Annotated in this window: 43 protein-coding genes and 3 pseudogenes; 30 read left to right on the plus strand and 16 right to left on the minus strand. The window is 40.4% G+C overall.

The window, feature by feature from the left end; all coding sequences use genetic code 11:
* From secA to mutT, 3 genes and pseudogenes are all read left to right on the plus strand, one after another.
* Positions 1-1,382, plus strand: a pseudogene (secA, locus tag PE36_RS09125) (preprotein translocase subunit SecA); the annotation flags it as partial.
* Between the two features lie 92 nt (positions 1,383-1,474).
* Positions 1,475-1,561: pseudogene (locus PE36_RS24990) on the plus strand (SEC-C metal-binding domain-containing protein); the annotation flags it as partial.
* A gap of 128 nt (positions 1,562-1,689) precedes the next feature.
* A complete protein-coding gene (gene mutT, locus PE36_RS09130) occupies positions 1,690-2,082 on the plus strand; it encodes an 8-oxo-dGTP diphosphatase MutT (RefSeq protein ID WP_006031718.1) in 393 nt (130 codons plus the stop codon).
* A gap of 280 nt (positions 2,083-2,362) precedes the next feature.
* Here the strand turns inward: mutT and yacG are convergent, their stop codons facing one another.
* The 8 genes from yacG to PE36_RS09170 all read right to left on the minus strand — a co-directional run bounded on the left by yacG (position 2,363) and on the right by PE36_RS09170 (position 9,520).
* Positions 2,363-2,554: a DNA gyrase inhibitor YacG gene (yacG, locus tag PE36_RS09135; protein WP_232286559.1), complete on the minus strand. Its 192-nt coding sequence runs from the start codon at positions 2,552-2,554 to the stop codon at positions 2,363-2,365.
* 28 nt (positions 2,555-2,582) lie between these two features.
* Positions 2,583-3,188 (minus strand): dephospho-CoA kinase, encoded by a 606-nt coding sequence (gene coaE, locus PE36_RS09140; protein ID WP_006031720.1) that lies wholly within the window; start codon positions 3,186-3,188, stop codon positions 2,583-2,585.
* 30 nt (positions 3,189-3,218) lie between these two features.
* Positions 3,219-4,118: an A24 family peptidase gene (locus PE36_RS09145; protein WP_006031721.1), complete on the minus strand. Its 900-nt coding sequence runs from the start codon at positions 4,116-4,118 to the stop codon at positions 3,219-3,221.
* A gap of 168 nt (positions 4,119-4,286) precedes the next feature.
* Positions 4,287-5,540 carry a type II secretion system F family protein gene (locus PE36_RS09150; RefSeq protein ID WP_006031722.1) on the minus strand — a complete coding sequence of 418 codons (1,254 nt, stop codon included), beginning with the start codon at positions 5,538-5,540 and terminating at the stop codon, positions 4,287-4,289.
* Between the two features lie 72 nt (positions 5,541-5,612).
* Positions 5,613-7,316: a type IV-A pilus assembly ATPase PilB gene (gene pilB / locus PE36_RS09155; protein ID WP_006031723.1), complete on the minus strand. Its 1,704-nt coding sequence runs from the start codon at positions 7,314-7,316 to the stop codon at positions 5,613-5,615.
* A gap of 7 nt (positions 7,317-7,323) precedes the next feature.
* Positions 7,324-7,755: a prepilin-type N-terminal cleavage/methylation domain-containing protein gene (locus PE36_RS24895; protein WP_006031724.1), complete on the minus strand. Its 432-nt coding sequence runs from the start codon at positions 7,753-7,755 to the stop codon at positions 7,324-7,326.
* Positions 7,756-8,146: 391 nt separating this feature from the next.
* Positions 8,147-8,989 (minus strand): carboxylating nicotinate-nucleotide diphosphorylase, encoded by an 843-nt coding sequence (nadC, locus tag PE36_RS09165; protein ID WP_006031725.1) that lies wholly within the window; start codon positions 8,987-8,989, stop codon positions 8,147-8,149.
* A gap of 24 nt (positions 8,990-9,013) precedes the next feature.
* Positions 9,014-9,520 (minus strand): TIGR02281 family clan AA aspartic protease, encoded by a 507-nt coding sequence (locus PE36_RS09170; RefSeq protein ID WP_006031726.1) that lies wholly within the window; start codon positions 9,518-9,520, stop codon positions 9,014-9,016.
* Between the two features lie 212 nt (positions 9,521-9,732).
* On the opposite strand from PE36_RS09170, the gene ampD reads away from it, so the two are divergent.
* From ampD to PE36_RS09210, 8 genes are all read left to right on the plus strand, one after another.
* Positions 9,733-10,305: a 1,6-anhydro-N-acetylmuramyl-L-alanine amidase AmpD gene (ampD, locus tag PE36_RS09175; protein ID WP_006031727.1), complete on the plus strand. Its 573-nt coding sequence runs from the start codon at positions 9,733-9,735 to the stop codon at positions 10,303-10,305.
* A gap of 1 nt (position 10,306) precedes the next feature.
* Positions 10,307-11,155, plus strand: coding sequence for a regulatory signaling modulator protein AmpE (gene ampE, locus PE36_RS09180; protein WP_006031728.1), 849 nt, complete (start codon positions 10,307-10,309; stop codon positions 11,153-11,155).
* A gap of 609 nt (positions 11,156-11,764) precedes the next feature.
* Positions 11,765-12,526, plus strand: coding sequence for a pyruvate dehydrogenase complex transcriptional repressor PdhR (gene pdhR, locus PE36_RS09185; RefSeq protein WP_043994394.1), 762 nt, complete (start codon positions 11,765-11,767; stop codon positions 12,524-12,526).
* A gap of 85 nt (positions 12,527-12,611) precedes the next feature.
* Entirely contained in the window at positions 12,612-15,269 is a 2,658-nt protein-coding gene (gene aceE / locus PE36_RS09190) for a pyruvate dehydrogenase (acetyl-transferring), homodimeric type (protein WP_006031730.1), read from the plus strand.
* Positions 15,270-15,279: 10 nt separating this feature from the next.
* Positions 15,280-16,893, plus strand: a complete 1,614-nt coding sequence (aceF, locus tag PE36_RS09195; protein WP_006031731.1) for a pyruvate dehydrogenase complex dihydrolipoyllysine-residue acetyltransferase — start codon at positions 15,280-15,282, stop codon at positions 16,891-16,893.
* A 244-nt stretch (positions 16,894-17,137) separates the two neighbouring features.
* The gene (lpdA, locus tag PE36_RS09200) at positions 17,138-18,571 is read left to right on the plus strand and encodes a dihydrolipoyl dehydrogenase (RefSeq protein WP_006031732.1); all 1,434 of its coding nucleotides are present in this window, start codon (positions 17,138-17,140) and stop codon (positions 18,569-18,571) included.
* 216 nt (positions 18,572-18,787) lie between these two features.
* Entirely contained in the window at positions 18,788-21,094 is a 2,307-nt protein-coding gene (locus tag PE36_RS09205) for a patatin-like phospholipase family protein (protein WP_006031733.1), read from the plus strand.
* Between the two features lie 334 nt (positions 21,095-21,428).
* Positions 21,429-22,823 carry an undecaprenyl-phosphate glucose phosphotransferase gene (locus tag PE36_RS09210; protein ID WP_006031734.1) on the plus strand — a complete coding sequence of 465 codons (1,395 nt, stop codon included), beginning with the start codon at positions 21,429-21,431 and terminating at the stop codon, positions 22,821-22,823.
* On the opposite strand, the gene PE36_RS09215 is transcribed toward PE36_RS09210, so the two are convergent.
* The 4 genes from PE36_RS09215 to PE36_RS09230 all read right to left on the minus strand — a co-directional run bounded on the left by PE36_RS09215 (position 22,792) and on the right by PE36_RS09230 (position 28,195).
* Entirely contained in the window at positions 22,792-24,096 is a 1,305-nt protein-coding gene (locus PE36_RS09215; protein ID WP_006031735.1) for an O-antigen ligase, read from the minus strand. The genes PE36_RS09210 and PE36_RS09215 overlap by 32 nt on opposite strands.
* Before the next feature lie 74 nt (positions 24,097-24,170).
* Positions 24,171-25,217 carry a hypothetical protein gene (locus tag PE36_RS23735; protein WP_006031736.1) on the minus strand — a complete coding sequence of 349 codons (1,047 nt, stop codon included), beginning with the start codon at positions 25,215-25,217 and terminating at the stop codon, positions 24,171-24,173.
* 231 nt (positions 25,218-25,448) lie between these two features.
* Positions 25,449-27,464, minus strand: coding sequence for an EAL domain-containing protein (locus PE36_RS09225; protein ID WP_006031737.1), 2,016 nt, complete (start codon positions 27,462-27,464; stop codon positions 25,449-25,451).
* Between the two features lie 74 nt (positions 27,465-27,538).
* The gene (locus PE36_RS09230) at positions 27,539-28,195 is read right to left on the minus strand and encodes a transglutaminase-like cysteine peptidase (RefSeq protein ID WP_006031738.1); all 657 of its coding nucleotides are present in this window, start codon (positions 28,193-28,195) and stop codon (positions 27,539-27,541) included.
* A 508-nt stretch (positions 28,196-28,703) separates the two neighbouring features.
* Here PE36_RS09230 and galU point away from each other — a divergent pair.
* The 8 genes from galU (at position 28,704) to PE36_RS09270 (ending at position 37,552) form a co-directional block, all read left to right on the plus strand.
* Positions 28,704-29,570, plus strand: a complete 867-nt coding sequence (gene galU / locus PE36_RS09235) for a UTP--glucose-1-phosphate uridylyltransferase GalU (protein ID WP_006031739.1) — start codon at positions 28,704-28,706, stop codon at positions 29,568-29,570.
* A 90-nt stretch (positions 29,571-29,660) separates the two neighbouring features.
* The gene (locus PE36_RS09240; RefSeq protein WP_006031740.1) at positions 29,661-30,827 is read left to right on the plus strand and encodes a nucleotide sugar dehydrogenase; all 1,167 of its coding nucleotides are present in this window, start codon (positions 29,661-29,663) and stop codon (positions 30,825-30,827) included.
* Complete coding sequence (locus tag PE36_RS09245) at positions 30,828-31,529, plus strand: WecB/TagA/CpsF family glycosyltransferase (RefSeq protein ID WP_006031741.1); 702 nt, start codon at positions 30,828-30,830, stop codon at positions 31,527-31,529.
* 19 nt (positions 31,530-31,548) lie between these two features.
* A complete protein-coding gene (locus tag PE36_RS09250; RefSeq protein WP_006031742.1) occupies positions 31,549-32,736 on the plus strand; it encodes a hypothetical protein in 1,188 nt (395 codons plus the stop codon).
* Entirely contained in the window at positions 32,726-34,060 is a 1,335-nt protein-coding gene (locus tag PE36_RS09255; protein WP_006031743.1) for a lipopolysaccharide biosynthesis protein, read from the plus strand. The genes PE36_RS09250 and PE36_RS09255 overlap by 11 nt, the downstream gene beginning before the upstream one ends.
* A 19-nt stretch (positions 34,061-34,079) precedes the next feature.
* Positions 34,080-35,165 (plus strand): polysaccharide pyruvyl transferase family protein, encoded by a 1,086-nt coding sequence (locus PE36_RS09260; RefSeq protein WP_006031744.1) that lies wholly within the window; start codon positions 34,080-34,082, stop codon positions 35,163-35,165.
* Positions 35,166-35,175: 10 nt separating this feature from the next.
* Positions 35,176-36,012 (plus strand): glycosyltransferase family A protein, encoded by an 837-nt coding sequence (locus tag PE36_RS09265; RefSeq protein ID WP_006031745.1) that lies wholly within the window; start codon positions 35,176-35,178, stop codon positions 36,010-36,012.
* Between the two features lie 505 nt (positions 36,013-36,517).
* Positions 36,518-37,552, plus strand: a complete 1,035-nt coding sequence (locus PE36_RS09270; protein ID WP_006031746.1) for an acyltransferase family protein — start codon at positions 36,518-36,520, stop codon at positions 37,550-37,552.
* A gap of 115 nt (positions 37,553-37,667) precedes the next feature.
* Here the strand turns inward: PE36_RS09270 and PE36_RS24995 are convergent, their stop codons facing one another.
* Positions 37,668-37,889, minus strand: coding sequence for a transposase (locus PE36_RS24995; protein WP_083797996.1), 222 nt, complete (start codon positions 37,887-37,889; stop codon positions 37,668-37,670).
* A 427-nt stretch (positions 37,890-38,316) separates the two neighbouring features.
* Here PE36_RS24995 and PE36_RS09275 point away from each other — a divergent pair, with 427 nt between their 5' ends.
* The 7 genes from PE36_RS09275 to PE36_RS09305 all read left to right on the plus strand — a co-directional run bounded on the left by PE36_RS09275 (position 38,317) and on the right by PE36_RS09305 (position 47,499).
* Positions 38,317-39,540, plus strand: coding sequence for an outer membrane beta-barrel protein (locus PE36_RS09275; protein ID WP_006031747.1), 1,224 nt, complete (start codon positions 38,317-38,319; stop codon positions 39,538-39,540).
* Positions 39,541-39,691: 151 nt separating this feature from the next.
* A complete protein-coding gene (locus PE36_RS09280; RefSeq protein ID WP_006031748.1) occupies positions 39,692-40,213 on the plus strand; it encodes a polysaccharide biosynthesis/export family protein in 522 nt (173 codons plus the stop codon).
* Complete coding sequence (locus PE36_RS09285) at positions 40,213-42,495, plus strand: polysaccharide biosynthesis tyrosine autokinase (RefSeq protein ID WP_006031749.1); 2,283 nt, start codon at positions 40,213-40,215, stop codon at positions 42,493-42,495. Before PE36_RS09280 ends, PE36_RS09285 begins: the two co-directional genes overlap by 1 nt.
* A gap of 131 nt (positions 42,496-42,626) precedes the next feature.
* Positions 42,627-43,283 (plus strand): VpsP family polysaccharide biosynthesis protein, encoded by a 657-nt coding sequence (locus PE36_RS09290; protein WP_157517772.1) that lies wholly within the window; start codon positions 42,627-42,629, stop codon positions 43,281-43,283.
* Between the two features lie 316 nt (positions 43,284-43,599).
* Positions 43,600-46,179, plus strand: coding sequence for a bifunctional aconitate hydratase 2/2-methylisocitrate dehydratase (gene acnB, locus PE36_RS09295; RefSeq protein WP_006031751.1), 2,580 nt, complete (start codon positions 43,600-43,602; stop codon positions 46,177-46,179).
* A gap of 161 nt (positions 46,180-46,340) precedes the next feature.
* Entirely contained in the window at positions 46,341-47,015 is a 675-nt protein-coding gene (locus PE36_RS09300) for a metallophosphoesterase (RefSeq protein ID WP_006031752.1), read from the plus strand.
* A gap of 112 nt (positions 47,016-47,127) precedes the next feature.
* A complete protein-coding gene (locus PE36_RS09305) occupies positions 47,128-47,499 on the plus strand; it encodes a YacL family protein (RefSeq protein WP_083797998.1) in 372 nt (123 codons plus the stop codon).
* A gap of 6 nt (positions 47,500-47,505) precedes the next feature.
* Here PE36_RS09305 and PE36_RS09310 read toward each other — a convergent pair whose 3' ends face one another.
* Positions 47,506-48,123, minus strand: coding sequence for a trimeric intracellular cation channel family protein (locus PE36_RS09310; protein WP_006031754.1), 618 nt, complete (start codon positions 48,121-48,123; stop codon positions 47,506-47,508).
* Between the two features lie 491 nt (positions 48,124-48,614).
* Here PE36_RS09310 and metA point away from each other — a divergent pair.
* A pseudogene (gene metA / locus PE36_RS09315) lies at positions 48,615-49,524 on the plus strand (homoserine O-succinyltransferase).
* A 77-nt stretch (positions 49,525-49,601) separates the two neighbouring features.
* A complete protein-coding gene (gene metH / locus PE36_RS09320) occupies positions 49,602-53,321 on the plus strand; it encodes a methionine synthase (protein ID WP_006031757.1) in 3,720 nt (1,239 codons plus the stop codon).
* A 173-nt stretch (positions 53,322-53,494) separates the two neighbouring features.
* Here the strand turns inward: metH and PE36_RS09325 are convergent, their stop codons facing one another.
* Complete coding sequence (locus tag PE36_RS09325; protein WP_006031758.1) at positions 53,495-54,403, minus strand: DMT family transporter; 909 nt, start codon at positions 54,401-54,403, stop codon at positions 53,495-53,497.
* Positions 54,404-54,570: 167 nt separating this feature from the next.
* On the opposite strand from PE36_RS09325, the gene PE36_RS09330 reads away from it, so the two are divergent.
* On the plus strand, positions 54,571-55,488 hold the full coding sequence (locus PE36_RS09330; protein WP_006031760.1) for a helix-turn-helix domain-containing protein: 918 nt from the start codon (positions 54,571-54,573) through the stop codon (positions 55,486-55,488).
* 38 nt (positions 55,489-55,526) lie between these two features.
* Here the strand turns inward: PE36_RS09330 and rsmD are convergent, their stop codons facing one another.
* A complete protein-coding gene (gene rsmD, locus PE36_RS09335; RefSeq protein WP_006031761.1) occupies positions 55,527-56,144 on the minus strand; it encodes a 16S rRNA (guanine(966)-N(2))-methyltransferase RsmD in 618 nt (205 codons plus the stop codon).
* 101 nt (positions 56,145-56,245) lie between these two features.
* On the opposite strand from rsmD, the gene ftsY reads away from it, so the two are divergent.
* Positions 56,246-57,601, plus strand: coding sequence for a signal recognition particle-docking protein FtsY (gene ftsY / locus PE36_RS09340; RefSeq protein ID WP_006031762.1), 1,356 nt, complete (start codon positions 56,246-56,248; stop codon positions 57,599-57,601).
* Positions 57,602-57,671 lie beyond the last annotated feature (70 nt).

Genomic DNA, 57,671 nt, shown 5'->3' on the forward strand with positions numbered 1-57,671 from the left:
AAAACTGTCAGGTATGACTGGTACAGCAGATACTGAAGCCTTCGAATTCCAATCTATCTATAGCCTCGAAACAGTGGTAGTGCCAACCAATAAACCAATGACGCGTAAAGATTTTGGTGATCTGGTTTATCTGACTGCTGCGGAGAAGCATGTTGCGATCATTGAAGATATCAAAGATTGTGTAGCAAGAAAGCAGCCAGTGCTAGTGGGTACAGTATCAATTGAGAGCTCTGAACTACTTTCTAATTTACTGAAAAAAGACAAGATCAAACATAACGTATTGAACGCCAAGTTCCACGAACGTGAAGCTGAAATTGTTGCCGATGCGGGCCGTTCTGGTGCGGTTACGATTGCGACCAACATGGCCGGTCGTGGTACCGATATTGTGTTAGGTGGTAACTGGCAGACTGAAATTGATAATCTGAAGAATCCAACTGAAGCGCAAATCGCACACATTAAAACGGAATGGCAAGGTCGTCATGATACAGTATTGACTGCGGGCGGTTTACACATTATTGGTACCGAGCGTCACGAGTCTCGTCGTATTGACAACCAATTACGTGGTCGTTCTGGTCGTCAAGGTGATGCAGGTTCAACGCGTTTCTATCTCTCTATGACCGATCCGCTCATGCGTATTTTCACCTCAGACCGTATCACGGGCATGATGAAGAAACTGGGCATGGAAGAAGGCGAAGCGATTGAGCATAAGTGGGTAACGCGCGCGATCGAAAACGCACAACGTAAAGTTGAAGGGCGTAACTTTGATATTCGTAAATCGTTACTTGAATTTGATGACGTAGCCAATGACCAACGTAAAGTGGTTTATGAGCAACGTAACGAGCTAATGGAAGCGGAAGACATCAGCGAAACCATGGTTGCGATCCGTGAAGACGTGATCAATGCGGTAATGGATGCTTACATTCCACCACAATCATTGCATGAAATGTGGGATATCTCAGGTCTAGAACAGCGTTTACGTGCTGATTTCATGCTGGAATTACCTATTCAGCAGTGGCTCGATGACGATACTAAGTTATACGAAGAAAAGATCCGTGAACGTATCATGACAGCGGCTAATGAAGCTTACACAGCAAAAGAAGATGCTGTGGGTGCACAAGTTATCCGTCAGTTTGAAAAAGCAGTGATGTTACAAACACTTGATGGTTTATGGAAAGAGCATTTAGCGGCAATGGACCATTTACGTCAAGGTATTCATTTACGTGGTTATGCCCAGAAAAACCCGAAACAAGAATACAAGCGTGAGTCGTTTGAACTGTTTACTGAAATGTTAGAAAACTTGAAATCAGATGTGGTTGGTGTGGTTTCTAAAGTGCAAGTGCAAGCGCCGGAAGACGTAGACGCAGTGGAAGCACACCGTCGCCGTGGCGAGTCATTACCACAGAATATGAATCACGCAACAGCTGAAAACCAGCTAGCAGATAAATCGGCAACGGCTGAAGCAGAAACATTTGTACGTCAAGGTCATAAAGTAGGTCGTAATGATCCTTGCCCTTGTGGTTCCGGTGCTAAGTTTAAACAGTGTCACGGAAAATTGAAGTAATAACGAACGATGGCTATTAACTATAGCCACTAGTCGTTATTAATTAAAATAGAAAGCGCTAAAACAGCAATGTTTTAGCGCTTTTTGTTAATTAAATTTAATATAACTATCCAATAAGAGAACTCATAATGAAAGTCGTTCATGTCGCTGCCGGTATTATCGTTCGTGATCAGCAAGTCTTTATCAGTAAACGTAGCTCAGCGCAGCACCAAGGTGATAAATGGGAATTTCCAGGTGGTAAGGTTGAGTCTGGTGAATCTGTGCTTGAGGCGTTAACCAGAGAGCTGAAAGAAGAAGTTAACCTTGATGTGATCAATGCGCAGGCATTTCATCAGTTAGAATTTGATTATGGCGATAAAATCGTGCAATTAGATTTCTATCTTGTCGATAAGTTTGAGGGTGTCGGCAGGGGACTTGAAGGGCAACAAACGGCTTGGGTAAATATAAGTGAGTTAGCGGATTACAATTTCCCTGCAGCAAATCAAATTATTGTCGAGATGTTAATGGCTCAGTTTTCCTGAGCCATACATACCCAATCTACTTCAAAATGCACAATCAGCAAACCGAAAGGAGAGGATATTCAAGGCATGAAGTCGGGGATTTAGTTATTCTAAATCAAGACTTCATAACGCCGAAGATTCATTCTTTCGGCTTGCCCTACGGGAGGCGAGCAGGAATAACAGCACAGCGTTGCAATATTTAAAAATGGAATAACCATTATTGACATATTGCGCCTTGTTCTGATATCCCTGCTCGACTCTGATATAGCATCTTGAAGTAACTTGGGTATATCATCATGACTTAATCGAACTCGTAACCTTTAGGCTGTAATTCTTGTGGTGATACTTCTTCACCTGGGATGGCGCGTTCACCACTTGCCCATTCGCCAAGATCAATCAGTTTGCAGCGTTCACAACAAAACGGGCGGAATTCGCTAGTGGCAACCCATTCAACAGGCTTTTGACAGGTTGGGCAATTTACTTGCATGATTATTTCCTAAATAAACTGTACTTGAAAGTGGCTAGTCTGCCATGGCTATTGTCGCTAATTCAAGAAATTTCTGATGTAAAATCGTGGTGTCATGGATAAGTTGTTGGCGATCGTCATTCACGATGACTGAGTCTGCAGCTGCAAGGCGTTGTTCACGCGTTGCTTGTGATTGTAATATCGCCTCGACTTGTTCTACAGAGACGTTATCGCGGGCGATAGTCCGTGTTATCTGTACTTGTTCTTCGACATCAACAACCAGTACATGATCGCATAGCGTGGTGAGCTTGTTCTCAACTAACAATGGCACCACTAACAAGGTATAAGGAGAATTACTGGCGGCTAATTGGGCTAATAATTCAGCACGTATCATCGGGTGTAATAAATTATTTAACCACTGTTTATTAACATCATTTGAAAATATTTTTTCACGTAATAACGCGCGATTTAAGCTGCCGTCATCTTGCAATATCTGTTCACCAAAATGCGCGCTTATCTGTTTTAATCCATCACTGTCTATTGCCACCACTTCTCTGGCGACAATATCAGCATCGACTAAATTAATACCTTGAGCTGCAATAAGATCGGCGACCGTGGTTTTACCTGATGCGATCCCACCTGTTAATCCAACAACATACATAGCGCTTACCTTAACAAGTTAAATAGAGTGTTAATAAACAAAATTAACTAAATAAAAATCAACTAATTGGTCGCCCCAGATAAGGTATAACCAACCCGCAATTGCCAGGTAAGGACCAAATGGAATAGGGTTGCCTTTAGCATGTTTTTTTAATGCTATTTGGGTAATACCAATAATTGCGCCTGCAAAAGAAGATAACAGTACAATGGCTAAAATTGATTGCCAGCCGAACCAAGCACCAAACGCAGCTAATAGTTTGAAATCCCCATAACCCATGCCTTCTTTGCCGGTGAGTAATTTGAAACCCCAATACACAGACCACAGTGATAAGTAACCAACGATAGCGCCGATGATGGCATCGGATGGTGTTACCCAAGCATAATTAACGTTAAGAAATAGACCTAACCACAATAATGGTAGCGTCATTTGATCGGGTAATAACATTTTATCAATGTCGATAAAGGTCAGTGCGACTAAGGTCCAGGTTAAGATCAATGCTCCGGCTAATTGAATGCCGTAGGGTATATACATGGCGACCACGAGCGATAATAACCCGGTTAATAGCTCAATACTTGGATAACGTGCTGAAATCGGATTGGCACAATTACTACATTTACCTCTTAATACTAGCCAGCTGATCACGGGGATATTTTCTAATGCCGTAATTTGATGATCACACTTAGGGCAAGCAGAGCGGGGTAACAACAAGTTAAATTTAGTTGTTTCAGATCCAGATGCAGATTTTGGTACTGTGGTTTTGCATTCATCACTGAAATAAACCGTGCACTCTTGTTTCCACTCGCGCTCCATCATGATGGGTAAGCGGTATATCACCACATTTAAGAAACTACCCACTAACAGACCGAGAAGGGCAACGGATAACCATAATAGCCAAGGGGTGAGTTGAAAAAGAAGCGCTAAGTCTTGCATGAAAATTACCTGTACGAATCAAATTGATATACCCAAGTTACTGATTGTGTATCTTGAAGTAGCTTGAGTATGGATAAATGTTAACTGAAATAAGATGATAGCAAACCCACTACTGAAAAGCTGTTAAAGCTTACCTAATCGCTTTTTAATTACATTTAGCCGCCCTAATTACATGATGCTACCCATTTTAAAGATAGGTAAATACATCGCAATCACCAGACCGCCAATGATGACGCCCAGTACCACCATGATCATCGGTTCGATTAAACTGGTTAAGCCATCGACGGCATCATCAACTTGTTGCTCATAAATATGTGCGACTTTGGCTAACATGTCATCGAGTGACCCTGACTCTTCACCGATCATCACCATTTGCGTCACCATGTCAGGGAATAAATTGGTTGAGCGCATGGCTATGTGCATTGGTAATCCGGCGATTACTTCATTACGCATTTCCATTACCGCATGTTTATAAACAATATTGCCCGATGCGCCTGCCGCAGAGGTTAGCGAGTCTACCAATGGAATACCGGCTGCAAATGTGGTTGATAGGGTTCTGGCGAAACGTGCTAACGCGCCTTTATGCATAATGGGTCCAATTGCAGGGATCTTGAGGATAGTGCGTTCGGTGATATGTTTGACTTTAATTGAACGTTTATTCGCTTTAAGGTAAATAATAGGTATCCCAAATAATACCCCGATCACCAAATACCAGAATTGACTGACGAAGTCAGAAATCGACAGCACAAACAAGGTGAAAGGCGGTAGCTCTGCGCCAAAACCAGCGAAGATGTCTTTGAACTGAGGGATCACATACAACAATAAAATAAGCGTCACCACAACTGCTACCGCGACCACCATAATCGGGTAGAACATGGCTTTTTTAATCTTCGATTTGAGTGCTTCGGCTTTTTCTTTATAGGTGGCGATACGATCGTAAATAGTGTCCAATGAACCAGATTGTTCACCTGCGCTGATCAAATCACAATACAAATCATCGAAATAAATGGGATGTTTGCGCAAGGTATCAGAAAGAGATGTACCGGTAGAAACTTCTGCTGCCACCTCGCCGATTAACGAGCGCATGGCGGGGTTGTCATTACTGCGGGCTATAATTTCTAAACTTTGCACTAACGGCACACCGGCATTCAGCATGGTGGAAATCTGTCGTGAAATGAGGGCTATGTCCATCGCTTTAATTTTCTTGCTACCGACAGAAAATAAACCCGTTGATTTACGCTTGGCTTTTAAAACATTGATACCCTGACGGCGAAGTTCAACCTTTAGGTTACTGATGCTTTCTGCTTGCATTTCACCACTGACTTTTTTACCTTTACGATTAACGCCTTGCCAGTGATACGGATAGCGCTTTTTTACTGCCGATGGTTTGCGATTATTGGTTGTTTTGGTTACTGCGACCATGATGCTATCCTTAGCGAATGGTGGACGATAAGATCCTTGTTAAACAGAGGGCTGCTTAGTGATTATTGCGTATTAATGACTGGTGATACGTTCGACTTCAAGCAAACTAGTGACGCCGTCGATGACTTTTCGTAATGCGGATTGTCGTAAGGTATCCATACCTTCCTGCTGAGCTTGATCGTGGAGTTCCATTGAGTTGCTGCCGGTTAAGATCATCCGTGCGATCGTATCAGACATAGGCATGACTTCGTAGATCCCCACACGGCCTTTATAACCCTTGGTGCACTGATTACAACCGACGGCTTTAAATGGTGTGATCCCTTGGTTAATTTGGTCTTGGGCAAAACCAAGTTTGGCTAATTCAGTTACCGGAATATCTTCCGGTTGTTTACATTCACTACAAAGCCGACGACCAAGGCGCTGGGCTATGATCAAGCTGACAGATGAACCAATATTATAAGCCGGCACTCCCATATTTGATAAACGGGTCAGGGTTTCTGCTGCGGAGTTGGTATGCAATGTCGATAATACTAAGTGACCGGTTTGCGCGGCTTTGATGGCAATCTCTGCCGTTTCTATATCGCGGATCTCACCGACCATCACCACATCTGGATCTTGACGTAAGAACGAACGTAATGCTACGGGAAAAGTAAGTCCTGCTTTGAGGTTGATCTGCACCTGATTAATGCCGCTGAGATTGATCTCGATAGGATCCTCGGCTGTGGAGATGTTACGTTCAACCGTATTAAGAATATTTAATCCGCTGTACAAAGACACTGTTTTACCACTACCGGTTGGTCCGGTAACTAGGATCATGCCTTGCGGCTTGGTTAGTGCTTTAAGATAGATCGCTTTTTGTTTTTTGTCATAACCGAGTTTATCAATATTGAGACTGGCTTGGTTGGAATCTAAGATCCGCATCACCACTTTTTCACCCCACATGGTGGGTAAGGTACTGACACGTAGATCAATGGATTTGTTTTTCGATAATTTTAATTTGATCCTGCCATCTTGTGGCACTCTGCGCTCGGCAATATCTAATTTGGCCATGACTTTCAAACGAGCAGAAAAGCGCATGGCTAAGTTAACCGGTGGCGATACCATTTCATGTAAGATACCGTCAATACGAAAGCGCACTCGATATTTAAACTCATAGGGTTCGAAATGAATATCAGAGGCGCCTTTTTTGATCGCATCGAGTAGAATTTTATTAACGAATTTAACGATTGGCGCGTCATCAGCGCTATCTTTACTTTCTTGCTCTAAACGTGACTCGCTATTATCCACTTCCAAGTCACCGATATCGGCATCGTTAAGATCGCCAAGCGCATCAATATCACTTTCGAGTACAGTTTCTAAGGCTTTTTGTAATTGCAGTTCATCAACTAATAGTACTTCGGTATGTAGACTGAAACTAAACGCAAACTCTTCTAATGCGGTGACATTAGTGGGGTCTGACATCGCTAGATACAAGGTTTGCCCCTGTACGTAAATAGGCAGTGCATGGTGTTTTTCGATGAGCTTTTCATTGAGCAGATTATCGGGAATTTCTTCGAGCTTGAAGGTATCTAAGTCAAGCAGTGGCACGCCGTATTCACGCTCTAATAATTGCGCCAATACTTGACTGTCTATGATGTTATTGTCGACGAGGTAGGTCGTGAAGGCTTTACCTTCCTGTTTGGCGCTTTGCAGAAATTGTTGAATTTCTTCTGTCGCGAGATATGAATGTGCGACCAGGCTGTGAGCCAGGCCGCTAGCGCTATGCTTGTGTGGCATTAAATAATTAACATAATGCAGCAGCTACACATGTTGAGGTAGTCTCATCTAACGCCCAAGTAACGATACCATTATTATTTGTTCCTACCATAACGTGAGTAACACCATTGAAGGCATCATCGGTAGTAAGTGTTGTGATTGTTACTGTATTATCAGCATTAACACCAGCTGCTGTCACTGATGTTATTACATCGGTATTGAATGCGCCAGATACGATTGCAGCGACTTGACCTGCACAAACTTCAGGAGTTCGATTAGTTGTTTGGAAACATTTATTAACTTGTTCTGTTGGTAAGGCTGCTGTGTTAGTTACTTCGACAAACCTAGCTTGAGCCATATAAGCTTGATAAGATGGTACACCAATACCAGCTAAGATAGCGATAATTGCAATTACGATCATCAATTCAATTAACGTAAAACCTTGTTGTTGTTTCTTCATTTTTTATATCCTTATAAAATTAGCGAATAGTCCTTTAGTCATCAAATGGTATGAGATATCCGATGAGTTAATTTATTTAAACCCTGATTTAACATTTTGTATACATTTATTTAACGATCTAGATCAAGTTATAAGACAATACGTCGAAATAACCCGTTGATTTGTTGATATATAATTATCTTGTACTAAGGGGCTTGGAGTCGGAATCAAGTAATTTAAACGCTATTTATAGATGAATAACTAAAATGAGGGTTATTATGCAGTGGTTAATTTTATTCTACGTTACTGTACTAGAAAATAAAAAAAGCACTACCCAATGGGATAGTGCTTAGAGGCTTAATTGGAACTTTGTTATTAATTCTATTATTTAGTGGTGATGACTTAATAACGACTATTTAATAAAACGCATCGACAGGTCTGTTGCTTGCACATGCTTGGTTAATGCGCCAACTGAGATAAAATCAACACCGGTTGCGGCAAAGCTAGCTAGCGTTGCAATGGTGACATTACCTGAAACTTCTAATTTAGCTTTACCTTGGTTTAGTTCAACCGCCGCTCGCATCATGGGAATATCAAAGTTATCTAACATCACGATATCGGCGCCTGCATCTAATGCTTGTTGCAGCTCTGCCAGACTTTCTGTTTCAACTTCAACCGGTTTGCCTGGTTGTAGTTCTTTTGCCTTGGCTATGGCGTTTTCAATGCCACCACACGCCATGATGTGGTTTTCTTTGATCAGGTAAGCATCAAATAAACCGATACGGTGGTTTTTACCGCCACCACAAGTGACTGCGTATTTCTGTGCGAAACGTAAACCTGGAATTGTTTTACGGGTATCGAGTAACTGACATTCGGTACCTGCCAGTTGGTCTACATATTCTTTGGTTAATGTGGCAACGCCTGATAAGGTTTGCACAAAGTTTAACGCATTACGCTCACCCGTTAATAATGTACGGGCAGGACCTTCTAGCGTAAATAGCGTTTGGTCTGCGGCAACCAGATCACCGTCCGCCACTAACCAAGTAACTGTTACCGTATCACCAAGCTGGTGGAATACTTCATCAACCCAGGCTTTACCACAAAATACCGCTTGTTCACGACTGATCACTTTGGCTTTAGCTTGTGTCTCTGCTGCGATTAAGTTTGCAGTGATATCACCGTCAGCCACACTTAGACCACCAAGGTCTTCTGCTAATGCAGTGCTTACTGCGCGGCGTATTTCTTGTTGTAACATAATAATTCCTAGGTCGATTAAAAACTAATACTCACTTAAGGTGAGGGTTTTGCCTTGCTGGACTAATTTAACTTGTTTCAATGCATTCATACCAAGCAGAATAGTATCACCTTGCATGTAGGGATTGATATTTGCACTGAGGTCGTAGAACGTCAGTTCACCCACCGATAAGCTATCGAGACGTGTTGAAAAGACTTCAATCACGCCATTGGCGGTATTCACAGATTGGCTGTAACCGGCTCTGAGCCCGATTTGTTCGGCGACCGTTGCCGGTATCGACACCTGTGTTGCGCCTGTATCGAGTAAAAATTTTACCTGATAACCGTTTATATAACCATTAGTAACATAGTGTCCGACGCGATTTTGTTGCAAAATGACAACGGCATTGCCATTTTGTCGATAACTTTCAGGCCGGGTATTCGGGTTTTCTTGCTTGGCTAAATAATCATTAAAGAATAAGGTCATGACAATTAACCCACTGATCCAGGCAATGTAAGTCATGGCTTTGGCGATTTTTTGATTTCCATCCATTGTCTTTCTCCATACTATTCCAGCCAATCTCTGATATAGCATCTTGAATTAGCTTGGGGATAAAGCAGGTTAATTTATTGGCTTCGCATTTTACTGACTCAGCATTGTATTTTACAGACGTAACTATGTTATTGCTAACGATATCATTGTAAAGTGAAGCAATGGTGAGTGGTAGTCTTGCATAGCATCAAACTCGATTATAGTCAGAAGGTATGAATACCGTGGTAAATAGACAATCAAGGTCAGATTTATTGGCAAATGCACAGTTTTTGGCATCGCCACATTATGATGATCGTCCGACGGACGCTGATATTGATTTATTAGTGATCCATTGTATCAGTTTACCACCAGAGCAATATGGCGCTGACTATGTCGAAGATTTTTTTATGGGTAAACTCGATTGCAGTCTGCACCCTTATTTTCAGCAGCTCACCTCGGTGCGGGTATCTGCACATATATACATTAAACGTGACGGTCAATTGATCCAGTTTGTGCCGTTAGATAAACGCGCCTGGCATGCTGGACTGTCTGAGTTCGCTGGTCAATCCCGTTGTAATGACTTTTCGATTGGGATCGAACTGGAAGGGGATGTTAATCATGCTTATACATCAGCGCAGTATCAATGCTTAGCGACTGTCACTGCGGACATCCAGCAACGTTACCCTTTAATTACCCAAGCTCGTATTACCGGTCACAGTGATATAGCCCCTGTTCGCAAAGATGATCCTGGCCCCTATTTCGACTGGACACATTATTTTGCATGTTTAGATTTGAAGGACAATTAATATGGCATTAATCTCTTTGCTGCTGGCATTACTCATTGAACGTGTGGTGCATTTGAGCGCTAAACTTCAGCTCGATAACGTATTGCAGCGTTATCTTTTTCCGTTATTACCCTCCTTTATCAATGGTGGCTTATTTGGCACGCTGGTGATTATCGCGTTACCAGCAATGCTGATGTACAGTTTGCTCGATGCATTAACCGGCCTTTATTATGGCATTTTTACGCTAGTCACTTGGCTGTTATTGTTATTGATGAGTTTTGGTGGTAGTGATTATCGTCGTGATTATCGTCAATACCTCAAAGCATTAAGTCGTAATGATTTAGAAGCCAAAGGCATGTATGCCAACTGTTTGGATGTCAACAGTGAACGTTTCTGCTCTACATTACTTACTACCGCGGTAGCACAGCAACTGGTCTGGATTAATTATCGTTTTTATTTTGCGGTGATCTTCTATTTTGTGGTTGCTGGGCCGATTGGTTTAACCATGTACGTGGTGGCGCGTAGTTACCATAAATATGTTATTCAGCATCATAGCAAACAATTAAACCGCAGTGGCATTCATCGGGTTATGCGTATTGTTGATTGGTTACCGGCGCGATTAACTATGTTCGGTTTCGCGCTGGTGGCGGAAGAGCAGGCGGCGTTACCACAGAGTTTACGTAGCTGGCGCGATCTATCAACACCTGAATTTGATTTATTAGGCAAGGTGGTATATCTCGCCAGTAAAGCCAACGTTGAAACCGATAAATGTTATGACTACACCTGTTATTTGGTGCAACTGGCCAAGCGTAATATAATCTTCTTTGTGACCGTCATTGCTCTGCTTACCATTAACGGTACTATTATTTAGTCAGCATTTAGTCTGCAATGTCGTTAACAGTGTAGTTAATGATTATTTTACCAAGTGGATTAACGAGTCTTAGATTTGCCGGGCTCGTTAATCACCTCGGTTCCAGCGATTTCCTTCTTTCCTTCCTTACATTCAAATTATGCCTTGTGCTGAAATTCCAGCTAGTCTCTGATGTAGCATCTTGACATAACTGGGGTATATATTTAGTGGTCAGACTGTTTACCAAGCAGGTTCTATGGCGGTTAACGCTTGTTATTTAATTATTTTTCATTTTACCTTTAGGCTTCTACGGTGCTGCTCATTTGTGTTTAAGCCATCATATTAAGTGGTAAGACCAATGCATCAAAGTTATCACTTTGGAGGTAGTTTGTTGCTGGTTTATTTTAACGTATCAGTCATTTAAACTGGATGAAATAGTAAACACCCCATTTCCATGCTTAGTTTGTCGGCTTTTTCAGACTGATTTATACTGACTATTTTGATATAGACGCTATAAATACGAACAAAAATGTCTATTTTTAATGACAATCGAGCGTGGTTTTGGTAAATTGTTATGACTTAATATTAAATTGGTCTGACCAATTTACCACTGGTCATTTTGAGGTTCACATGGTCTATCGAAAAATTCAGCAGCCGAAGTTGTCCGATGCGATTGCAGAGCAACTGGAGCAAATGATTTTGGAAGGTAGCTTAGAGTCCGGCCAGCGCTTACCTTCAGAGCGTGATTTAGCCCTGCAGTTTGAGGTTTCTCGCCCGACTGTACGCGATGCAATCTTACGGTTGGAAAGCAAAGGTTTATTGGAACGTCGTCAAGGACGTGGTACCTGGGTGAAGAAGGTCATGGACCAAACGCTGATGGAACCATTATTTCAACTATTGACGACACACCCAGAAGCGCAATTAGATTTATTAGAGTTTCGTCATGCGTTGGAAGGTATTTCAGCGTATTACGCGGCGTTACGTGGAACTGAAACCGACTTTCAGCAATTACGCGTTGCGCTCGATGCCATTAGTGCATCGGAATTAGCACATGATCCGCTGCTACAAGCACAAGCTGTGAGTGCGTTTAATATTGCGGTCACCGCAGCCTCACACAATATTGTGTTGCTACATCTTCTACGTGGGTTGAACCCATTGTTAGAAGATAACATTTGCCAAAATTTTAGGTTGTTGGAAAAGCGTCAAGGTGTGGTTGAACAAATTAGCCAACATCGCGGTGATATGCTCACTGCAATTCTTAACCGACAGCCAGAAACAGCCAGAGAAGCATGTCATGCCCATCTGGCTTATATCGAGCAAGCATTGCTGGATATTGGGCGTGAAGATAGCCGCATTAATCGTGCGTCACGCCGTATACAACAGGCTAAATAGTGTTACTAATGAATATTTTTAAACATTCCTATGGTTAAGAATATTTCTTTAATATTGTAGAGATCTAATTAGTAAGGAATCTCATATGTCCGACATCTTAAAGCATGATGTAGACCCAATCGAAACTACCGAATGGCTAGAATCAATCGAATCAGTAATTCGTGAAGAAGGTCTTGAACGTGCGCAGTATCTATTAGAAAAAGTAATTGCAAAAGCACATCAAGACGGCGTTAAACTAGGCAAAGGCGGCATCACTACGGATTATATTAATACTATCCGTACTGAAGACCAACCTGCATACCCAGGTGACGAGAAACTAGAACGTCGTATTCGTTCGATTATCCGCTGGAATGCTTTAATGATCGTACTACGTGCATCAAAGAAAGACTTAGAGTTAGGTGGCCACATGGCTTCTTTCCAGTCTTCTGCTGCACTTTACGATGTATGTTTCAACCACTTCTTCCGTGCACCAACGGAAAAAGACGGTGGCGATTTAGTTTATTACCAAGGTCATATTTCTCCTGGTATTTACGCGCGTTCATTTGTTGAAGGTCGTTTAACTGAAGATCAACTAAACAACTTCCGTCAAGAAGTTGATGGTAAAGGTATCCCGTCATACCCACATCCTAAGTTGATGCCTGAATACTGGCAGTTCCCTACAGTATCTATGGGTCTTGGTCCATTCTCTGCTATCTATCAAGCGCGTTTCTTGAAATACCTAGCTGGTCGTGGTCTAAAACAAACTGAAGATCAAACTGTATACGCTTTCCTAGGTGATGGCGAGATGGATGAGCCTGAATCACGTGGCGCATTATCATTCGCTGCTCGTGAAGGTTTAGACAACTTAGTATTTGTTGTTAACTGTAACTTACAACGTCTAGATGGCCCAGTAATGGGTAACGGTAAGATCATTCAAGAACTAGAAAGCCTATTTAAAGGTGCTGGTTGGAATGTACTTAAAGTTATCTGGGGCGAAGAGTGGGATGAACTTCTTGCTAAAGACACGTCAGGTAAACTGCTACAGTTAATGAATGAAACTGTGGATGGTGATTACCAAACGTTGAAAGCTAAAGGCGGCGCTTATGTACGTGAGCACTTCTTTGGTCGTTACCCTGAAACTGCTGAATTAGTTAAAGATATGACTGATGAGCAAATTTGGGAACTGAAACGTGGTGGTCATTCTACCAGTAAACTATACGCTGCTTATGCAAAAGCAAAAGCAACAGTAGGTCTACCAACTGTGATCCTAGCTAAGACTGTAAAAGGTTATGGCATGGGTGAAGCGGCTGAAGGTAAAAACATCGCGCATGGCGTGAAGAAAATGAAATCGGATACGCTTAAGCAATTCCGTGATCGTTTCGATGTACCTGTTTCTGATGAAGACCTACTATCATTACCGTACGTTACGCTTGAAGAAGGTTCGCCTGAACACGAGTACTTACATGCACGTCGTAAAGAATTAAACGGTTACTTACCACAACGTCAACCTGAATTTACGGGCAAATTAGACATCCCGACTGTTGCAGATTTTGGCGTGTTACTTGGTGAGCAAAAACGTGAAATTTCGACAACGATGGCTTATGTTCGTGCCCTAAATGTGCTGCTTAAGCATAAAGGTATTGGCAAAAACATCGTACCAATTATCGCCGATGAAGCGCGTACATTTGGTATGGAAGGTCTATTCCGTCAGGTTGGTATTTACAACCCTAAAGGTCAAGCATACACACCTCAAGACCGCGAAATCGTTTCTTACTATAAAGAAACGACCAATGGTCAAGTACTGCAAGAAGGTATTAATGAGCTAGGTGCTATGTCTTCTTGGGTTGCAGCGGCTACATCATACAGTACCAATGACGTACCTATGATCCCACTGTACATCTACTATTCAATGTTTGGTTTCCAACGTATTGGCGACACTGCATGGATGGCTGGCGATCAAATGGCACGTGGCTTCCTATTAGGTGCTACAGCCGGTCGTACAACGCTAAACGGTGAAGGTCTACAACACGAAGATGGTCACAGTTTAGTACAAGCAGGTCTAATTCCTAACTGTGTGTCTTACGACCCAACTTTCGCTTATGAAGTTGCTGTGGTATTACAAGACGGTTTACGTCGTATGTATGGCGAACAAGAGAACGTTTTCTACTACATCACCTTGATGAATGAAAACTATGCTCACCATGCAATGCCTGAAGGTGCTGAAGCTGGCATCCGTAAAGGTATGTATAAGTTAGAAACTTATACTGGCGACAAAGCAAAAGTACAATTATTAAGTTCAGGTACTATCATGATGCAAGTTCGCGAAGCGGCTCGTATCCTAAGTGAAGACTATGGTATCGGTTCTGACGTATTCTCGGTAACTTCATTCAATGAAATTACACGTGATGGTCAAGACGTTGAACGTTACAACATGCTACACCCTGAAGCAGAGCAAAAAGTAGCGTACATCACTACACTAATGAGTGATGCGCCTGCGATTGCCGCGACAGATTATATCAAAAACTATGCAGAACAAGTGCGTGCATACGTACCGACTTCATACAAAGTACTTGGTACTGACGGTTTTGGTCGTTCAGACAGCCGTGCAAACTTACGTCGTCATTTCGAAGTTAACGCGCAATACGTAGTTGTTGCTGCATTATCTGAATTAGTGAAGAAAGGCGATCTAGAAAATCAAGTTGTTGTTGATGCAATTGCAAAATATAACATCGACGCTGACAAAATAAACCCTCTATACGCATAAGGTATAAAAAATGAGTATTGAAATTTTCGTTCCAGACATTGGTGATGATGAAGTAGAAGTAACTGAGATCTCCGTTCAAATCGGCGATACCGTTGCAGAAGAAGATACTTTGCTTGCTGTTGAGGGTGACAAAGCGTCTATGGAAGTTCCTGCACCACAAGCGGGTGTAGTACAAGAAATCCGTGTAAATATTGGTGACACTGTTAAAACTGGTTCATTAATCTTTATCTTTGCTGATGCAGCAAGCGCAGCAGCTCCTGTAGCTCCTGTTGTAGCTGACGCAACTGCTGTTGCAGTTGAAGCGGCTCCTGCTGCTCCAGCGGCAGTACAAGTATTAGAAGTTAACATTCCAGACATCGGCGACGATGAAGTGGAAGTAACTGAGATTTCAGTTAAAGTTGGCGATACTGTTGCTGAAGAAGATACATTAATGGCTGTTGAAGGCGATAAAGCTTCAATGGAAGTACCTGCACCGTTTGCTGGTGTAGTGAAAGAAATTAAAGTAAATATTGGTGACAAGGTTAAGACTGGTTCTTTCATCATGACCTTTGAAGTTGCTGGCGCGGCACCTGCTGTTGCTCCTGTAGCTGAAGCGGCTGCTCCGGCACCTGCTGCACCTGTTGTAGCTAACGCAGAAGCACCGAAAGCTGCTCCAGCTCCAGCTGCAAAAGCACCTGAAGTTACTGGTTTCGTTGAAAACGACGCTTACCACCATGCTTCACCAGTAGTTCGTCGTCTAGCACGCGAATTCGGTGTTAACTTAGATAAAGTTGGCAAAACGGGTCGTAAAGGTCGCATTGCAAAAGAAGACGTACAAACTTACGTTAAAAATGCAGTTAAACGTTTAGAATCTGGCGCTACTGGCGGCAACGGTTCTGGTATGGACGTACTAGCATGGCCGAAAGTTGATTTCGCTAAATTTGGTGAAATCGAAGTAATTAAGATGACTCGTATCCAGAAGATCTCTGGTCCGAACCTGCACCGTAACTGGGTTAAAATCCCTCATGTTACTCAGTTCGACGAAGCAGACATCACTGAACTAGAAGCGTTCCGTAAAGTTGAGAACAACAAACTTGTTAAGCAAGATAAAGGCTTCAAGATCTCTCCACTTATCTTCATCGTTAAAGCTGTAGCTAAAGCGTTAGCTGATTATCCGAAGTTCAATACTTCAATCGGCGAAGATGGCGCAACTATCATTCAGAAGAAATACATCAACGTTGGTGTTGCTGTTGATACGCCAAACGGTCTAGTTGTTCCGGTTATCCGTAACGTTGACCAGAAAGGTATCTACGAGCTTAGCCAAGATCTTGCTGTGATCTCTAAGAAAGCACGTGCTGGTAAACTGACTTCTTCTGATATGCAAGGCGGTTGTTTCACAATTTCTAGCCTTGGCGGTATCGGTGGTACTCAATTTACACCTATCGTTAATGCACCTGAAGTTGCAATTTTAGGCGTATCACGCTCTGAAATTAAACCTAAGTGGGATGGCAAAGAATTTGCTCCTCGTCTTATGTTACCACTGGCACTTTCATATGATCACCGTGTGATCGATGGTGCTGACGGTGCTCGTTTTGTTACAGCATTAAACGGATATCTTTCAGATCTTCGTAAACTAGTACTGTAATTTTAATTAACTAATCGTTAATTTTAATCGAGTAATAGTTTTAGTATTTAATTAAAGAGAAGTTTAAGTCCTTAATAAGAAGAGTTATCGCATTTTTGCAATGTTTTAACTCTTTTTGCTTCTCATTTATTTAACATATATGTAAAATTATCTGGAATTGAACATCATTACTCAGAAGCTTTAAATTGTGCCTTTGAGTGAGGTAATCCGCCATTCCAGATAATTAAATGACAACGAGGTCATAATGAGTAATGAAGTTAAAGCTCAGGTAGTAGTACTAGGTGCTGGTCCTGCAGGTTATTCTGCTGCATTCCGTGCGGCAGATCTAGGTTTAGAAACTGTAATCATCGAACGTTACAACACCCTAGGTGGTGTTTGTCTTAACGTTGGTTGTATCCCTTCAAAAGCGTTACTACACGTAGCTAAAGTAATTGAAGAAGCTAAATCATTAGCTGAGCACGGTATCGTGTTCGGCGAACCAAAAACTGACATCACTAAAATCCGTTCATGGAAAGAAAAAGTTGTTGGTCAATTAACTGGTGGTCTTGGCGGTATGGCTAAGCTACGTAAAGTTAAAGTGGTTGAAGGTTTAGCACAATTTACCGGCGCTAACACTATCGAAGCAACAGACCGTGACGGTAACGTTACAACTGTGACCTTTGATAATGCAATCATTGCAGCGGGTTCACGCCCAGTTAAACTGCCATTCATCCCGCATGAAGATCCACGCGTTTGGGATTCAACTGATGCACTAGCACTGAAAGAAGTTCCTGGTAAATTGCTTGTTCTTGGTGGTGGTATTATTGGTCTAGAAATGGGTACTGTGTACTCTGCACTAGGTTCTGATATTGACGTTGTTGAGTTTGCAGATCAATTAGTACCTGCAGCTGATAAAGACATCGTTAAAGTTTACGCTAAAGCAGTTAAAAACAAATTTAACGTAATGCTAAGCACAAAAGTAACTGCTGTTGACGCTAAAGAAGACGGCCTATATGTTACGTTTGAAGGCAAAAAAGCACCTGCTGAACCAGTACGTTATGATGCTGTTCTTGTTGCTGTTGGTCGTGTACCAAACGGTCTTGGCTTAAATGCTGAGAAAGCAGGTATTACTGTAACTGAACGTGGTTTCATCGAAACTGATAAGACCATGAGCACAAACGTGCCACACATCTATGCAATCGGCGATATCGTTGGTCAACCTATGTTGGCGCATAAAGGTGTGCATGAAGGTCACGTTGCTGCAGAAAACATTGCTGGCAAGAAACACTTCTTCGATCCTAAAGTTATTCCTTCAATTGCTTACACTGAGCCAGAAATGGCGTGGGCTGGTCTAACTGAAAAAGAAGCGAAAGAGCAAGGCGTAAACTACGAAGCTGCTGTATTCCCTTGGGCTGCATCAGGTCGTGCGATCGCTTCTGACGCATCTAACGGTATGACTAAGTTATTATTCAACAAAGACACTAACCGTATTATCGGTGGTGCTATGGTTGGTACTAACGCGGGTGAATTACTAGGTGAAGTTTGTCTAGCAATTGAAATGGGTTGTGATGCAGAAGATATCGCATTAACAATTCATGCGCACCCAACGTTACACGAATCAGTTGGTATGGCTGCAGAAATTTATGAAGGTACTATTACTGACCTTCCTAATGCTAAAGCGATGAAGAAGAAAAAATAATTTAACGCGTTAATCGTTAACTTTTTATTGTAATAGCAGAAAGCGACCTGAGGGTCGCTTTTTTTATGCCTGTTATTATACCAATCACAATAAATAGCGGCTCACTTATTTAATGCAATTGGTATTAGGCATTTTAAAACAGGTGCTGCTAATATAGTTATAACGTGTTGTTCCCATTGGATGGGATGGATTAATTTTTAGGGTTTTCGTTAAGCTATGTTACAGATTAAACGGATTTTTGGTGCTTCATTCAAAATAGCCAATGGGTTATTACTCGCCTTCATCAGCCTGCATTTACATACTGCTATTGCTGTAGAGTTAACGTCAGATAATGACAATCATAATGAACCGCAACGACCTAAAATTGGTCTTGCGTTAAGTGGTGGTGGGGCCAAGGGTGCGGCGCATTTAGGTGTCATCAAATATTTAGAAAAACATAATATTCCGGTAGATTACGTATCCGGCACCAGCATGGGCTCATTTATCGGTGGCATGTATGCCATGGGGCGTTCGTCTGCCGAGATTGAAATCATCTTAGCCGAGTATGATTGGAGCCAAGGTTACAATGATGATGTGCCACGTGAGTCACTTTCAGTCAGAGAGAAGCAACGCCAGGATTCATTTCAAATTCAAACCAATATTGGTTTTGACGGCACCAGTGTGGAATATCCATCTGGTTTTGTTCAAGGTCAGGGCATGGCTAAGTTATTACGACTCTCAACCAATAGCTTGCCCTACGTTAGCCACTTTGACTTGTTACCGATCCCTTATCGTGCCATTGCCACTAATGTAGAAACTATGCGTGAAGTGGTATTAGACCATGGTGATCTATCCAAAGTCATGCAGGCTAGTATGTCGATTCCCGGCGCGTTAACCCCGGTTATTATTGATGGTCAGCATCTTGTTGATGGCGGCATGGTGAATAACTTACCTATTGGCATATTGCAGGAGATGGGGGCGGATATCATTATTGCGGTTGATATTGGCTCTCAGCTTTATCGCCAAGAGGAGATCACCAGTGCATTTTTAATTTTTGATCAACTCTCGAGTTCCATGACACGCACCAGTGCCAATCAACAAATCGCAAAACTCACTGAGCAAGATATTTTACTGAGTCCAGAGATCGACGGTATTGGCACTGCAGATTTTGAATTAATGCTGGATGCTGTCGACCGAGGTGAAAAAGCCGCTGGTTATGCCAGCGCTAAACTCACCGTATTGTCACTATCAGACGCTGACTATGCGATATATCTACAACAAAAACAACGTAAAAAGCAGCAGCTAGCGCAAATAGACATCATCGAAATTCATAACATTAATATTAATACCGATACCCGTCTAAGCCCGAGAGTGATCGAAAATAAGCTAAGTTTAAAACGCGGCGATAAGATCACCGTCGCTGAGTTAGAGCAGCAAGTTGATGCGCTTTATGCGTTAAATCTATTTCAAAAAGTCGATTACAGTATCACTGAAAAAAATGGTGTGCATGACTTGCATATTAATGTGGTTGAAAAAAGCTGGGGTCCTGGTTATGTCGATTTTAAATTTAACATTCAAGAGTCAACCACCAGTGATGACCGCCAACAAATAGGCTTGCAATACATACTGACTGATTTAAATCGACTGGGCGCGGAATGGCGTACCGAGTTTGTGTATGGCTCAGATTCAAACATTAGTACCGAATTTTACTCACCGATTGATTATAACCAATACTTTTTCTTTAAAGCTGGTGTACGTTTAGAAGACTATGAAAGTAAATTATATGTAAGTTCCGTTAATGATCCGGCACTAGAGCCGCTTGGTTCGGTATTTGAATATTTCCCGGTTAAAACCGAGCAAGTTGGTGTTTATGCGGAGCTAGGCGTTATCCCATTTTCTTGGGCGCAGATTGCGATAGGCAGTTATTATCAAGCGGGCAGCGCTGAAATTATTGGTGCGAATATTAACAGTGATTTTGATAGTATGGGTTGGTATGTACAAATGCGTTTAGATTCATTCGATAACATCTCTTTTCCAACAAAAGGGTTTAAGCTTGATTCTGATGTTTACATTGATACCGGCGATTATTTAAATAGTAACGAAAATAATGTATTTTTTAGTTTGGATTGGCGTAATGCAGTGTCTTTCAATCGCTCGACCGTTGAGTTTAAAGCATCGATGGCGAGTTATGATGGTCCGCCTATTTCCCCAACCTTTCAAGTCGGGCTCGGTGGTTTCCAAAATCTATCGGGCTATGGTATTAACGAGATCACCGGTAATTATAAAGGTCTGGTGGCATTAATCTATCGTCATCGCTTATTGGATAATAATCTTGGCGCATTTTCATTCCCGCTGTATGTGGGCGCGTCAATTGAACAGGGTAATGTGTGGAATAATAAAGATGACGTCAGCTTTGCTTCAACCATTTCTGCCGGTAGCGTATTTATTGCCTTAGATACCGGTATCGGTCCGGTGATGTTGTCTTACGGTTATGCCGAAGGTGGCCATGCTTCGGGTTATCTGTTTATTGGTAACAACTTTTAATTACTCACTCGTGTGACTTTCAATATGACGCCATACTTTGCTCGTTATTTGTAACGGGAAAAGTATGGCGTTATATATGCAGCATCATGATTTACATTAGACATCGCGTTATTTTTCCTTTTATATGCTTTCAGCGTTAACCTTCAATTAAGACCTAAATACCTAAGTAATAACTTTGCGTAACATTAACCCGTCGACGCAGCACGTTATTTGGATGTTATTATTCAATATTGAAGTATGAATCTGCATTTAATGCATTGATAGCACTGGTTTTTTGTATAGTACTAACACAAGTAGGAACCTGGTTTCAATAATTTAATACGGACATTAAATAATGAAAGCATCGAGAACATTTAAAATTAGTAGTAATACATATTCTTTTTTATATCGCTTATTAGATATAGCTACCATCGTGGGATCATTTTGGTTGGCACTGGCTATTTATGGCATCACGTCACATGATAATTATCTTATCGCGATGTTAATTACCTTGGTTGTGTATTTATATACGGCTGAGTTCTTTGAAATTTATAGAACCTGGCGGGTAAATCAATTTCAACAAATGGTATTAACATCATGGGCCGCGCTTATTGTCGCTTTTCTTTCTTTAATTCTGTCATTATTTTTAGTTAAGCAAACCAGTGATTTTTCGAGAGTTACTATCGCCATTTGGTTTGCTCAGGTATTTGTACTGATGTTTTCGTGGCGTTACCTTAATCATAAATTGAAAGTAACACGTCGTAAATTAGGTTTTAATTTACAAAAGATGGCTATTATCGGCGCAACAGAACGCGGCGAGAAACTCTTTAATGAAGTCGCTAAGCACAATGAACTCGGCTATGATTTTGTTGGTTTTTATGATGATCGTGATGAATCGAGAACGTATAATAATTTAACTATTATGGGTGATATTGACCAAGCGGTTGATGAAGCCCGTGATGGTAAGGTCGACGTACTCTTTATCGCGTTACCGAGTATTGCAGAGCAGCGACTATTAGATATTATATCAAAATTGGGTGATACCACCGTGGATGTTCATATTGTACCTGATCTGGTGATGTCTGGTTTAATGCATGCTCGTATTGATCATATCGGCCATGTCGATACGCTTAGTGTGTTTGAATCACCCTATTTGGGCGCAAAGAATTGGATCAAGCGCTTGGAAGATATCATTGTTAGTCTACTGATCATATTGTTGATCGCACCTATTCTACTCGCCATTGCCGTAGGCATTAAGCTCACCTCAAAAGGTCCGGTATTATTCAAACAACGTCGTTATGGCTTACGTGGCGAAGAAATTCTGGTATGGAAGTTCCGTTCTATGACGGTAATGGAAGATAGTGACAAAGTGATACAAGCAACAAAAAATGATGTGCGGATCACCCCCTTCGGTGGATTCTTACGCCGAACTTCTTTAGATGAACTGCCGCAATTTTTTAATGTATTGGCTGGGGATATGTCTGTCGTTGGTCCTAGGCCTCATGCTGTTGCCCATAATGAAGAATACCGAGGGCAGGTGCAATATTATATGTTGCGTCATCAGGTAAAACCTGGGATCACCGGATGGGCACAAATAAGTGGTTGGCGTGGAGAAACCGATACCTTAGAGAAAATGGAAAAACGTATTGAGTTTGATTTACAATATATCCGTCACTGGACTGTATTTTTCGATATTAAAATTATCTTCTTAACCATATTTAAAGGTTTTGTGAATAAGAACGCGTATTAAGCCTGCCCACAACCAAACTCAATGATAAAATACTCACAAACATCACCGCAATAGCCGGTGATTGCAACGAAAAATCAACCGTTGAATGTAACAGCATATGTAATATCGCAATACAGGACCCAAACGCAATACCTTGAAATAAAGGGGTTCGCCTTGTTTTCATGGTGCGTACTGATAGTAATAAGCAGTACAGCATCATACCACCTAACATCAGCGTTATCGGTAAGCCTAACTCTACTGCGAACTGAATATAATCATTGTGTGCATGATCGTAAAAGCCCGAATACACCTCTGGATGATAACGCGGAAAGCTTGAATAGAAACTACCACCACCGCTGCCAAATATTGGCTGGTCTTGGATCATAGGCAATGCATCTCGTACGACTTCATCGCGCGTTTCGGATGCTAGCGATGTTTCCACTAAACGTTGTTTTATTTTTTCAACGCCAAAAATAGAGCCAATTAAAATTAAATCTAACACAAAGAAGCTAATGATTAATAGCTTGAGGTTTTTCGGCGGATTGTTATAGATAAACAATGCAAGCAAGCTCACCGCGGCTAACGCCATAAAGAATGCTGAGTTGCCCATCCGTGAACGCGTTAAAATTAAACCGATAAACATAATGATCAAGCCCAAGCGGATCACCATCTTAGCGCTTAATAATATGTTGGCTAAGGCTCTAATTCTATCTCGCAGGCGAGAGCGGTTATGATCGTAGGATAATTGGCTGATCAAAATACCAATGCCAATTGATAACGTTAGCGCTAAATAGTTGGCCAGTTGGTTTTGATATACAAACGTACCATTCGCTCTATTACCATAAGGAATACCAAATACCGGACTGGGGCTGCCCACACTCAAGTTTAACCAGCTAGCGTAAATACCTTGATATACACCGGCTAAGAACAAGGCTAATGCAAATTGGTAGACTGTTTTTTTGTCGGTCACATAACAGCAAATTAACCACGCGAGTAACGTTAAGGCTAAGGTCTTTAATAACATCAACTGTGTCGCGGTTGGGTCTAAAGACAGTCCGGCTAAGACTTGTAATAGCAACCATACACAAGTCACAGTTAGAGGGATTAATACCGGCAGCGAATAGCGAGGCGGAAGGAGCGGTTTATCGCGTTTTACTACCGTCATTAGATGAAAAATAAAAATAGCAAAAATCCAAAATTCGATACTTGAACTTGCCCAAATACGATTCGCGCCTAGCGGGATCGGCGCATAAAAAATGACAGCGCAAATGTTATAAAAAATAAAATTTTGCAAGATATAGCACCTAATAAAAAAAAGACCCTAAAAGGGCCTTTGAAAATACGTATTTTTTTCATCAATTACGATGTTTAAACGTTCTTCGAGATACCACCATTGCCACCATTACCTGGATTATTTGGTGTTTTACGTGGTGAGACGCCAGCAGCAATCGCTGCCGCTACGTCGGCGGCTCTCGCGGCTGCTACTTCCGAAACTGTTAATCCAACCGCAGATTCAGGACCTGCTGCTGTGGCTTCTGATACTAACGTCGCATCGATACCCTGGGCGACGGCTAATGCAACAACCGTATCTGAGTCAACGCCAGCCTCAACCATCGCTGCCGCAACTGATTGAACTAAAAGTGGATCGTCACCGCTGCTTGCAAGTATATTGGATAATAGTATTTCCATTTCTTCGACACTGCTCATCAATGCAAATGCTTGTGCAATAATTTCTTGGGCATTAGCTGGATCATTAGCAATGGCTTGAATAATTAACTCAGCTGGTGATAATTCAGCAGTCACACTGTCAACTTCAGTCGGTAAACTGGCTAATGTGATGGTGTTTTCTGTATTTGATAATGCGGGCAAATTTTCTTGCACCATTGATTCTGCTTGTGCAAGTTCGTTGCTAATAACAGGGGCGGTATTGTCTTTAGTAAGTGGCTCAGCTTGTGTGAGTTCGTTGCTAAGAACAGGGTCGGTATTGTCTTTAGCAATTGGCTCTGCTTGTGCGATTTCGTTGCTAATAACAGGGTCGGTATTGTCTTTAGCAATTGGCTCAACTTGTGCGAGTTCGTTGCTAATAACAGGGTTGGTATTGTCTTTAGCAATTGGTTCTGCTTGTGCGAGTTCGTTGCTAATAACAGGGTTGGTATTGTCTTTAGAAATTGGTTCTGCTTGTGCGAGTTCGTTGCTAATAACAGGGTTGGTATTGTCTTTAGCAATTGGTTCTGCTTGTGCGAGTTCGTTGCTAATAACAGGGTTGGTATTGTCTTTAGCAATTGGTTCTGCTTGTGCGAGTTCGGTGCTAGTCACTGCGTCCGTATTTTCTGTCGTTGCAACGTCTGCCGCTGTCGCGAGTATAGGGGCACTCAATGATGTAAGAAGTAAACTAGCTAAAGTTAGTTTTTTCATTAAATAAATTCCTTATCTATAGATATAGTTAACAGGTAAGTATTTAACAACTGCCTACGTACCTAATCAGTAATATGCTACCATGAAAATCATTGGTTTTTAAAGCTGTTTAGCTTAGTGGTTTATAGTTAAGTCATTGAATATTAATAATATACCGACACTTATATCATCTTGGTTGTTAATCGCTACATTAGCCGGATAAACCGATATACATGGTTGTCATTAACGAAATTATGGTTGCATCGACTCTTCAATGGTTGCGTAAGTCATTGCATGGCTGGATTTAGCTAATTCGAATTGCTTATGAATGTAGATACCTTGGGCGGCATCGCAATTTAGTTCTTTAATTAGGTTAAAAATACTTTCGCTTTCAATATGTGCAGCTAACACTTTAATACCGACACTGTGAGCAATTTGAGTAATAGCCTGAATAAAAGCGTTGTTCTCTGGTTCTACATCAAGGTGGCGAATATAAGAGCCATCAATTTTTAAGTATTGAATATTTAGCCCTTTTAAATATTTGAATGAGGTAAAGCTAGAACCGAAATGATCAATGCAGACTTTAATGCCGAGTGAGTTAACAACGGTAATGAAAGCGCTACTTGATTCGATAGACGACAGTACGGCATCTTCATTCACTTCAAAGACTAAGTGAGGTAATTTCTCGCGATTTATCGCATAGAAATTGGTTAACCAATGCCTAAACGCTAAGCAGTGCAGGGACTGATTGGTTAAGTTAATACCTATTACATCAAAACGGTCATTAAGGTTAAGCTGCGCTAATTTTAGTAACACAATTTTGTCTAACGCTTCAGATTTATTTAAACGTTCTGCCATCGCAAATAACTGGCTGTTAGGTAGATGTATTTTTTCAAATAAGAATTGGCTAAATATCTCATGGTATAAGGGGGTATTAGCATCACACATTACCGTTGGTTGGCACACCAATTCAACCTCATTATTGGCCACTAAGGTGTCGATGATATGGCTCCATTGTTGAAAACCAAAATCTGGTGAGTTTGTCCCGTCAGTATAAATAATACCTTGTTTATTGGACGATAATTCTTGTGTATGCAAGGTATCAAGCTTGGCTAACAAGTTTGATACCTTTTCGGTTTGAGTAAATGATGTCGCAATCACATTTGCAAAGCCGTCGCTGTATGCTAACGAATTTAACATAACGAACTGTGTATTGAGTTGATGGCATATATCAATACTGCCCACATCACTACTCTTAATCGTAAACAGCAAGCTACCCCCGTGTGAACGAAATAACTGAGTGATCATTATGGACTTAAATATGGCTTGAATGACGGCCACCGCGCGTTTTATATAGTCGTCACCAGCATGATAACCAGATTGAGCATTAATGGTATTCAATGAGGGCAACAATACCATGCCGATAATATATTGTTCATCATGGCTCATGGTGTGCTGTAAATGACTAAAGTGTTTGTCGAATGCTTTTCGATTCCCTAACTCAGTGAGTGGATCGATATAAATTTGACGACGGAGTGTTTCTGCATGTTGATTTAGCTCATCAAAATTAGCTTGGATATTAGTCACCATGTTATTCATGGCGGTAGTAACAGAGCTGATTTCACGTGTAAAAGCAGTATTATTAATCAGTGGGAATTGTTTTTGACATACTAAATTGGCTTGCTGCTCTAACTTGGCTAATGGGGCTAGTACAGCTCTAATAATATAATGGGCAAGTAATAATGATATAAATGAAATGATCAATGATAAGAAAAAATGATCACGAGTTTGCTGCCATAGATTTGCATAGGATACGCCGGTATTCGCTTGCACGCTTAACTTTGCCACGATATCCCAACCGTCATTAATTTCAGAGAATACAATAGGGGCAGCTAAGGTATTGGTATTCATAAAGTGGCTGGGCACCCCTTCAACATAATCATCATTGTAAGCAGAAAATATGACGCTATCGGCTAAGTCAGTCAAAATGATCGATTGGTAATAACCGGAATCAAAAATTGCCGAGATCATGGTTTCTGCAATGACAATATTGTCTTTATCCATATAAGGAGAAATAGATAAACCTAAGCTGGTGGCCGTATCTTGTGCGTGTGATTGTAATTGTTGGTTGAGATAATCGCGGGTGGTTTTGACATTGATGATTTGCGAACCGATAAAACTAATGGTTACGATAGTTAAAATAAGGGTATAGAGTTGGGTACTCAAACTGAGCTTAGATTTATTGATAAAACAGTTCCTTTGTTTCATTAAATACACTTTCTATTGAGGCGTGATGCTTAGCAGGGTAGCAGATATTATTTTAAATAAAGGCTGAGTTAATGCTAAATATTATTTTTTTCAATTTTGGTCACAAGATCTCGCCATGCTGATACGCCGCGACTATTGGTTACTTTCTTCCCTCGACCTTTGGCCTTTGCTGTCCATAAACCTTGGCCATTAAAGCTGTAAATTGGTTTTAAATCTCGACGTAAACTGGTCGGTAATATCTGCGGATTAAAATTGTCTAATACCACCGTTTTTGCTGTTTTATTTTCGGTATATAACAATACCATGTGCGGCTGATTAACCTTGAGATGGCGAACGTACATTAAGCGTAATTTTTCTTCAGGGATGCCTAACGCGATCAAGCTAAAGAATTTAGCAATCACAAAATCTTCACAATCTCCCATGCCTTGGCCAATTGTTTCGGCTGGTGAAGCCCAATAGTCGGGTTTTTTCCAGAGTTCGCTATCGGTTTTGTAAATAATTTCACGATTAAAAAAATTATTTATTTTATTCACTTTATCCCAATCCGAGCTTAATTTTGATGATTCGAGAAGTGACTGCCAGCGTTTAGCTCTTGCAGTTGCATCATCACCATATTCCAATGTTAATTGGTTATAAAAATCATAACTAAAAGATTGGCTGATATATGCGGTGGCCGGAGAGGCACTAAGCGCGATAAATAGGCAAGGTAAACGCAGGTGTTTTACAATCATGTTTTATAAAGATCCATCTAACAGTTGTAATTTATAGATAAAATAATAGTAGAAATAACTAAAAGCATGAGTAAGCCATTCTAAATAATAAGACTTATCTCATACTAAAACAGACTATTATGTTGCTTGTCCTCGTAATACTGATAAATCGTAAATTATTTATCAGTATTAGCGGATAGTGTTTGAATTCAGTGATTTTTGTATCAGATTATTCAATCTATTCTCATTGTTAAGTATGAAATTAATCTAATAAATCATTGAGCTATAGATAAATTAGAGTGTTTATTGTAACTTCGCTGTCGAGGGATATTAGCTAGCGCTAATATTTTCATAATATATTTAGCATCATAATTAATAAGGATTATTACTTTTTTTGTTAATTTAGTGCGTAAATAGCCCATCTTATTATTTTATATTATACCGCGCATGCTTATTTTCTAATGTTAAAGTTTTTTTTGCCTATGTGTGAATATATAAGAGTTAGTAATGAAATTGATAGGAACTTCTCATGATCAAAAAATGTTTATTCCCTGCAGCTGGTTACGGCACACGTTTTTTACCAGCCACAAAATCAATGCCAAAAGAAATGATGCCTGTCGTCAACAAGCCGTTAATTGAATACGGCGTTGATGAAGCGATTGAAGCGGGTATGAACGGCATGTGTATTGTGACAGGTCGCGGCAAACATTCATTAATGGACCATTTTGATAAAAACTACGAGTTAGAAGATCAAATCAAGGGTACCAACAAAGAAGAATTACTTGATGATATTCGTGAAATTATCGAATCGGCGCACTTTACCTACATTCGTCAACGTGAAATGAAAGGCTTAGGTCATGCCATTTTAACGGGGCGGGAACTTGTGGGTGACGAACCGTTTGCGGTGGTACTTGCCGATGACCTTTGTGTCAATGAAGGCAAAGGCGTGCTCGAACAAATGGTGGCACTGTACAAGCAATTTCGTTGTTCTATTGTTGCTGTGGAAGAGGTACCTGCTGGCGATATTCATAAGTATGGTGTTATTGCCGGTGATCAAATCCGTGACGATCTGTACCGTGTTACGGACATGGTAGAAAAACCCGCTAAAGGCACTGAACCAAGCAACCTTGCGATTATTGGCCGTTATATTCTTACGCCAGATATCTTTGAGTACATTGAGAATACCCAACCCGGTAAAGGTGGTGAGATCCAAATCACCGACGCATTATTAAAACAAGCGCAAGAAGGTTGTGTCATTGCATACAAGTTTAAAGGTAAACGGTTTGACTGTGGCTCAGTAGAGGGCTACATCGATGCGATCAACTACTGTTACGAAAACGTATATCTACAAGATTCGAAAGCAGAATTAGGTAAAAAGAAAACCGAAAAGAAATAATAAGAATTAGGTTAGACACAGTAGTTTTAAAGAAAACTATTGGCGATAAATGACAGCGGAGTCTGTCATCTTCATACATCAGGGAAGTTTATGAATATTACGATAGCAGGGACTGGCTACGTTGGTCTGTCAAATGCGGTGTTATTAGCCCAGCATAATAACGTTATAGCACTTGATATTATTGCCGATAAAGTCGCATTAATTAACGACCGAAAATCACCGATTGCGGATGCCGAAATAGAAGACTTCCTCGCCAATAAAGCCTTAAACTTAACCGCGACGACTAATAAATATGACGCTTACGAAAATGCGGATTATGTCATTATTGCGACGCCGACAGATTATGATTCAGAGAATAACTATTTTGATACTTCATCAGTAGAAGCGGTGATTAAAGATGTCATGTCAATTAACCCTACCGCGATCATGATCATCAAATCCACTGTGCCAGTGGGTTATACCAAACGTATTAAGCAAAAACTCTGCTGTAGTCACATTATCTTTTCTCCGGAGTTTTTACGCGAAGGTAAAGCGCTGTACGACAACTTACACCCCTCGCGTATTATCGTCGGTGAACAGTCGGAACGTGCAGAAGTATTTGCTGGTCTACTTGCTCAAGGGGCTATTAAACAAAACATCGATATTTTATTCACTGATTCAACCGAAGCTGAAGCGGTGAAACTGTTCTCCAATACTTACCTGGCAATGCGGGTATCTTACTTTAATGAATTAGATACCTATGCTGAAACCCACGATCTAAATGCGCGTCAAATCATTGAAGGTGTTGGACTCGACCCACGTATCGGCAATCACTACAACAACCCCTCATTTGGTTATGGCGGTTATTGCTTACCTAAAGACACTAAACAACTACGGGCAAACTTTGAAGATGTGCCAAACACATTAATTAGCTCGATAGTTGAATCTAATACCGTGCGTAAAGACCACATCGCTTTTTCTATTATCAACAAGCAGCCCAAAGTGGTGGGTATTTATCGCCTGATTATGAAAACTGGCTCGGATAATTTCCGCGCATCGTCTATTCAAGGCGTGATGAAACGGATTAAAGCGAAAGGCATTGAAGTGATTATTTATGAACCGGTGTTAACCGAAGACACCTTCTTTAACTCTCAAGTCATTACTGATCTTGACGCGTTTAAAGCAATGTCAGATGTGATTGTATCGAACCGTATGGAAGCTGCGTTGCAAGACGTGGTTGATAAGGTTTATACCCGTGATTTGTTTGGTAGTGATTAGATGTCAATGCTAAACATTGTTTCTCAAAAGGTAACTGATGAAAATGAAAAAAGTGGCTTATCATTCTTTTTAAACCCTTATAGTTATTTGGAACTTCGCAAACAGCAAAATTTATTGTCTAGTGCTGATAATATTTATATTGATGGGCAATGGTTATGTCATTTTTTAAAGTGGTCTGGCGTTACCAATGTTAAACGTCGTAGCTTCGACAATTCCTCTTTAGCGCCGGACGTATTTTCTCTTGCTGAAAAGAATAAATCGAGAGTGTCCGTAATTGGTTCTGATTATGAATCGGCGGTAAAATTCAAACAATATCTACTTAATCAATATCCAAATCTGGAGCTTGTTATGTCTAGAGATGGCTATTTTAAAGATGATAAAGAAGTCAGACAAACTCATTTAGACATTATTGATAAGCAAGTAGATCTTCTTATTGTTGGAATGGGTGTTATCCGACAAGAACAATTTTTAAAAGATTTGAAAGAATTAGGTTGGAATGGATCTGGGTATACTTGTGGTGGTTTTATGCACCAAACTGCTGGTAAAGGACATGATTACTATCCGAAATGGATTGATAAGTGGAATTTACGTTTTATATATAGAATTTGGGATGAGCCAAAATTATTTAGGCGATATACGATCGATTATGGAAAATTTGTTGGGATGTTTTTGACTGACATCGTAAACATGAAACAAAAATAATATGTAGGCGTTAAATTGTATGTTTCTGAATAATAGTAAGTTTATGCTTTTCCATATAGGTTTAGTTGTTTTAAATGTATTGCTATTTCATCTTATAGGGGGAAAAGCAACATTAGTATCGCCTATTTTTGATTTATATATATTATTAATATTCATTCTAGTATCAATGTCTTACGGCATTTTTTTTAGCCGGAAAACTATGTTGATATTAATATTAACGTTGTTTTATTTCAGTATTTATGTAGTTAGATATTATTTTTTTAATGATTTTGGTTATAAAAATAATTATGAACTCGTGAGATCTTCAAGGTTTATATATTATTTGATTATGTTTATTTTTATATCTGAAGTGTCAATTAATCGGACTGGAACAAAAGTAATATTACAGCTAACAGATTTCCTTAATTTTTCTAAGCTATTTTTTTACACTTTTTTATTCAGTTACATTTTTCAAGTAGTTTTTTTAGGAGTGGAAAGGCCTAAGCTTTATTCTGAAAATAACTATGAAATACCATCATTGTTGATCTTGTATTCAATCTATTTATCTATAGCAACTAAAAGTAAAATAGATTTACCTCGTCGTTCATTTGTTTCACTTTTTGTATATGCAGCAAGTCTCGTGTCTTTGTCTAAATCGGGTGTGTTGGAAGCCATGTTTGTTTTTGTAAAAAGTAGAATGAAAACAATATCTGTGGTGAACATCTCAACATTTGTTATGACATCAATAATATCCATACTGACTGTTTACATTATTTTTAATTTGAGATCATCAGGGAATGACTTTTCTGAAATTGATAGGATGTTGTTTTTGAATGTTTTTATTAGTGTTGTTAGTGAGTTTGAATTTGTAGAATACTTATTTGGTAAAGGTTTGGCTAGAGAAATGCCTTTGTATTCATGCATTGAGTTGAAGTATTGGGCTACCGCAATTTCGGAAGACTTTAGTTATTGTAATGCCACCGTATTTCATTCATTTTTATTAAAATCACTTTATGAATTTGGAGTTATAGGTACCTTGCTATTTTTATCTACGTGGTTTTATTTTCTAAGTCGATTTTATGGTTTAAGTCTTGGGATTTCAATTTTCACTATTATATTTATCTGTTCGTTATCTGTGACTGGATTTAGTAACTCAATTGTGATTTGGGTTGTTTTTCTAGGGACTATAATCGATTTTAATTATAGAGATTATAAAGATGAATATTAAGAACATTTTTAAAAATTCAGTTGGAGAGTCAATTTTGGCTTTCGGATTGAAGATAGGCAGTGCATTAGTCGGTTTCTACATGTTTGCGATGATAGCATCAAAATTAGGTTCGTCTGAATTTGGTGATTTCACTGTGATGTTTAGCGTGGTTATGTTTTTTTCTACTCTCAATAGTTGTGGTTTACAAAGTTTAATCATTAAGTATTTCCCTCGATACGAAGTGGCTAAAGATAGTGAACTATTGTCGGGCTTAGTATTTTTTTCCTGTGTAGTATTTATTTTTATCTCGGTTGTAAACTTTATACTTTTTAGTGCTATCTATGAATATCTAAACTTACCATTAGACAATACTGCCAAATCATATATGTATCTATTTGTCGTATCCTTTGCGTTTAGTCATGTATTAATTGCGCTGATGCGGGTCTTAGATAAGACCCTTTTAGGGTTATTTCTTAGAGATTTTTTGTGGCGAGTATTGGTCACTATATTACTACTTTCTTGTCTTGTTTATACTGTTGCTAGTGATGTATTAGTTGTTATGTCCCTGTCTATACTGCCAATTATATTAGTAGGTTTAGTTATTACAGTTCGCCAATTGAGCCGCCATATAACCATATCAAATGACATCGCATTGAAAAAATGGAGCGTTGAATCAAGTAGCTTTTGTTTGATCCTCGTAGTTTCAAGTGCGGATATATATATATATACAATGTTAATTAGTCAGTATTTAGATGCTGTTGAAGTTGGTGTTTTTTTCACTTCGATTAAGATCGCAGAGTTAATAAATCTTGTTTTTATATCTGTCGCTTTGGTCTTTTCTACCAAAATATCTAAAGCAATAGCATCAAAAAATACAGAGCTGACACAAATACTGTGTCGGTTAGCGGTATTGATAGCAGGATTACCATCAATTGGCTTCGCATTTTTAATTTTTGCTATGTCTCCTTTTTTATTACAGTTGTTTAGTCCTGAGTATGTTGAGTATAGCGAAGTCTTATTTATAGTATTGAGTGCTGTTTTACTTAATGCTTTATCTGGTGTAACTGGCTTGGTTATGCAATTAACGGGTAAGCACTGGTTGCTGCTCATATTACAAAGTTTTTTCCTTGGCATTGCTATTTTTCTTTGTCCATTTTTTATGGATTTATTTGGTGTTTTAGGGGTTGGATATGCTTACTTTTTATCAAAAGGGTTGTGGAATATAGTAGTTGTTATTTACTTATACAAAGTTGAAAAAATTAACACTTCGTTTTTATCAGTTGGTTTTTATTTCGTGAATAAGAATGAAATTGTAAATGATTTTAAGCGTATTTCTTTAAGTTAAAAGTTAGTTAGGGAAGATAATGAGTCAGTTTTCATTTTTTAGTCTTAAAACACAGTTTGAAAATGTTGGTGATGCACTAATAAATCGTGAAATGATTAATTTAGCATCGGAACATTCTGATATATATTTGGATTTAACGCGATGCCCAAAAGATTTTTGTGACACTCTGAATGTTTGTAATGAAAATGAAATCAATATTATCAGATTTGGTTTTGCACATCTTTTTATTATGATGTTGTCTAAGCGGCTAAAAGGACATGAATGTTATTATTTTTTAAGTCCTGGAGGGTATTTTGGCGAAGTTTATGGGGGGGAACACATTAAACGATGGATAAATACTCTTGTACTTTTCATTCTTAGCTTATTTGGTATTAAGATTTGCCATGTTGGGGTTTCTTATGAACGTTTAGGTAAAAAATTCTCTCGATTGATTAGAGTAAGGAATAAATTTATCCATGCTCATGTTGTTAGAGATAAAAAGAGCCGAGATTACCTTCAATGTTTGGATATCCATGTTACTGATGTATCACCTGATTTGGCATTCAATATTTTTAATGATGACTTGGTAACTGACACTAGAAATGATTTTTGCTTTTCATATCGAACGGATCAAGATCATGAACAATTGGAGTTAGCTAAAACCATTATAAACCAATTTGACTTAACAGCGGATGAGAATGCTACTTTCTATTTTTATGTTCAAGTTGAAAGAGATAGAGAGGGAATGAAAAGTTTATACGAGTATTTTTCAAGAAAATCATCTCGAAATTGTAAGTATATAGAAGTAATAGGAAGTATTGACGAAAGTTTGATGTTTTTTAACAAAATTAGTTATGTAATATCAAATCGTTTGCACGTGCTTCTTATGTCAGGAAGTCAACATTGCTACTTAATTTCAAATACATATAAAGATTTCAATAATAAAATAGTTGGAATAATAGAGCAGTTATCTGGTAAACCAACTGATCTATACGATATGTCAAAAAATTCACTAGAGTTAGCCCAAGACGCAATATCACGTCGATACTTAATCCATAGAGTGGGGTTATCAGAAAAAGAACTTTTGAAAGAGTGCTTTGCTAGTTTGTACCGTTTAACTAAATAATAGGGATATTATGTTAGCAACAGTTGTTATACCTGCTCGAGGCCGATCTGAATTGCTTGATCGAACTGTTAAATCTATAAAAAATTGTAGTGGTTCTGATGATGTTGAAATAATAATTATCGATGATTTCTCTGAACGTAAGATCACCTGTGAGTATCTTACCAGCCAAGACTCTATTGTTTATTTATCTGAAAATTCAGGTGCAGCAGTAGCGAGAAATATAGGTATAGATAATGCGAAAGGCGATCTGATTTACCTAATGGATAGTGATGATTACATCATAGAGAGAGACTTTGTAACGGACCATAAAAGATATAAGGATACGAATTGTTTATGGTTTTCCGACATACAATCGCAAGGATTTAAATCTAACTATCCGGAAGAAATTTTTATTAAAGATTTCTTCAATTCTATTTTTTTTAAATTTCCACATGTGTGCCAAACATCATCACTTTTTTTTGACCGAAAATTAAATATTAAGTTTGATGAATCCCTTCCAAAACATCAAGATTGGGACTTTGTTTTATTTTCAGCTTTAATTGAAGGCACTAAAGTGAAAAAAGGTAATGGAACAATATTTTTTGATCGTGGTGACCGAAAATCGTTATCAAGGGGGAGTAAGGGCGATCTATCAAATGTATGGTATTCGAAATTATTAGGGGCAGTTGATAGAGACTTTAATTTTAATCAGATCAGATATTTTTTGTTTTCACAATATTTATCTAATTACAAATGGAGTCAATTTACGTCTAATTCACTTAAATTAATTCTCACAAATAAAGCGAGTGTAAAAGCTGTTTTGATTAAATTGTGTCATCGATTAATAGCGATAATGAAACTAATTTAGAGAAAAATGATTTATCAAAGACTCAGAAACACCAGTTTAAGATAATGCCTCTCGTTTAGTATTTTCGTGAATAGCGGCACAACAATAGCTTTGCAGTAACTGATGTCATATTAAGATTGTGTTCAAGTTTTTTATTCTCAGAGTTTAGATCCCGATTGTAGCCTGCATTTTTTAATTACGAATATCGTCAGGCTATTCATTTGACATTCATTAGTTCTTAATGCAAATAGATAAGGCTAGTTTTACTGTTATATGACTCATGTAAAACTCCATCTTCGGTCGGTGAGGCTCACTTCATTACGAAACAATTTAAGGTTTGTTTACGTGAACATTTTTCAATGATAGTCCAGACCGTAACCAATTTAACTGATGTTGGTTAATTGTTCGCGCGTTTTGTTCATCAGTGGTACTCGGTCACCCAATGAATTGTAATATTGGGTGTTTATTATAGTCGTGGCGTTAAACATAATGCCGTAAATACACTGTAACACGAAGAGGATAGATCGTGGAAAATAGAGAAAGCTGGGTAGACTATGCCAAAGCAATTGGAATTATATTGGTTGTGTATGGGCATGTAGCTAGAGGGCTGTACAAAGGAGGCATTGACTTTTCAGCTTCTTTATATCAGTTATCTGACAGCGTTGTTTATAGTTTTCATATGCCATTATTCTTTTTCCTTTCAGGCTTATTTTTCTATAAATCATTTTCTAAAAAAGGAGCATCTAAATTAATTTTTAGTAAAATAGATACTGTATTTTATCCATATGTAATTTGGTCTGTACTTCAGGGTGGAGTAGAAGCCCTCTTGTCGAATTATACTAATGGTAATGTATCTCTTAATGAAGTGTTCTCTTTATTGTGGTCTCCTAGGGCGCAATTTTGGTTCTTGTACGCCTTGTTTTCAATTTTTGTTTTATTGTCTGTTATTTATTCATTAGTATCGAGTCGCTTTACTCTTATAATTTTTATCTGCTCTATAGTTTTGTACTTGTATCCTTCACTGTTGCCTCAAGGTTTTATTTTTGGATTTGTATCAAGTAATTCTGTGTTTTTTATTCTTGGTATTGTTTTTACTATGTATGCCAAAATAGAGTACTTATTATCCTTGACTGTTCTTGTTGGCTTGCTTGTTGCTTTTGTTGCCAGTCAGTGGTTTTTTCATGATTATTTATCTTACCAATATACTGATAAGGGTGTGGAATCATTTTTATTGGCATGTATATCAATAGCTTTTGTGGTTTCAGTGTCATTATTCCTTTCAAGAACTAATTATAGGTTTATTGCATACATAGGGTCTTCATCAATGGCTATTTACTTAATGCATATTCTTGCAGGCAGTGGCTCTCGAGTGGTTTTATATAAATTTTTTGGGGTTGATTCTGTTCTGGTCCATTTGATTTTAGGGTGTTTGGTCGGAATCATATCGCCTATTATAGCTTTATTCTTAATAAACAAGTTTAATGCTAAGTACCTACTGTCTGCTCCTGTTAGCTATTGGTGTATTAAATCGTATAACAAATTGCTGTATCGGACTTCGTAATGTTGTCATCGTGTCACTTGTTAATAAACGGCAATAATTTCATGGGCATTGGTTGTTATTGATATGGAGTACAAAGATTCATTAGCGGCGAGTGTGTAAATGAAGCCAGATATAATCATGCTTCCAGTTTCTCCTCCCAAGGTAATAAACCACGTAAACCAGTACATTCACGTTGATTTAAGGTATATGAGCACGCCACGCCTATTTTACTTTTTGGCGTGACTGTTTCTGTATTTTTGACCAACCATTTATGAAATTGAACTAAGATTAGCTCTTCTTTTTTGACTCGTAATTGTTGCCGTTCTTCAGACTTTAATGATTTTAATTTTTTCTCTATCGTATAAGAGGTGAGATTAAATTTATTACCACAGTAGTTCTGTTTTCATCTGTGATGTGCATTTAATTAAACGTAAATTAAACTAATTCTCTTAAAACTAAAGCATTAGAAAACACTTATCCGCTTAGTCAATCCGTACCTTAATATGTTGATTTTTGTCACACTTCATATGTACTCAATACCCGCTATGGTAGGGTTAAATTGTGTCTGAACAATAATGTAAACAGGTTGGGTATGTAGTATTAGCATACTAAATACCATTTCAATATTATCTGATTAGTATAATTAACCGTGTTGTTTTGTTGTTTAACATTAAGAAAGAGTTGTTGTTAATTAAAGGATGTAATTACTTTTTAGCTCATTCATCGTTAATAAATTTTATTTATCAGTAGCATTTCAACTCACAATTAAGGGATTAAATTTAATTATGACTAAGTTCAACCACACCGTGTTAAGCGCTAAAAAAAGTGTTTTAGCGACGGCTTTGCTTGCAATATTTAGCCTGCCAACTGTTGCAGCACCTGACAACAGTACTGACACATACACGACTAAATCTGGTGCTCAAGTCACACCGTCACTAAGTATAGACGCTAAATACGATGATAACATTTATAACCAAACGAATAATGAAACAAGTAGTGCGGTATTAATTGTAGCGCCAGCGGTTAACTTTACCATTGATAATGGTATTAACACCCTCTCGTTTGATGTTGGCCTGAACTCTGGCACTTACGCAGAAAATTCGGATGATAACTATGTTGATGGTAACTTGGGTGTTGCTGTGCATATTGAAACCGGTAAATCACACCGTTTTGATTTTACTACGTCGATAGCGAGTATTTCAGAGCAACGTGGCTCGGGATTAAGTGAAGGTGCTTTTGATCCGAATGCTGATTTGATCCGTTATTCAGACCTGTTATTAACCGCGACCTATGAATATGGTATGCGCAGCACGCAGGCACGTATCGCATTTACCACTGAAGCGGGTACTACAGATTATAGCAACAACAATGTGTTTGCTACCGCTGACAGCAACGTATCAAACAACTTATTGGGTACCACGTTTTATTACAATACCAACGCATTTACCGAAGTATCGCTGACCCTAAACGGTGATTACATTCGTTATGATACCGCATCACTAAAAGATTCTGATGTTTATAACGCGCTGCTGGGTTTGAAGTGGCAGAGTTCGTCAGTCATTACTCTTGATGGTAAGTTAGGTTTTGAATTTAAACAATTTGAGAACACTGCGGTTGATGATTTTGATGGCTTAACTTGGGATATCGGTGCTAAGTGGCAACCGCTACGTTATACCTCTTTCTACCTTTCAACGACACAGGCTTCACAAGACCCTGATTCTGCAGATGGCTCTTATTTAGTCGAGCGTGATGTTGATCTATCTTGGGTTCACGCCTGGAGCTCAAAAGTTGATACCTCACTGGCTGTGACTTATCAACAAGACGAATATGAAAATGAAGCGAATAACCGTCTAGATGAATATCTGAAATATACCGCGGCTGTTGATTACTCATTAACGCAATGGTTAGACGCGTCGCTGTATGCTGAAATGATCAATAACGATTCTAACCAGCAAAACATTTCTTATGACAAATTTGTCGCCGGTTTAAACCTTACATTTACCCTATAACACTTTCAGCGCGATAGTGATCATTACATGATTATCATTGCGCTACCGTTGTGTTCAATATACGGGTTGATACCGTTACAAAGATAGCACTATTGGTGCTGTCCTTGTCATCCCCCTCACGCCATTAATATAACCACATTAAAGAGTCATTATGAAAAAGTTGTACTTATGCCTTGTTTTATTCGGTGCCATTTTATTTTCGTCCGTGCAGGCGGCAGATGCGTATGTGTTAGGTCCTGGCGATCAAATTGAATTTAAAGTGTATGGTCAAGACGATCTCACGGTAAATACGCTGTTAAGTAATAGTGGTTTAATTAATTACCCTTTTTTGGGGCAAATTAAAGTGACTGGTTTATCCGTTAAAAAAGTGGAGCAACTTATTTATCGTGGTTTGGTGGGGGATTATCTGGTTGAACCAAACGTATACGTGCATGTGACTCAATACCGTCCTTTTTATATTCACGGTGAAGTGAACAAGCCGGGTGGTTATTCTTATCAACCGGGTATGACTGTTAACCAAGCGATTGCGTTAGCTGGTGGGTTGACCGACCGAGCATCAGAAGAAAAAGTGTTTATTTATAAAGAAAGTGATAAGGATAAACAAATTAACGCCAGCCTGACTTATAGGGTAAATGCGGGTGACACCATTACCATTGAACAAAGGTTCTTCTAATGACTGACATGACGAGTAGTAATAGCATGATAAAAAAACAGCCGATGGAAGAGGTTATCAATCTCAGTAATTATTTTAAAATTATTAATCAGTTTAAATGGCGCATCTTTTTTCTGGCTACCGCCGTGGCCATTTTAACACTCATTATTGTTAAAAATATCACGCCGACATTCCAAGCCACCTCAACCTTGTTGATTGAAGCTGATCAAGCCAAAGCGGTATCCTTCGAAGAGGTGATGGGTTTAGACTCGAACCGTAAAGAATATTATTTAACCCAATTTGAAATTTTAAAGTCGAACACCATTGCAGCTGCCGTTATTACTCAGCTTAACTTGCAGAATGAAGTTGAATTTCAGCCGCAAGAGGCTGAATCGGTGATGGACATGTTGCGTGAAACGCTACCTTTTTTACCAACGGATGTCGCTGAAGTATTAACAGCGCAAGAGATTGAAGAGCGTAAATTACGGGCTTTAATTAGGCAATTTAGTGAGCAGTTAACGATCCAACCGATCCGTAAAACGCAATTAGTCTCTATCTCGTTTGACAGTCAGGACCCAAGGTTAGCGGCTAAAATAGCGAATGCCGTCGGTGATGTGTATATACAGCAAGACTTGTTTGATAAAACTTTGGTGAATGAAAGTGCGTCAGGTTGGTTGCACTCACGCTTGTCAGACCTTCGGGTGACCTTAGATAAGTCAGAAGCCAAACTGCAAGCATACAGCAACAAAGAAAATCTGATTAGTCAAAGTGGCGAGGGTGTTTCTGCGTTAATTTCTAAAGAACTTGATCAAACCTCTCAGCAATTAACGCAGGCCCGCAATGAGTATAATCAATTGCGTAGTATCGTTGCGTTAGTGAAAGAGCAAGGGACTAAAGATGTAGCGCTGTTAGAATCCATGCCTGAAATTAGCTCGCACCCGGCGATTGTGTCATTGAGAGATAATCAAATTGAAGTGGAGTTGAAAATTTCCGATCTCTCTAAAGTGTATGGACCTAAACATCCAAAATTCAAGTCGGCACAATCAGAATGGAACACAGTAACAAAACGCATGAAATCGCAGATCCTCAAGATCGTATCAGGACTGGATAAAAGCTTAACCACGAAAAAGCGCAACATTAACGCGTTAGAAAGTGATCTTGCGAGTATTAAAGCCAAATATCACCGTGTGGTGAGCAAAGAGAATATTTACCGTAAGCTACAACGTGAAGTAAATACCAACCGTAAGATCTTTGATACTTTCTTATCGCGCTCCAAGGAAACGGAAGTCACCAGTGATTTTAACTCGGCGGTTGCACGTTTCACTGATCGCGCCTTCGCCCCGGAACGGCCAATTAAACCGAAAAAAGCATTGATCGTGTTGTTGGCATTTGTGGCTACGTTTGGTTTAGGTATTGTTGCTGCATTTGTGTTTGAATCGCTAAACGATAACTTTAAATCGGCAAAAGACATTGAAGATAAATTATCTTTCCGCATGCTGGGGTTATTGCCGTTAGTTGAGCTTAAAAAACACCAAGACTTAGGCCTGCATCACTTCTTTACTGATACCGGTCGTCGCTTTGCTGAATCGGTGCGCACCTTACGTACCAGTTATATTTTAACGCATCATGAAGACGATAAAGTCATTGCCGTCACATCATCGGTACCCGGTGAAGGTAAATCAACGACATCGGTTAATTTAGCATTCTCATTGGGTCAAATGGGTAATGTGTTGTTGATTGATGGCGATATGCGTAAACCGAGTATTTGTAAACGTTTTGCTATTCCAAATTATCATGCGGGTTTATCCAATATGATCGCCCAGACTGAAGTGTTGGACGACTGTTTATATCACGATGATCAATCAAATATTACCGTGATGCCGTGTGGTAATTTACCGAATAATCCACAGGAATTGTTGGCGTCTAAGCACTTTGAACAGCTTATCACTCAGCTAAAAGCGTCTTATGATTATATTATTATTGATACGCCACCCGTCAACGCAGTCAGTGATGCGTTGATCATTGCCAAACAGGCTGATTCATTAATGTATGTGGTTAAAAGTGATGATACCCGCACCGGAGTGGTGAAGAACGGTGTTGGTCGTTTGGTTGATGCAAACATCAAAATTGCCGGTATTGTGCTAAATAAGGTAGATACCAGAGCAAGTTCAAATAGTGATTATTATTACGGTTATTACAGTGATAAAGCCTATGGCAGCGCTGTTAAGACTAACACACCAGCGAGTAATGATATTCTTACCAGCAAAGCTAATCCCGAGGATAAGTTGCAATTGTCATCATGATTGCGCGCAGCGAACAAGTGGCAGTTACCACAAAGAGAGCAACAGTCAGTAGGACTGCTATAAGTAATGTCGCAATAAGTAGGGCAGCAATAAAGCGTATCGCTGTACCGCGAACTATACTTGTTTTACTGTTGTTATTTGTTTGCCTATATGCGGGTTATACTGCCTTTTATAAAGGGTATGCCAATGCCTGGTACTACCAAGCTGAGTTTGCTATCAATGCTTGGGCTAAACAAGGCAAGGTAACCAGCCGGAGTGAATATGACTCGGCGTTGGCAGCGATTAATAAAGCCCATGTGCTTGATCTGAGTTATCCGCATTATGCCCATATTAATGGCCGTATTTTGCATTGGGGCATCATCAGTGGTTTTGAAAACGAGGCTAAATACACGGCGGTAAGATCCCTCTATTTAGCTGCGGCTGCACGCCGACCAATGTGGCCTGATGTATGGATTGATCTCGCCACCACCAATAATTATCTTGATAGTTACAATATTGATACTCAGCAATACTTGGCCAATGCAATCGAAACGGGTCCTTATATTAAAGAGGTCATTTCAGGTTCTATGCAAATTTTGTTGTCGAACTGGGTGCTATTATCAGGTAAAGACAAGCAACTCATGTTTGATCAATTTGCTAAATCAGTAAAACATCCTGATTTGTTAAAAGCTAACCTGGTTTTTGCTACATCGATAGGGAAACAAAAATTGTTGTGTCTGCAGTTAAAATATAAACCTGAATACCAGACCGTAAAATCCACTTGGTCTTACAATAAATACTGTAAATAAGCTTTATTTTGCTCTCTCTTCATTGCACCTAATGGCTAAATACCAGTTATAACTATTCATATAAATAAGCTATGTTTTTGCCCCCATAAGTTTGATGAATGTTGAGTATTTATGTAAAAAGCCTTCTGCACATGCTGCTTTAATTTTAATTTTAGGTTAAAAATGTTATATTTGTGAACACTCTGCAAGAGGCTTTAACTTTATTATTGCTGGATTCACATCAATAACCGTTGAATTCACATATCAAATTAGTAAGTTAGGGTTATATATAACAAGGATGTCCACCATGGGTGGCATAAACTAAGAGGAATGAGTCGTGTTAGAAGCTTATCGTAAACATGTCGAAGAACGTGCCGCTGCTGGGGTTGTACCTAAACCTCTTGATGCTGAACAAGTTGCTGGTCTAGTTGAATTGGTAAAATCACCAATCGCTGGCGAAGAAGAATTTTTGTTAGATCTTTTAACCAATCGCGTACCACCGGGTGTGGATGAAGCTGCTTATGTTAAAGCGGGCTTTTTAACGGCGATTGTTAAAGGCGAAGCGACATCACCGATCTTATCTGCAGAACGTGCTACTGAACTACTTGGTACGATGCAAGGTGGTTACAACATCGAAACATTGGTTGAATTACTGGATGTTGATGCACTGGCTCCCATTGCTGCAAAAGCCTTATCACACACATTACTAATGTTCGATGCTTTCTATACGGTTGAAGAAAAAGCCAAAGCAGGTAATAAATTCGCACAGCAAGTGATGCAATCTTGGGCTGATGCAGAATGGTTCTTAAGTAAACCTGAAGTGGCTAAGAAACTCACTGTTACTGTATTTAAAGTACCTGGCGAAACCAATACCGATGATTTATCTCCTGCACCTGATGCATGGTCTCGCCCAGATATCCCACTGCATGCACTTGCAATGCTTAAAAATGAGCGTGAAGGTGTTTCTGAAAATCCATTGCAAGAAATTGAAAAACTAAAAGAAAAAGGTCATCAAGTTGCTTACGTTGGTGATGTTGTTGGTACGGGTTCTTCGCGTAAATCAGCAACTAACTCTGTGTTATGGTGCATGGGTGATGATATCCCATTCGTACCGAACAAACGTGGTGGTGGTATTTGTATTGGTTCTAAAATCGCGCCAATTTTCTTCAATACCATGGAAGATTCAGGTGCACTACCACTCGAATTTGATGTAACTAGCTTAACTACGGGCGACGTTATCGATATCTTCCCATATGAAGGTGTGGTTAAAAATAACGAAACTGGCGCAGTGATCACTGAGTTCAAGATCAAAACTGATGTAATTCTTGATGAAGTGCGTGCTGGTGGCCGTATCCCACTGATTATTGGTCGTGGTTTAACGACGCGTGCGCGTACAGCGCTAGGCCTAGAAAATTCAACGGTATTCCGTTTACCTGCAGACGTTGCAGCTTCAAGCAAAGGTTATACCTTAGCGCAGAAGATGGTTGGTAAAGCATGTGGTGTTGCAGGCGTACGCCCTAACCAATATTGCGAACCAAAAATGACAACGGTTGGTTCTCAAGATACCACGGGTCCAATGACTCGTGATGAGCTGAAAGATTTAGCTTGTCTGGGTTTCTCTGCTGACTTAGTGATGCAGTCTTTCTGCCATACGGCGGCTTATCCAAAACCAGTGGATGTTGAAACTCACCATACACTGCCTGACTTTATCCGTAACCGTGCGGGCGTTTCGTTACGTCCAGGTGATGGTGTAATTCACTCTTGGTTAAACCGTATGTTATTACCAGATACAGTTGGTACTGGTGGTGATTCTCATACGCGTTTCCCATTAGGTATTTCTTTCCCAGCAGGTTCTGGCCTGGTTGCATTCGCAGCAGCAACTGGCGTTATGCCACTGGATATGCCTGAATCTATTTTGGTACGCTTTAAAGGTGAACTACAACCGGGTATCACACTACGTGATCTCGTCAACGCAATCCCTTATTATGCGATTAAACAAGGTCTACTGACTGTTGAGAAAGCGGGTAAAATTAATGCGTTCTCTGGTCGTGTACTGGAAATTGAAGGTCTACCAGATCTGAAAGTTGAGCAAGCATTCGAATTATCGGATTCATCTGCGGAACGTTCTGCGGCAGGTTGTTCTATCAAGCTTAACGAAGCGCCAATCATTGAATATCTAGAGTCTAACATCGTGATGTTAAACTGGATGATTGCTGAAGGTTATGGCGATGCGAAGACGATTGCTCGTCGTGTAACGGAAATGAAAGCCTGGATCGCTGATCCACAATTGCTTGAAGCTGACGCGGATGCAGAATACGCTGAAATCATCGAAATCGATCTTGCCGATGTTAAAGAACCTATCCTAGCTTGTCCAAATGACCCAGATGATGTGAAACTATTATCTGCTGTTGCGGGTGTTAAAATTGACGAAGTATTCGTTGGTTCATGTATGACTAATATCGGTCATTTCCGTGCTGCGGGTAAACTATTGGAGAAATTCAATGGTACGCTACCAACACGTATGTGGGTTGTTCCACCAACGCGTATGGATGCTGCACAATTAAGTGATGAAGGTTACTACTCAATCTTCGGTAAAGCGGGCGCTCGTACCGAAATGCCTGGTTGTTCACTGTGTATGGGTAACCAAGCACGTGTAGGTGATAATACTACGGTTGTTTCTACGTCAACGCGTAACTTCCCGAACCGTTTAGGTAATGGTGCTAATGTTTACCTTAGTTCTGCTGAAGTTGCTGCTGTAGCGGCGATTAAAGGTAAGATCCCAACGGTTGCTGAGTACATGGAACTGGCGTCTGAGATTGATGCAACAGCGGCGGATACCTACCGTTACTTAAACTTCGATCAAATCTCGTCTTATATTGAGAAAGCGAACGAAGTTATAGTTCAAGAAGCAGTTTAATTAGCTGCAGGCTGGTTAACGCTTGCTGCTTTACATAAACAAGCGGCGAACTTGCTAAGATAATAAACGGCGATCTGTGGTTAACATAGATCGCCGTTTTTTTTTGAATTGTGTATTAATATAAAATAGTATCGTAAGCCATCCTAATAGGAACATATCGAGTGATCACACATAAATTCATTGTTGAAAATATCGCCGGTAAAGATTATTTTGTCGGAGATATCCACGGCGAGCTACCGCTATTAATGCGAGCTTTGACACGCTGCCGTTTTGATTTTGATAAAGACCGGTTATTTTCAGTCGGAGATATGATTGATCGCGGACCGCAATCATTGCATACATTAAACTTGCTCAATGAATCGTGGTTTTTTGCCGTCCTTGGTAACCATGAAGAGATGTTGCTTGCTGAAGATGAGCATAAGTTGACTCGTCTACATAAAAACGCCGGGGGAGAATGGTTTTATGCGCTTACTCCTGAACAGCAAACTGCTTGTAAGTTATTAATTAAACAGCATTGTAGTTATGCGCTGACCGTTAAAACGGCGCAGGGGTCTGTCGGCATTAGTCATGCGTATGCGCCCGCAGATTGGCATGTATTTTTGGAAGATAGCGGCATAGAGTCAAGTTTACTGGATGATTTAGTTTGGTCTACAGCCCCGTATGTAGCGGTTAAAAAAGGCGAGTTTAGCCGGATTGCTAATATTGATGTCACCATTCATGGCCATGTTAATTGTAGCCAGGTAGTGACCAATCAGAACCAACTTTGGATTGATACGTTAAGCAAAACCAAACGGTTAACAGTGCTTTCTGCCAAACAAATTTTCTCAGTTATTTGATACTACTGACGATCATCTCTCATCACTGGCTATTGCTGTTTCTGCTGTTGTTTTGCTACAATCCTCTCCCTCGAACACCTTATTAAACTATTATCTATAAGCAGGCATAACCGTGGATTTTGAATTTCGAAAAGATACCCTAACAGATACTTACCGCGTCATCATATCAATGGAACAGACGGCACTAGGTAGTTGGATCCAAGGCACTTTAGGCACGGATAAAGCCACAATTGCATTGATTCAAGCTGAAATTGATTTATTAAAAGCCCGTAAAAAACAAGAGTATCGTTTAGTCGGTGACGAGATGACATTAACCCTGACGCAAGAAGATGTCTGTGCTTGTATGAATTCGGAGTTAATGGATACAGGCGAAGAGCTAGATGACGATATGAATTTTTATGATGCGGAAACGGTGGCTGTGTGTGGCTTGGAGGATTTTGAGATCATACTCCAAGCCTGGTTAGGCTTTTTTAGCCAGCGCTAGTTCCATTTAGTCCCATTCTTCCGAGGTATAGTTAAACGTTGGTAATGACCATTTCCAATAAATAGCACATAAACGCAAAGTGACACCAACACAGAAGGCCACAATAAGATTGATATTGTGGTCAATCCCCAGTGTTTCCAAGCCCAGATAAAGTACTGCGACTAATAATGAGATACCCGCGTAGATCTCTTTACAGAATACGACCGGGGTTCGATTACAGAGTAGATCGCGTATTACCCCGCCACAAATACCCGTTATCATCCCCGCCATAATAATCACCGTAGGGTGATAACCGAGTTTCATCGCTACATTACAACCAATAATGGTAAATGCTATCAAACCTACCGCATCAAGTACTAAGAATAACCGGCGTAAATGATTCATGTGTTTGGCAATCAGAATAGTAAACAAACCTGCACATATGGTGATGTAAACGTAGTGGGGATGCTGAGTCCAAGAGATTGGGAAATTACCTAATAGTAGATCACGCACTGTACCGCCACCAAGCGCAGTAACAAAGGCGATAACAGCCACGCCGAAGATGTCCATATTACGGCGACCCGCCATTAATGCACCCGACATAGCTTCGGCAGTGATGGCAATTAAATAGATGTAAGTGAGCATTTTTTGCAAACCTTTAGATTAAGAATAAGTAAGTTATATACCCAAGCTATTTCAAGATTCACAATCAGCAAACCGAAAGGAGAGGATATTCAAGGCATGAAGTTGAGGATTTAGTTATTCTAAATCAAGACTTCATAACGTCGAAGATACCTTCATTCGATTTGCCCTACGGGAGGCGAGCAGGAATAACAGCACAGCGTTACAATATTTGAAAATGGAATAACCATTATCTACATATTGCGCCTTGTTCTGATATCCCTGCTCGTCTCTGATATAGCATCTTGAAGTAACTTGGGTATCAATCCATTGGCAATAGGTCGCGCTCCTTGCAAGTTGGCGATCCTATACATAAACATGATTATGGTCAACTGAAGTAGGAAGTTATGGTCAACTTAGCTTTATATGAGATTAAATGAGTTAGAACATTTACAACGACTAGATAATTGGGGTAGACTTCTGGATGGCTAGTATATTACTTAAGGATGGGAATAATGCCGATTAGAATTAAAGACGGGCTACCGGCTGCTGAAATATTAGGTAATGAAAATATTTTTGTGATGCTCGAGTCTCGCGCAACCAAGCAAGAATCAGACCGCTGCAGTGGTTGTTCTTAACCTTATGCCGAAAAAAATTGAGACTGAAAATCAAATATTACGGTTATTATCGAATACGCCACTGCAAGTCAATGTAGAGCTATTACGGATTGACTATCGCGCCTCCAAAAATACCCCGCAAGAACATATTGATGAGTTTTATCATGACTTTGAGCGCATTCGCCACAATAATTATGATGGTTTAATTATTACCGGTGCACCATTAGGTTTAGTCGGTCATGATGACGTGGTGTATTGGCCACAAATCGAAGAGATCATTAACTGGTCTAAAACCCACGTGGTATCTACTTTATTCTTATGCTGGGCTGCACAAGCGGCATTAAAAATCTTGCACGGCATTGATAAAAAAGTCCACGAGACAAAATTTTCCGGGGTCTATCCACAGCAAACTTTCCACCCTCATAACCCATTAGTACGTGGTTTTGATGATGAATTCCCCGTGCCTATGTCGCGTTATGCCAATTTCTCAGCAGAGATGTTTGCAGATACAGATCTCGATATCTTAGCTGCGAATGATGAGACAGGGGTGTATTTAGCTGCATCAAAAGACTTCCGTCAGGTATTTGTCACTGGCCACCCTGAATACAGTGCCGACACCTTACACCAAGAATATATGCGTGATGTTGTCGATGGTGTTGAAGCCGAAGTACCGACTAATTATTATAAAGACGATAATGCTGAAAATGCCCCTCTTGTTACTTGGCGCAGTCATGGTAATCTGCTCTATAGCAACTGGTTAAACTATTATGTTTATCAACAAACGCCATATGACTTAAACGATCTATAAATGCCACGAGTGCATGTAGATTAGTATCAAATAATAAGACTCAGGATTGGGTCTGCAGTACATTAACGAGGGATCTTGTGGCGACTATAAAAAATAAACAGCAGCTGGAACAGCAATTAAAACAACGTATCATGCTTATCGATGGCGGCATGGGTACGATGATCCAAGACTATAAATTACAAGAAGCTGATTACCGTGGTGAACGCTTTGCTGACTGGCATTGCGACGTCAAAGGTAACAATGATTTATTGGTATTAAGTAAGCCACAGCTCATTGCTGACATTCATAAAGAGTACCTCGACGCGGGCGCCGATATTCTTGAAACCAATACCTTCAATGCCACGACTATCGCGATGGCTGATTATGATATGGAATCATTATCGGCAGAGATTAACCGTGAAGCCGCGCGTATCGCCCGTCAAGTTGCCGATGAAAAAACCGCAGAAAACCCGGACCGTCCCCGTTTTGTGGCCGGTGTTCTGGGTCCAACTAACCGTACTTGTTCTATTTCACCGGACGTAAATGATCCCGCTTTCCGTAATACCTCTTTTGATCTTATGGTTGAAGCGTATATCGAATCAACCAAAGCGTTAATCGAAGGCGGTTCCGATATTATTCTCATCGAAACTATCTTTGATACCTTGAATGCTAAAGCGGCGGTCTTTGCGGTTAAAACCGTATTTGAAGAACTTGGCTTTGAATTACCTATTATGATCTCAGGTACCATTACCGATGCCTCGGGTCGTACACTGACGGGTCAAACCACAGAAGCATTTTATAATTCATTACGCCATGCCGAACCGATCACTTTTGGTCTTAACTGTGCATTAGGCCCGGATGAATTACGTCAATATGTCGACGAACTATCACGTATCTCAGAAAGTTATGTCACCGCGCATCCTAATGCCGGTTTACCTAATGCGTTCGGTGAATATGATTTAAGCCCGGAAGACATGGCTGTGCATATTAAGGAATGGGCTGAAGCCGGCTTCTTAAATATGGTCGGTGGTTGTTGTGGTACCACGCCAGAACATATTAAGGCGATGGCTGATGCTGTTGAAGGCGTTAAGCCACGTCAATTACCTGAAATCGAAATCGCCTGTCGTTTAAGTGGACTTGAGCCATTAACGATAAAGAAAGACAGCTTGTTTGTTAACGTCGGTGAACGTACCAACGTTACCGGCTCGGCACGCTTCAAACGTCTGATTAAAGAAGAAAACTACGACGAAGCCCTGCATGTTGCTCTGCAGCAAGTTGAATCTGGTGCACAGATCATCGATATCAATATGGATGAAGGCATGTTGGATTCGTTGCATTGTATGGAGCGATTTTTAAATCTGGTTGCGTCAGAACCCGACATTTCGAAAGTGCCTATCATGATCGATTCGTCGAAATGGGAAATTATTGAAGCGGGCCTGAAATGCGTACAGGGCAAAGCGATTGTTAACTCAATCTCGCTTAAAGAGGGTGAAGATAACTTCCGCCATCAAGCTAAATTAATCCGTCGTTACGGCGCTGCTATGATTGTGATGGCCTTCGATGAAGATGGCCAAGCGGATACCCAAGAACGTAAGTTTCAAATTTGTAAGCGTTCTTACGACATCCTGGTGAATGAAGTTAATTTCCCGCCGGAAGATATTATTTTCGATCCAAATATCTTTGCCGTTGCCACCGGTATTGATGAGCATAATAACTATGCGGTTGATTTCATTGAAGCAGTGAAAGACATTAAACGTGAATTACCGCATGCCATGATCTCGGGCGGTGTCTCTAACGTATCCTTCTCGTTCCGTGGTAACAACCCGTTGCGTGAAGCGATCCATGCCGTGTTCTTGTACTACTGTATCCGTGAAGGCATGGATATGGGTATTGTGAATGCGGGGCAGTTGGCGATCTATGATGATCTGCCGAAAGATCTGTTGGATGGTGTGGAAGATGTGATCCTTAATCGCAATGATAATGCCACGGAAGCGCTGCTCGCTCTTGCCGAGAAGTACCGCGATTCAGGTGTTGAAGTCGAAGCTGAAACCCAGGAATGGCGCAGCTTTGAGGTGAATAAACGTCTAGAGTACGCCTTAATTAAAGGTATTACTGAATTTATCGAAGAAGATACCGAAGAAGCACGCCAACAAGCAACCTTGCCATTAGAAGTGATCGAAGGTCCATTGATGGACGGCATGAATGCGGTTGGTGATTTGTTTGGTGCCGGTAAAATGTTCTTACCCCAGGTGGTTAAATCTGCGCGGGTAATGAAACGGGCGGTATCTTACTTAAATCCTTACATTGAAGCATCAAAACAAAAAAGTTCGTCAAATGGTCGAATATTATTAGCCACTGTAAAAGGCGACGTTCACGATATCGGCAAAAATATTGTCGGCGTGGTGCTGCAGTGTAATAACTATGAGATCGTTGATATGGGCGTGATGGTCTCGTGTGATGATATTCTGAAAAAAGCAGTGGAAGAAAACTGCGACATTATCGGTCTATCCGGTTTGATCACCCCGTCACTCGATGAAATGGTGCATGTGGCGAAAGAGTGCCAGCGTAAAGGCTTTAAACTGCCGATCCTGATTGGTGGTGCAACCACATCCAAAGCGCATACCGCGGTGAAGATTGAGCAAAACTATGACGAACCGGTTATCTATGTTTCCAATGCATCACGCGCAGTCGGTGTGGTAGCGGCATTATTGTCAGAAACCAAGAAGCCTGAACTTGTCGCGAGAATGGCGAAAGAATACGAGGTGGCGCGTGAGCAACATGCCCGCAAGCGACCACGTAGTGCTCCGGTAACACTCGAAGTGGCACGTGCCAATAAAGCACCCATTGATTGGGTTAACTATACGCCGCCAGTACCGAAAACATTGGGTGTGAAAAAATACATTAGTTACTCGATTGCGGAATTGCGCAAATACATCGATTGGACACCGTTCTTCATGACTTGGACTCTGGCGGGTAAATATCCGCGTATTCTTACCGATGAAGTGGTTGGTGTCGAAGCGACCAGTTTATTTAATGACGCAAATGACATGCTGGATCGTTTAGAAGAAGGTGGCGCTGGGCTTGAAGGCGTGCCTGACGATTATAAAATATCTGTAAATGGCGTGATTGGTTTATTCCCTGCTAATACGGTAAATGACGATACTATCGAAGTATATACCGATGAAACGCGGTCACAGGTATTAACCAAACTGGAGCACCTACGTCAGCAAACCAAGAAAAAACCAGGGCAGTACAATAATAGCCTTGCTGATTTTGTGGCGCCGAAAGATTCAGGTAAGTTTGATTATATTGGCGCATTTGCCGTTACTGGTGGTATTGGTGAAGATGACGTAGCGAATTACTTCAAAGGTATTGAAGATGATTACAACGCGATTCTGATCCAGTCTGTGTGTGACCGTTTAGCGGAAGCGATGGCCGAGCGTCTACATGAACTCGTACGTAAAGAAGAGTGGGGGTTCACGCAGACCGAAGAGTGGAGTAACGATGACCTGATCCGTGAGAAGTACCAAGGTATTCGTCCGGCACCGGGTTATGCAGCCTGTCCTGAGCATACCGAGAAGGGTACGATCTGGGAGTTGCTAGATCCAGACAGTATCGGTATGAAGCTCACCTCTTCGTATGCAATGTGGCCGGGTGCGGCGGTATCTGGGTTGATATTTTCCCATCCTGAATCGCGTTATTTTGCGGTTGCCTCGATTCAAGAAGACCAAGTGAAAGATTATGCAGAGCGTAAAAACATGACGCTTGAAGAAGCCGAACGTTGGTTAGGGCCTAACTTAGGATATGCGCCTGATTAATCTGTAGAGTTTGAACCGTATTGATTAAACACGCTCTGTTAATAATAGCAGGCTTAGTTTAATGAATACTCGGTGATAGCTGGTGTTCTTACAGAATAAAAAATGCCCGTAAGTGAATTAACTATACGGGCATTTTTATATCTTCCTATCAGCGATAGACCTGCTAGTAATTATTAATTTACCGGCAATGACTGCACTTTAGTGCGTACCAGCAAGGGCTTCTTACGTTGGGTTAATACATTGCCTAATATCACCAATACCAGTCCCAGCGTTGAATACAGCGTCCAATGATAATCTTCAAATACCGCAGAGACACTCAAGGCTACAACCGGGGTGATGACTAAGATATACGCAGCATTACTGGCGCCTAGACGATCGACTAAGATAAGATAAAAGGTAAAGCCAAGTACCGATGCCGGAATGGCGAGATACAATAAACTGCCGATGTATTGTGTCGTCATCGTAAATTCAAACGAGATGCCACGGACTAAGATAATCACTAATAGTGCAATACAGCCATAAACCATGGCATAGCTGGTGGCGGTAAAGGGCTGCACATTATTCTTGGTATTACGTATGCTCAGCATATTACCAATCGAGAAACACCAGGTGCCAAGTAGGGCAAATAACAGACCGTACAAAGTATCTTGCGACCAATCTGTTTGCAGTAAATCACTCGCAAACAACAAGCTAATACCGGCAAGTCCAAGTATGGCACCGAACCAAAAATTAGCATTGATTTGGGTTTTGTAAAACAGCTTACTGTGAAAAGCGTTGAATACCGGTGCGCTTGCCATAAACACCGCCACTAAACCACTGGGTATATACAAAGTCGCGCTGTAAAAGGCGAGGAAATTACAACAGAATAAACACACGCCTTGCAGTGCCAAAAAAGCATGGTCTTTACGTTTTACGGGTTGCAGTTTGCCCCAAAGTTTACCGATAACAAACATGACCGCTGCCGCAATTGCAAAGCGGTAAAAGATTGAGACTTCCATCGGCACATCACCGTGTTGCCACTTGATTGATATCCATGAAAAACCCCAAATAAATATCATTGAAACATAGAGTAATGCTGACATAGCGGTTCCTTCTTTATTACGACCACAATTAATTAGTCTGCATTATGCAGGTATTCTGATGTCGGAAATATCACGATGTCGGTAAAACTAACACAATATTGCGGTTTAATGATTAGCCTGATCACGGTATCAGTTGAGCAATCTGCCATTAATGGTAATATTTTGTTATGCCGTTAATAAAACCAGTAATGGACCAACAGCTGGATATTGCCTTATCTCAACTTGAGCCCAGTGCAACTAGCTTCGAACAATCGACCAGTAAGATCTGTTTACGACAAACGTCGTTAACGGATGCACTGTCGTGGGCGCATTATCAAAATGAACATGACCGCTTATATTATGTGAATAATAAGCAGCACACGTTGAGTTTGTACATGTCTGGCGGTTATGAAACCCACCGTACTGATGTGAATTCTGGGTTTGGCGCGCCAGGTAAATTTTGCCTGATGCCAAAAGATTCTGAAAGTCATTGGCAACTGGGGCAAACACAGCAATTCATGCACTTATATTTTAGTGATGATTACCTCAAACAGCTGGCGCTGAAAGTATTTGATATTGATCCGCGGATGTTACAGCTGCCGGAATTAACCTTTACCAATGATGCTGCTACCGAAGCCTTGTTTCGTCATTGCATGGCGACCAGTGATTGGCAGAGCGGACATGATCACCTTGCGATGGAACAAGTGACGAATACTATCTTAGTGTCGATGCTGCAGAATATGGGCATCACTAAATTAACCACCGCGGTGAAAGGTGGCTTATCACCAAAGGTTGCAGCGTTAGTGTGTGATTATATGCAGGCTAACTTCCATCGTCAGGTTTATCTTGCCGAACTGGCTGACTTAGCGCAACTGAGTGAATATCATTTTTGTCGGATGTTTAAACAAAGCATGGCACAAACACCACAAGCTTATTTATTGGCGGTTCGCATAGAACAAGTGAAGTTACGTGTATGCAATGGGCAGGTCAGTATGGCTGATATAGCGTTGCAGTGTGGCTTTGCTAACCAAAGCCACATGGGGCGCTACTTTAAAAAACTGGTGGGTATATCACCACGCCAATACCGTCAGTTAAGTACGAATTAATGGATTTCAGCTTGTACTTTAGTAACTGTATTATTAAGTTATTGCTGACGCTGATACAATTCAAAACAAACTTGTCCTGCTTGTTTTTCTTTTAAGATAGCCCAATTAGCGGGCAACTTAACTTGATTCAATTCTTTCTCACGCTCGATATAAATCACCGCATCAGCACTTAACCAATTGTTTGCTTCCAGCTTGGCACAGCAGTCTTCCAGTAAGTCTTGACGGAAAGGTGGGTCGATAAATATTAAGTCATAGCCTAGTGCTGGAGCTTGGGTCGATACTTGAGTCGGTGTTTTGGTTAACAATTGCAGTGTATCGCCACGTACTAATTGGGCATTATCGGCTTTTAACAAATGAATGTTTTGTTGTAGCTGCGTCGCTGCGCCGGCGTCTTTTTCAAACAGTAGGCCAGTTTCAGCATAGCGGGATAAGGCTTCAAAGATTAACCCGCCACTGCCAGCAAACAGATCTAAACAATGACTGTCACGGACATAGGGGGATAACCAGTTAAATACGGTTTCTTTTATCCGGTCGGTGGTCGGGCGTAGACCAATAACATCTTTAACTGGGAGTTTTCGGCCGCGCCATTGGCCACTGATGATCCGAATGTGTCCAGAAGGACGTTGATTTTGTTGTTTTGTGCTAGATTTTGCCATAGTAATTCTTTGTCTGGACAGAAAGGTGATAATATATGTCAACATATTGATATTGGGTCATTGTAGCAGTTCAAGACTGGCGAAAGTAAGGTTTTCTAAAAATGGCAAAAAAAAGCATAAAAAATTGGTTTGGTTTCGGTAAAAAAGAAGCAAACAACACGGATGAAGACAAAGTTAACACTGAAGTACTGGTTGCTAGTGATGACGAGAGTGGCGACGAAAAAGCGCGTCGTAGAGCAGCTGACTTACAACTTATCGCTGACTTCGAAAAAAGCAGTGCAACAACGGCTGATGACCATACTGTTACTGAAGCAAATATAGTAGTGACTGATGCTAATGTAGTTGCGACTGAAACTAACATCATTGTTGCTGAACCTGAAGTAGCTGCAGTTGAGCCTGAAACCGTCGAGTCTGAGAATTCTGAACTCGCGGTAACAGAGCAAAACCCTGTTACGCAAGCTGAAGTGATTAAAGATGCTCCTGCGGATATTCAAACAGCGGGTTCTGAAGTAGATGAACCTGTTAATAAAGACAAATTCTTTACTCGTTTAAAGCGTGGTTTATCACGTACCAAGGGTAATATCGGTAGTGGCTTTAAAAGCTTTTTCCGTGGCAAGCATATCGATGATGACTTATTTGAAGAACTTGAAGAGCAGTTATTGATTGCCGATTTGGGTGTCGCAACAACCAAACGTATTATTGATAATCTAACGCAACAAGCATCACGTAAACAATTAAAAGATGCTGAAGCGCTGTACGATATCTTGAAAAAAGATATGGCGGATATGTTGCACAAAGTTGAGCAGCCGCTAGTGATTGACAGTAACAACAAGCCACACGTGATCTTAATGGTTGGTGTGAACGGTGTTGGTAAAACCACGACTATCGGCAAGATGGCGAAGAAATTCCAAGCTGAAGGTAAATCGGTAATGCTAGCGGCAGGTGATACATTCCGTGCTGCCGCTGTTGAGCAGTTACAAGTATGGGGGGATCGTAACGGCATCCCTGTGGTTGCCCAACACACTGGCGCAGATAGTGCCTCGGTATTATTTGATGCGATGCAGTCGGCAACCGCGAAAGACGTAGATGTGCTGATCGCCGATACTGCGGGTCGTTTGCAAAATAAAGCGCACTTGATGGATGAACTGAAGAAAGTCGTCCGCGTCATGCGCAAACACGATGCAACTGCGCCACACGAGATCATGTTAACGATTGATGCGGGTACGGGGCAAAATGCCTTGAGCCAAGCGCAGCTGTTTAAAGAGGCTGTGGGTCTTACCGGCATTACTATCACCAAGTTAGATGGTACGGCTAAAGGTGGCGTTATCTTTGCCGTGGCAGATAAATTTGAGATCCCAATCCGTTTTATCGGCATTGGTGAAGGTATTGATGATTTACGTACCTTCAACTCGGAAGAGTTTATTGAAGCGCTGTTTAGTAGCGAAGATAAAAAATAACGCGAGCAGTATATTTACCTACATACTCATCGTTAATTCGGTGAGTATTGTATTTCACTATTCTAGATTT

Source organism: Moritella sp. PE36 (assembly GCF_000170855.1).
Lineage (GTDB): Bacteria > Pseudomonadota > Gammaproteobacteria > Enterobacterales > Moritellaceae > Moritella.

Excerpts from the sequence above, each read along its gene's own strand:
- mutT (WP_006031718.1), top strand. The coding sequence starts at position 1,690 with ATGAAAGTCGTTCATGTCGCTGCCGGTATTATCGTTCGTGATCAGCAA.
- coaE (WP_006031720.1), bottom strand. The coding sequence starts at position 3,188 with ATGTATGTTGTTGGATTAACAGGTGGGATCGCATCAGGTAAAACCACG.
- PE36_RS09145 (WP_006031721.1), bottom strand. The coding sequence starts at position 4,118 with ATGCAAGACTTAGCGCTTCTTTTTCAACTCACCCCTTGGCTATTATGG.
- PE36_RS09150 (WP_006031722.1), bottom strand. The coding sequence starts at position 5,540 with ATGGTCGCAGTAACCAAAACAACCAATAATCGCAAACCATCGGCAGTA.
- pilB (WP_006031723.1), bottom strand. The coding sequence starts at position 7,316 with ATGCCACACAAGCATAGCGCTAGCGGCCTGGCTCACAGCCTGGTCGCA.
- PE36_RS24895 (WP_006031724.1), bottom strand. The coding sequence starts at position 7,755 with ATGAAGAAACAACAACAAGGTTTTACGTTAATTGAATTGATGATCGTA.
- nadC (WP_006031725.1), bottom strand. The coding sequence starts at position 8,989 with ATGTTACAACAAGAAATACGCCGCGCAGTAAGCACTGCATTAGCAGAA.
- PE36_RS09170 (WP_006031726.1), bottom strand. The coding sequence starts at position 9,520 with ATGGATGGAAATCAAAAAATCGCCAAAGCCATGACTTACATTGCCTGG.
- ampD (WP_006031727.1), top strand. The coding sequence starts at position 9,733 with ATGAATACCGTGGTAAATAGACAATCAAGGTCAGATTTATTGGCAAAT.
- ampE (WP_006031728.1), top strand. The coding sequence starts at position 10,307 with ATGGCATTAATCTCTTTGCTGCTGGCATTACTCATTGAACGTGTGGTG.
- pdhR (WP_043994394.1), top strand. The coding sequence starts at position 11,765 with ATGGTCTATCGAAAAATTCAGCAGCCGAAGTTGTCCGATGCGATTGCA.
- aceE (WP_006031730.1), top strand. The coding sequence starts at position 12,612 with ATGTCCGACATCTTAAAGCATGATGTAGACCCAATCGAAACTACCGAA.
- aceF (WP_006031731.1), top strand. The coding sequence starts at position 15,280 with ATGAGTATTGAAATTTTCGTTCCAGACATTGGTGATGATGAAGTAGAA.
- lpdA (WP_006031732.1), top strand. The coding sequence starts at position 17,138 with ATGAGTAATGAAGTTAAAGCTCAGGTAGTAGTACTAGGTGCTGGTCCT.
- PE36_RS09205 (WP_006031733.1), top strand. The coding sequence starts at position 18,788 with ATGTTACAGATTAAACGGATTTTTGGTGCTTCATTCAAAATAGCCAAT.
- PE36_RS09210 (WP_006031734.1), top strand. The coding sequence starts at position 21,429 with ATGAAAGCATCGAGAACATTTAAAATTAGTAGTAATACATATTCTTTT.
- PE36_RS23735 (WP_006031736.1), bottom strand. The coding sequence starts at position 25,217 with ATGAAAAAACTAACTTTAGCTAGTTTACTTCTTACATCATTGAGTGCC.
- PE36_RS09225 (WP_006031737.1), bottom strand. The coding sequence starts at position 27,464 with ATGAAACAAAGGAACTGTTTTATCAATAAATCTAAGCTCAGTTTGAGT.
- PE36_RS09230 (WP_006031738.1), bottom strand. The coding sequence starts at position 28,195 with ATGATTGTAAAACACCTGCGTTTACCTTGCCTATTTATCGCGCTTAGT.
- galU (WP_006031739.1), top strand. The coding sequence starts at position 28,704 with ATGATCAAAAAATGTTTATTCCCTGCAGCTGGTTACGGCACACGTTTT.
- PE36_RS09240 (WP_006031740.1), top strand. The coding sequence starts at position 29,661 with ATGAATATTACGATAGCAGGGACTGGCTACGTTGGTCTGTCAAATGCG.
- PE36_RS09245 (WP_006031741.1), top strand. The coding sequence starts at position 30,828 with ATGTCAATGCTAAACATTGTTTCTCAAAAGGTAACTGATGAAAATGAA.
- PE36_RS09250 (WP_006031742.1), top strand. The coding sequence starts at position 31,549 with ATGTTTCTGAATAATAGTAAGTTTATGCTTTTCCATATAGGTTTAGTT.
- PE36_RS09255 (WP_006031743.1), top strand. The coding sequence starts at position 32,726 with ATGAATATTAAGAACATTTTTAAAAATTCAGTTGGAGAGTCAATTTTG.
- PE36_RS09260 (WP_006031744.1), top strand. The coding sequence starts at position 34,080 with ATGAGTCAGTTTTCATTTTTTAGTCTTAAAACACAGTTTGAAAATGTT.
- PE36_RS09265 (WP_006031745.1), top strand. The coding sequence starts at position 35,176 with ATGTTAGCAACAGTTGTTATACCTGCTCGAGGCCGATCTGAATTGCTT.
- PE36_RS09275 (WP_006031747.1), top strand. The coding sequence starts at position 38,317 with ATGACTAAGTTCAACCACACCGTGTTAAGCGCTAAAAAAAGTGTTTTA.
- PE36_RS09280 (WP_006031748.1), top strand. The coding sequence starts at position 39,692 with ATGAAAAAGTTGTACTTATGCCTTGTTTTATTCGGTGCCATTTTATTT.
- PE36_RS09285 (WP_006031749.1), top strand. The coding sequence starts at position 40,213 with ATGACTGACATGACGAGTAGTAATAGCATGATAAAAAAACAGCCGATG.
- PE36_RS09310 (WP_006031754.1), bottom strand. The coding sequence starts at position 48,123 with ATGCTCACTTACATCTATTTAATTGCCATCACTGCCGAAGCTATGTCG.
- PE36_RS09325 (WP_006031758.1), bottom strand. The coding sequence starts at position 54,403 with ATGTCAGCATTACTCTATGTTTCAATGATATTTATTTGGGGTTTTTCA.
- PE36_RS09330 (WP_006031760.1), top strand. The coding sequence starts at position 54,571 with ATGCCGTTAATAAAACCAGTAATGGACCAACAGCTGGATATTGCCTTA.
- rsmD (WP_006031761.1), bottom strand. The coding sequence starts at position 56,144 with ATGGCAAAATCTAGCACAAAACAACAAAATCAACGTCCTTCTGGACAC.
- ftsY (WP_006031762.1), top strand. The coding sequence starts at position 56,246 with ATGGCAAAAAAAAGCATAAAAAATTGGTTTGGTTTCGGTAAAAAAGAA.